Genomic DNA, 57,671 nt, shown 5'->3' with positions numbered 1-57,671 from the left:
CGGTCAGGGCCGCGAATTCGACCCCTGCCTTTGCCAACCGGGCCGCCAGCAGCTCCGGGGTGAGTTCGCCGTCGCTGAAGACAGAGTGACAATGCAGATCAACCCGTGTGCTCTGTTTCATGGCCGATTGTCTCCTCTCTTTATCAGACAATCGAGCCGGTCATTAATCGACATCCGGACGATGGGCCAGTGTCATGAAGGACTCGGGGTCTTTCCCGGTATCGGTGGTGATCTGGGTCACCACAAGGAGAACGATAAAGGAGGCGACGACGCCGAAAAGGCCGGGACCACCCGCCACAGACAGTCCGAGCAGGGTATAATTGGCGCCCTTGACGAAGAGCAGGACAATAAAAAGCACCGAGACGCCAAGGCCAGTCAGAATGCTGGCGATGACCGCCTGCCGGGTGGTTCGTTTCCACCACAAGGTGCAGAGCATCGCCGGAAAGATAGCGCTGGCGGCAATCCCGAAAGCAAGCATGACCAGCCAGGCGATATTCTCTTGCTTAAGCAACACCGCCAGGGAAACCGCGACGGCCGACATCAGCAGGGTGGTGACCTTGGCGATAGCCAATTCCTGCTTCTCCGAGGCCTTTGGGTTGATGTAGACCTTATATAGGTCTTGGCTGATCGAGGAGGCGACGGTGATCATCAGCCCGGCCGAGGTCGAGAGAACGGCTGCCACCGCACCGGCGGCGCCGATCGCCATCAACCAATTGCCGCCTACGACATGACTAATTTCCAGAACGGCCATGTTCTTGGCCATACCCACGCCCACCGGCCCCTGAGCGATCCAGGAAACCAGTTTCGAATAGATTCCGGGGAAGAGCAGGAAACCGAGAATGATGGCGGCCAAATAGAATATGCCGAGGGCGACGATGCACAGGGCGACGCTTTTTTTGGCAGCCCTGGCACTGGGAACGGTAAAAAACATGATGAGAATGTGCGGCAGACCGGCCGTGCCGAAGACAAGGGCAATGACCGTGCTGACCATGGCGAGTGTGCTGCTGGTTTTGACGCCGATGGTCATCGCCGATTCAGCTGCGGGCAGCATTTGCCGGGCGGTGGCGATTGCCTGATCCGCGGGCAGGTGCTTGATTGCCTCAACGACTGCCGGATTCTTTGCGGCAATAATCGGCGGCACCGCTTGATGCGCCGTGGTGAGGATTCGGTCAAAGGAGCCCTCGCCTACGGTGAAGTAAGCCATGGTCACCAGCACCACCATGGTGCCCCACAAAAAGAGGGCTTGAATGACCTGGTTGTAGAGGGTCGCTTTCATTCCGCCGAAGATGATGTAAATGCTCATCAACACGCCTAAACCGATGGTTACCCAGACAAAATCCCAGTGAAGCAGCAGCTCGAAGAGTAACCCCGCCCCGAGCATTTGCGGCACCAGGTAAAAGGTGGAGATGACCACGGTGCAGAGCATGACCACCAGCTTGATGCGATCATCCGGATAGCGACTGTAAAGTGCGCCGGCTACCGTGAAGGCGCCGATATTCCGCAGCGGACCGGCGATAAGCAACAACACCGCCATATAGCCGCCGAAAAAACCGATCGACAGCCAGATCGAATCGATGCCGAAAACCCCGATATCCCCTGCGCAGCCGAGGAAACTGGCGGCCGATAGGTAGCTGCCGACCATGGCGATTCCCACCTGCATCCAGGGTACGCCCTTGCCGGCGACATAGAAATCACTGGCGGATTTGGTCGACCGGCTGGTCCACCAGGTGATAACGATACTCACCACGACAAAGAAAAGGATGAAACCGATAACGATGGGAATGTTTAACTGAGTAGCCTCCGTTTCCGAGGCCTCCGCGGCAAAGCCCGCAGTCGGTGCCAGAAGGATGAGCAGCAAGGTGTTAAGACAGGCGGTTTTCATTTTGACCTCCAGAACCAAATTGCCATGATCAGCCAGGAAAGGGGGAAGATCAGGAGCGACAACAAAAGACCCAGCGGCATATTCAGCACCGGCTGGTCGGCTACCGCCTTGAAGGTCGGTGTCTGAATCACCGCCGCCAGCAGGTAGAAAGCGAAAAATACGAAGAAGAGTCCGAAGTTGATCAGGACTTTGCGCCGCATGACGGACCGGAAGGATGGGCTATCGGACATACGCGACCTCCATTGACATGACACTCTCCTCATAGGGGATAAAGATGGACGCCGAGAACCGTGGTATCGGCGACACCGCTGTCTCCCGATTAAGATTTAAATAAATTAAGAAAAAACTTGCCTAAAAAAAAGTCGAAGTGGGTTGTAACTACTCAGAAATACAGAATTCAGGAGCCAGAATTCAGAATAATGCACCAACCGCCCGAATCTTCAATCAACTAGATTAATCCGGCTGCTTTCAGTTGTTTTTATTCTGAATTCTGGATTCTGTCTCCCGGCTACTGAGCAGTTACAGTGGGTTTTTATATAGAAAAATATTTTCATTTGCAACAGTCAAACGTGCCGACGCTTGATGGATTCGGCGACATTTCACGTCGAAGGCTTCATTGTGAACCCGACGCGGGCGGTTTTGAATTGGGTTCACAGCCGTTGGATAAAGTCATTATGCGGTTCGAATCGGCTTGCTCGGGGCCAAGGCGGTCGCCCTGTAGGCGGGGTATGTCGCTCGGGAACCAGCGGGTGATTTACGGTTTTTCGGCAAGGCCCGTTCTGCTTTCGTATTTCATCTGCTCCTTAAAATAGCATTTTCTGAACGCTAAATCGGTCCCTGCTAGGTTCAAACCGTTTGGAATCGGGGTCTTGCCGCCGGAAGCATCATAGTTCAAAACGGTAAAGGTGCCGCTGTTGGTAATTTCGTTTTTCCCCTTGCCCATAAGATCCATCGCCCTTACGGTGACTTTCACCATGAGCGTCGTGCCTGCAACGAATACCACCTGCGAGGTCATTTCCATCAGATCGGTCACATAGAGCGGTTTAAGAAAAACAACGTCCTCCATGGCGATGGTCACCATTCGAATATTGCCCGTAAACTGCCGGGCGGTTGACAGGGCGAGTTCCTCCATCAATTGAACGGTGTCTCCACCGAACACAATGCCGAGGTTATTCGTGTTTCGGGGAAGAAACCGCTTTCGAACCGATAGGATGGTATCGGCAGGCGCATACAAGCGGTCTCTGGGAAAAAAATCTTTTAGATCCGCAGAAGACAGGGCCGTCAAGGCTTCAATCTTATCCAGATCGCGTTTATTTTCTCTAATCTGGCGTTCTCTTTTTTCAGCCATTCGTTTTTTGTCCAGATCCGCGGCGGATTTGTAGATAAGGGCAGGAATGTTTTTGTTGGGTTTGCCATTTTCGTCAATTGCCACCATAGTGATAAAACCACTGTTGCCGGGCCTTATCGTCATGTCGGTGGGGGACTTGGCAAAACCGTCCAGTCTCACCACGATTGAAGACCGTCCGACCTGAATCACGCAGGCATCGTAACGAACATAGTCCCGGTGGTAAACATAATCGAGCAACTCGATTCGGTCGAAAGCCAAGGTTACGAGCGTGCTTTCGGCATGGCGGATAGCCGCGTCGGCCGCCGCGAAATCCATCATATGAAGCAGTTCACCGGCGAACATTCGCTGACCGAGCAGACTTTCCACGCCGACGATTTGGGCCATATAGCTTTGTGAGTCCGAGGGGGTTTTTTCTCTTTTTTGCATGATATTCTATCTTTCCTTGCCAAAATAAAGCCATCCATTCCGTTGGAATCCTTCATGCGGCTTCTCAAAGCACCCTTTTATGTAACCTTTGAGCAGTGAGTAGCGCCTTAATTTTTTTATATAGAACCCTATGGCCTATTGCAACTGTCAATCGGGCCGGAGCCCATCCATGCTTTTTCAGGCTGCCGACTGCGGCGATTCGTTTTCCCTGTACACGTTGACCGATAAAGGATACGCGGTCAACATGCCTTTAATGGTTATTTTAAGTAGTAAAAAGTAATTATAAAACTTTTATGTTTGAAATAGTGAAATTAAATTGACAAATAATGACCAATTGTCGAAAAAAGAAGTTCTTTTTGTTAACCTGTTTTGTTGGTTCAATTTCAGAGAAGGAGAAAACACATGTTCAAACGATTAATCGCCGTCGGATTTATTTGTGCGTTCCTGTTTCTATTGGTGGACAGCCGGCCTGGAGAATCGGCTCAATCAATCGATACCTTCAGCCTGGGTGAAATCGTGGTGACCGGCCAAAAGGAAAGTATCGCCGATGTCACCGTTTCGCATGTGCTGACGCAGGCGGACATCATGGCCACCAACAGCAAAACCGTTGCAGATGCCTTACAGTTTGTTCCGGGCGTTGTTGTAACCCGGGGGCGCAAAAATGAACCCGAAATCTCCATTCACGGTTTCGGGCAGGAAAAGAGCCTGTTTCTCATTGACGGCATACCCTATTATGAAACTTATTATGGCAAGCTCAGCCTGGACCAGGTGCCTGCCGATATTATTTCCAGAATCGAGATCACCAAAAACGCCCCTTCGGTGCTCTATGGCGCCAATGCCCAGATTGCCGTCATCAATGTGATCACCCGAAAGGGAACTGAAAAGCCGAGCTTTCATCTTACCGGCGAAATCGGAGAGAACAACACCTATCGGACCGGATTTTCCCATGGGAATCAGATAGGTGCCGTTAATTACTGGATCAGTTTCAGTCATGATACATCGGACGGCTGGAAACTGTCCGATGATTTTGAGCCTGAAATTGCGCGCCGAGCGAGAAAATTCATGCCGAACGTGGACGGTATTCATGAGGGGGGAGGATTCCGGGAGAATGCGGATTTTGAAAAAAACAAATTATGGGCCAGAGCCGGTGTAACACCGTCTGCAGGGAGTGAATATTTTATCAGTTTTCACCTTCTGGATTCGGAACTGGGGCATCCGCCCGCCACCAATGAATACCGTATTCTCTTGAGGGAAGGCGATGTTCCCGGTTTTTCAACCTTCTCCAGATATGAAGATTATGATGACTGGGGCATTGATCTCAGCGGGAAAGAGGCCCTTTTCGATGCATTGACCGTAAGGGGAAAACTGTTTTTTCACAACCACGAAGATGCTTACGTTTCTTATGACGGGCCGGATTACAATACAGTTATTGCAAAAAGCACATACAAGGACAAGGTGTTGGGGACCTCTCTTTTCGGGGATTTCAGTCTGACGGAATTTCACGAAGGGCATGTTTCCTTTCATTACAGAAAAGACATTCACGATGCCGCTGACGATGATTATCTTCCTTATAATACGTATGAATCCTTTACCGGATCTATCGGAACGGAACACGGCCTGCATTATGAAAACGGGCTGTCTCTTTTTGCCGGTATTGCCTGGGACTGGTTTGAGGTGGACAAAGCCCAGGGGTACGCATTTGATGCCGATGACCTTTTTACCGGCAAAACAGACCTGAAGACCCCTTCCACCCAAGATGAATGTAATCCCATGATCGGGTTTTCATGGGCTATTGAAGAGACGTCCGTTTTCGGCTCTATCGCCCGCAGGACCCAATTTCCGTCTCTTCACCAGCTTTACTCATCCAGCAGCGGAAACATGGAACTTTCACCGGAAAAAACTATTAATTACACCCTGGGTGTCAGCCATCGTTTCAACCCTAAAATGTCGGGTGAGGTTTCCGGGTTCTATCACGATATTTCCGACTGGATTTCAAGAGATTATTACGAGGAAGGCTATTCCGGCAATGAAATTTACATGAATGTGGAAGAGGTCGCCATGCAGGGAGTCGAGGCGTCTTTAACCGCCGTCATGTGTGACTATTTCAAGATGAATTTCAATTATATGTTCAATGACGCGAAAAACAAAAGCCGGCTGAGAGCCACCGATAAGGTGATCGGGGTGCCGAAACACAAATTCGGTGTGGGATTTAATGCGATGATCCCGGTTATCCTGGTTTCCGTGGACATGCAGGGCATTTACGCGGATGAAGTGTATGACAGTCTTCCCACCAGCGGCAGTCCGGATGATGAGATCACAAAAAGCGACGACTATTTTATCGCCAAAACACGAATTTCAAGAAGCCTGAAAGACAAATACACGCTATTTGCCGAGGTGGATAATCTTTTTGATCGAAACTATGAGGAAGAGGTCGGGTTTCCGGCCCGAGGAAGAAATTTCCGAATCGGCGCTGTCGTTGATTTCTGACAAGTTAAGGTGAGGTTGTGTGTTTTTCCGCTTTTGAGATTCTTTATCACGGGATTGCGGGCAGTTTCATTATTTCCGGCACGGCCGCGCTTTTTCAAAAAAAGTGGGCAGGCTTATGCTTCGGCTTTTTGGCCACGGCATTGAGTGTTTTCGGCGTGGGGTTGATTATTTTAGAAGCCGGCCGGCCGCCCCTTTTCGGTCATTATGAAATTATCACGCAGAGTGTTTTTATCATCAGCCTTCTTGCGCTTCTGGAACAAAGATCCTGGCATCGACACCGTTTGCGGTTTCTTTCTCCGGTAACCACGCGATTATGGCTCTTGTGCGCCTTTCTGATGTGCGTTCTTTATTTTTTCCCAAAAACGGTAAATGCGGATTTTTATATGTACAGCCGCATTGCCGTGATGACGTTTTTTAATTTTCGAATCAGCGCCGGCGCGTTTTTTCTGGTAGCGGCGATACATTTTTACAGCGGGTTTTTCCAGGGCGGCACCGATTTACCGCCGTCTGCTTTTCTTCACAAAGGCCGTAATTTTTTATTGATCGGCACCATCTGTTTTCTTATCAGCGAATGCTCGGGTTCCTACTGGTGCCTGATATGGTGGGGGGATACGTGGCACTGGAGCAAGGGGTTTTTAAAGGCGGCCTCCTTGTTCATGCTGGTTATGCTTAGCTTTCATGTACCCGGAAAGTGGAAACTTCCCAAAGCCTTTCACTGGGTCATCTGTTGTATGCCGGGAATGGGAAGTCTCTGGCTTTTGTTGATGCATTAAGTAAAGGTGAAACCCATATGATCAAAAAGCTGGCTTCCGTTACTTGGACGTTCTGGAGCCTCATTTTCCTTTTCGGTCTCTTATCGCTTGGGGTGGCCCTCACCTTTATAAAGCCCTATTCCAAAAGCATCCGTTTGATCAGCGAGCAGCTCCCCCTGGATTGGCTCTTGAAATTTCACGGAAACGACGGGGTTGTTCTCGTCTGGTTTCTCCTCACTTGTCTGATCGGCGGCGTATTATTCATCAACCTTCTTTGCTGTACGGGATTGCGGTTGGTCGCTGTTTTGAAAAACAAAAAAATGCCCAGACAATGGTTATTCATCGTTCTCCACGGCATGTTTGCGGTGGTGATGCTCTGTCATGGGTTGGCTATGGTCATGGGATGTAAACACAGCAATATTCGCCTCTGGCCCGGAGAACATCGCGCCTTTGAAGGCGGTTATGCGGTTGCGCTTTCCCATGTGGAATTCAAGGATCAAATGGACATGCTCAAAGCCGACTACCAGGCTCGAAGATCTCTCATGACCCGGAAAAGTTTTCACCCGGAAAAAAATTATGCCTTTATCACGTTTACTCAAAATGAAGAATTGATCGTATCCGGTGCCATTTCCATGTTGAACCCTCTTGTAACAAACGGCAAGCGGGTTACCCTGACGGATTTTTTATATGACGAAGCAAAAGCCGCCCCTGTCGGCATCTCCCTGGTGATTGTTGAAAGCCCGTTAACCGCTGTGTTTTTTATGTCATATATCTTTCTCATTCTCTCTTTAACAGGCTTTGTGATCTATACGTGGAAGCCATCCCAATAATTTTTTGAAAGGAGTTACAAAATGAACGCTTACTTAAAAAGCGTTGTTTGGCTGTTGTCCGTTCTGTGGGTTTGCCCGGCCTTTGGTGGAAACCCCGGGACTGTTCATATCTCAGGGGCTGTAAACAACCCGTTAAGCTTGAATGTCAAGCAGCTTGCACTGTTTGAGTCCACAGCGGTTCAGCTTAACGAGATCACTTCCGACAAAAAATATCACGGTGCGTTTGTCTATCGTGGCGTTTCCTTGAAAACACTGCTGGACGCAGCGGGCATTGAAAAGAAAAATACGGATTTCAAAAAACCCGTGGATCTTGCCGTTGTGGTAAAAACCGCTTCCGGAAAACAGATCGCATTGTCCTGGGGGGAAATCTATTTTAAAAATCCGCAACAGGTGGTGGTGGCATACGCCGCGGTTCCCATTTTCCCCCGAAAAGGCATGGATCATTTTGCCGATCAAAAAGCCTACCATGAAATGATTGCAATCCTGAATCGGAAAATTGACTTTCCAAAGCTGGTCATCACCGGTGATATTTATACGGACCGGTGCCTTGAAGCGGTTACGAATATCATGGTGCATGATCTTCGCCCCAATGTGCCGGGAGAAAAATCTCCCAGCCCGTTTTCCGCTAAATTTTCCGTTTCAGGCGCGGTAGCGGTGTCCAAAACCTATGAAAAATTGCCGGGACACAGCCCGGTTGAGTTTTTTTACTCCGTTTTAGGGGAGGGGCGAGGGTATCACGGCACTCACAGCTTCAGTGGTATCCCTTTAAGGAATCTTATTCAGGCATCAAGCCCGAATTTGGACATGAATACGGTTTTTCTTATTTCTGCTCCGGACGGCTATCGGTCTTTGATTTCCTGTGGCGAACTGGTGTTAAGCCCATACGAAGACAGGATCATTTTGGCGGACACGCGCGATGGAAACCCCATAACTCAAAACGGATACTTCATGCTTGTGCTTCGCGATGATCTCATGGCGGACAGAATGGTTAAAGCCGTGCGAAAAATAGATGTAATTCGTTTGAATGCCCCTTAGTGCCCTTTATCGGAAACATGTATGGAATAGCATTCATAACGGGAAAAGGTCGTTGGCCGCTTGGTCGCACGGCTTTCGCGGCTATGTCAGGTCAGACAAATGATTTTTTTTGGGTTTCCGAGAAACATCATTTGATATTCTATGATGCTGTCAGTATAACAACAGGAAAGGAATGAAAGAAAATGAAACCCCAGGCGCTGCGAAAAACTATTTTTAGGGTTACCGTATTTGGGTTGTTGCTGGTTGGTGTTTCGGCGAAGGCTGAAAACACCCAAACCCTGATGATGGCCACCACCACCAGTACGGAAAATACTGGCCTGCTGGATGCGATGAAACCCGCCTTTGAAAAGGCCACCGGCATTGGCCTGCGATGGACAGCCACGGGAACGGGCAAGGCCCTTAAGCTGGGTGAAAACTGTGACGTGGACGTGCTCCTGGTGCATGCACCGTCTGAGGAAAAGAAATTCGTGGAAAAGGGCTTTGGCGTGGACCGGCGCGAAGTCATGTATAATGATTTTGTGATCATCGGCCCTGAATTCGATCCGGCGGGGGTCAAAGGCAAAACCGTCGCGGACGCACTAACTGCGATATCCGAAAAAAAAGCGCCTTTTGTCAGCCGGGGAGACAATTCCGGAACCCATGAAATGGAACGCTTTTTGTGGCATTCCGCAAAACTGACGATTCCTGAAAAACAAGCCTGGTATATTCAATGCGGTCAGGGCATGCTCACCACCATCACCATGGCGGCGGAACAAAAGGCCTATACGCTGACCGACCGGGGAACCTATATTCGATACGAAGCCGATATGAAAGGCCGTCCGCCTTTAACCATTCTGGTGGAAGGCGATTATACGCTCTTTAATCAATACAGCGTGATAGCGGTTAACCCGGCGCATTGCCCCAAGGTAAAAGACCAAGCGGCCATGCAATTCATTACCTGGATGACCGGAAAAGAAGCCCAACAGCTGATCAGGGAATTCAAACTTCTGGGAAAACCCCTGTTTACCCCTAACGCCGAATAAAGTATTCTTTTCGAGTATGGACTTTATCCTTGATGGGTTTTACCAGGCCATCCTTCTGATATTCTCGGCGGATGAAGAGACATTTTCCGCTATTAAAGCGACGCTGATGGTTTCCGGCTATTCCATGGGAATCAGCCTGACAATAGGCATTCCCATGGGATTTTTTCTGGGTCACTTTGATTTCAAAGGGAAAAAATCCATCCGGATGGTGGTGGACACCCTCATGGCCCTGCCCACGGTATTTATCGGCCTTTTGGTTTATGCTTTGATCACCCGCAGGGGGCCTCTGGGGGATTGGGGCCTTTTGTTTACATTGCCCGGCATTGCCTTGGGGCAAGCCCTTCTGGCCCTTCCCATTGTGGCAGGATTAAGCGCCACGGCCGTGGAAAGCGTCGATAACAAAATCCGAATCACCCTCCTGTCGTTAGGGGCCAATCGAAGACAATTGTTTTTGAGCAGTCTGTGGGAGGCCCGGCACGGTATTCTGGCCGGCGCTATTGCCGCTTATGGCCGGGTCATGACGGAAGTGGGCATTTCCATGATGGTGGGCGGCAATATCAAGTGGCACACCCGTACCGTCACAACCGCCATTGTCCTGGAGACCAATAAGGGCAAATTTGGCATGGGCATCGCCCTAGGGCTTATTTTGCTTTTGATTGCCTTCGGGGTGAATCTTTCGGTTTCATTTTTACGCAGACGATCGTAGGAATCTTGGGAATCAGGTTCAATGGCAGCCCCCATCTACCAAATCAATGATCTGGAACATGTCTACGGGAATAAGCCGGTTCTTCAAATCGACCGGCTGGCGCTTTTGCGAGGGGCGATCGTGGGCCTTTCAGGTCCCAACGGCAGCGGGAAGAGCACATTGTTGAAACTCCTGGGCCTTATTGAAAAACCCACCACGGGCCGGATTTTATATAACGGCTTTCCGGTGGAACCGTTTTCCGGTCATGCGCGGTTTCAGATTACCCTCCTTCCCCAGGAACCCGTTCTGATGAAACGCAGTGTGTTTAAAAATGTTGCCTATGGTCTGAAACTCCGGGGTGAAAAGGAACCTTTTGCCGAAGCGGTTAAAAAAGCCCTTTTGCGGGTGGGACTTTCCTATAATGGTTTTGCTCAACGGCCCTGGTACGCGCTGTCCGGGGGTGAGGCCCAGCGGGTGGCCATGGCCGCCAGATTGGCCTTGAAACCGAAGGTCCTCCTGCTGGACGAACCCACTGCCGCCATTGATGCGGCAAGCGCTCAGCTCATCAAGGAGGCGGCTTTCAATGCCAGAAAAGCGTGGGGAACCACCTTGGTGATTGCAAGCCATGATCAACCATGGCTAAGCGAAGTCTGCGATGATGTGTTGCCTCTTTTTAAGGGTCGGGTGATGGATCAGGATTATCACAATATCGTTTTCGGACCCTGGACGGATTTGGGCCATGGAAATACGGGAAAACGATTGTCCGATGGCCAGGAAATACGCACCCCTCAACCACCCCATCCGGATGCCGCCGCCGTGATGACGGTGATGCTGTCGAATGAATTCTCCTCAGCACAAGAGCCGCATCTTTTACAAGGTGTGATCTCGCGATTGCATCTGGAAAGAAAGACAGGAAAAATAAATGTCGTCATGGTGGCGGGGAACCTGGCCCTTAACCTCAAGGTCTCCCCTGAAAAAATTCGGGAAAAGGCGATTTTTCCCGGAAAAGCGGTGTCGGTTTATTATGACCGGAACCGTATTTCGTGGCGATAAGTGGTGTTTTTACGGCGAGTTGTCATTTTTTGAATCGCTCAGCGCCGATGAATACGATAGCAGGCCGAATTCACCTTATACGGCTTATGAGGCTTCGCGATTACCCTGCTGAAATCTCCCTTAGTGCTTGATAAAAGATCCCCCTGTAGCCTATATAAAAAAGCAACGTCCGAGTGAGTCAAGTCGAAAGCGTTTGATTCTGGTAAACAAGAGTGAATGGTTACAGCTATTCAGCCGGCGATTGACAGAACCCCGAACGCATCATGGGGACCGTTTGCGCGGGAGCTTCAAGGGATAGTCCAAAAAATGAATAGGGGTTGTAAGTTCCCGGTTTTGGCCGAGGATAGCATTAGAAGTCAAGATAGGAGACAACATGTATAGGCTTGGAGATATAACCAGGAAAGGCAGGAAATTTTTTTTCGATGACGAGGCGATCATATTTGAGAATAACAGGGTAACCTACCGCCAATTGGAGGACAGGGTCAACCGTCTGGCCAATGCCCTCCTTGACTTGGGATATCAAAAAGGTGACAGATTGGCCATTTTATCCGAAAACAGCCATAAATACTTGGAGGTGTACTTTGCCGCGGGCAAACTCGGCATGGTGGTCACCCCGCTGAATTTTCGTCTTTCTGAAAATGAGCTCGTCCATATCGCAACGGATAGTGAGGCAACCCTGTTTGTTGTCGGGGATGGGTATGAAAGCAATGCAGCGGCATTTAAAAAAGAGCTTGAAAATATTCGGCACTGGATAGCGTTGGATAATCAAATAGCACCGTTTCTCTTCTATGAAAGCATCCTTGCTTCGGCATCCGATAAAGACCCGGAATCGGACGTCAGCGAGGATGATCTGGCCATCCTGATGTATACCGGTGGAACAACCGGAGCCCCTAAGGGGGTGATGCTCACGCACCGGAACATCATGACACAATCCTATATGTCGATCATTGCCTTTACCCTTTCCAAGCGGGATGCGCACTGCTTTATTCTACCCCTTTTTCATATCGCCTTCTGGTCTGCGCTCTGCACGCTGATGGTCGGCGGTAAACTGGTCATCGTTCGAAGACCGGAATTGCCCGGTATCTGTCACCTGATTCAGAAAGAAAGATGCACCTGGACGAACATGGTTCCGACCCTCTATCAATGGTTACTGAATCTGCCGGAAATTGACAGCTATGATCTGACAAGCCTCAGGTTGCTGGTCTATGGCGGCAGCCCGATCGCTTCGGAGGTGCTGAGGCGGCTGATTCATAAATTCGGGCCTATTTTTTACCAGATTTACGGCATGACCGAATCGGCGGGGGTCGCAGCCGTTCTTGAGGCAAAGGATCACGCCCTGGAAGGTGACCCGAGAATCACCGAACGGTTAAATAGTGTCGGCAGAGAGTTGATCATGACCGATATGAACGTGTTCGATGAAAATGATCGGGAAGTGCACCCGGGCCAAATCGGGGAGATCGTATTCCGCGGGAAAAATATGATGACAGGGTATTGGAAAAATCCTGATCAGACGCGCAAAAGCTGGCGGAATGGATGGTACCACACGGGTGACATGGGCACTCGAGACGAGGACGGCTATATCTATTTGAAGGATCGCAAAGCCGATATGATTGTCACCGGCGGCGAGAATGTTTATCCCAAGGAAGTTGAAAACATCATCTACGAGAATCCGGCGGTTTTCCAATGTGCCGTTGTTTCGGCGCCGGATGAAAATTGGGGGGAGAAGGTCGTGGCCGTCTTGACGCTTAAAGATGCGTCTTCACTCTCTGCCGATGAATTGATTCGCCACTGTAAGCAAAAACTGGCAGGGTATAAGTGCCCCAAGGAGGTCTTTATTTGGGAAGACCTGCCGAAAACGACCGTGGGGAAAATACTCAGAAGAGAGGTTAAAGCGCATTTTTGGAAGGGTTCGGATAGACTGATCGGGTAGCGGTTGACTTCCGTGACCCCGGACGAGCTGTGGACCGCCTATGTTGTTTGTCGCGGGAGCGTTTCCTGATGACCCAGTCGGATTGTTTCAGCGTGTTGAATGTGCCGCCTGATGCGACGCTTGAGGAAGTACGGCGCGCGTATAGGCTTCTGGTCAGGCGCTGGCATCCGGATCGATATCTGGATAACCCGGAGCTGAGGGACGCGGCTCAGGAAAAACTTAAAATGATCAATGCCGCCTATCAGCAAGCCAAAAAAATAATATTTGAAACAGAAGCGCCGGATGAAAGACCGGAGCCGGTCATAACGAAAAAAAAATCTTTTTTTCAAGTGATGGGAAGCATATTGGCGGGTTGTTTTGATACGATTACTAAATCATCGCCCCAAGACATGACCGCACGCAAGATGAAGAATCGTGCGCAAAAACCGGGACGGCCGGACGCAAACGGAACGCAAGATGCGTTTGAAAAAATATTCAGCAACGCCATGCGCGCCCGCGGGAGCGCTCCCAGTGAAATGCGGGAAAATAAGCCTGAGCGCCGCAACCCCTCGTTGCGCACCTCCGTGCGAGGTCCTTCGGCTCAGGTGGTGACCCCCATCTCGCCTGGCAAAAAAAGGAGCGGCCGCATCGCGCCTGTTAATAACATAAAACGTGTCGGCAAAGTAAAATAGCGCGCATCGTGACCGGTGTTGACATATATGGATTGATTTCGTTACTATTTATTTAACTGAGCGCTCCTTTTAGCCCTGTTTTTTTCGGTAAGAACCGTTTTTGACTTAGGGATTATTCCGATGGACGTATTATTCCTCTCCAGGCTTCAATTCGGCTTGACCACGGCGTTTCATATTCTGTTTCCGACCCTGACGATCGGACTTGCCGTGTATCTGGTAATCGTCGAATTTCTGTGGCTGCGAACGAAAAAAGAGATCTATTTCCGCATGTATCGCTTCTGGGTGAAAGTGTTTGCGGTTCATTTCGCAGTCGGGGTGGTCAGCGGCATTACGCTGGAATTCGAATTCGGCACCAATTTCGCCAGATTTTCTCAGGCCGTTGGAAACGTGTTGGGGCCTTTGTTTGCCTATGAAGGCATGACCGCCTTTTTTCTGGAGGCGGGATTTCTCGGGGTCATGCTGTTTGGCTGGAAGCGGGTATCGCCGATCGTGCATTTTATGTCTACTTGCCTGGTTGCGCTCGGCGCGTCTTTTTCCGCTTTCTGGATCATGGCCGCCAACGCATGGATGCAAACCCCGACAGGCTACACGTTCGAACAAGGGGTATTCAAAGTAACCCGCTTTTGGGAGGTGATTTTCAATCCAGCCTTGCCAACTCATCTGAGCCATATGCTCATGGCTTCCTATGAAACCGCGGCCTTTGCGGTGGCCGGCATCAGCGCCTTTTTTTTACTTAAAAAAACACATATTCCGTTTTATCGAAAGTCCATGGGCCTGGCTTTGATCATGGCGGCTCTTTTTGCACCGCTTCAGGTTCTTATCGGCGATCTAAGAGGCCAAAACGTTGCGCAATATCAGCCCGCCAAACTGGCGGCCATGGAGGCGCATTGGGAAACCAACACGACCGGCGGCGCCGCGTTTGTCGCCTTTGCTCTGCCCGATATGGCGGCGGAAAAAAACCGGTATGCGCTGACCATTCCCAATGGGCTGAGCTTGCTGATTACACACTCGCTTGAAGGACAAATTCAGGGGTTGAAAGAATTTCCCAAAACGGACAGGCCCAACGCCGCCGTTCTTTTTTGGTCATTTCGCATCATGGTCGCCATCGGTTTTCTGTTTGCCGGCGTGATACTCTGGGCGGCGTTGTTGTGGTGGAGAAAGCGGCTTTTTGACACGCGATGGTTCCTATGGGCACTCGTTGCCATTCAGCCCCTGGGGTTTCTGGCAACTATTTTGGGTTGGGTGACCTCCGAGATGGGCCGGCAACCCTGGGTTGTGTACGGGGTTATGCGAACTGCCGACAGCGTCTCTCCCATTGCCGCCGGAAATGTGGCTTGGTCCCTGTCCGTTTTTGTGCTGTTCTTCGGCCTGGTGGGTGTCAGTTATTTTTACTATATTCTAAAAATACTTCACCGGGGACCGGATATGGACAGTCCGATACCGTCGTTGCAGATACCGGCGGGCATGCAGCCCATGGAAATTCAAATGGGAAGAGGGGAGGCACGCTGAAATGGATCTGGTTCATGTATGGGTATTTTTGGTCGGACTGGTCATCATACTGTATGTGATTTTGGATGGGTTTAGTCTGGGGGTCGGCCTTCTTTTTCCAAGTGCGGAAAATGACGCGGAACGCGATGTGCTGATGAACAGCATTGCGCCGGTTTGGGATGCCAATCAAACCTGGATCGTTTTTGGCGGCGGCGCTTTGTTCGCGACTTTCCCTACAACCTATGCCGTGCTTTTCAGCGCACTGTATGTCCCCTTGCTTACATTTATTTTCGGGTTGATATTTCGAGGGGTTGCTTTCGAATTTCGTGCCAATTCCGGAAAAAAGCGAATTTGGGATCGGGCCTTTTTTATCGGGTCTTTGGTGGCGGTTTTGGCGCAGGGCGTCACACTGGGCGCCTATATTTCCGGCATTCAAACCACGGGAGGTGTTTTTTCGGGCGGCGCTTTTGACTGGCTGAATCCGTTTTCAGTCATGGTGGGGCTGGCGCTTGTGGCGGGGTACATGCTCTTAGGCGCCACTTATCTGGTGCTGAAGACCTCCGGTGCCGTACAGCAGCGGGCATTTCGGCAGGCTGCCACCGCGAGCCTGGCGGTTGCCGGGTTTATGGTTCTGGTCAGCATCTGGACGCCGTTACACAGCCCGGATATGACGGCCGGATGGTTCAGTCCCCCCAGAATATATTTTGTCTGGCTGTTTCCCCTGCTCGGAGTGACCGCCTTTTTTTTCTTAATGCGAAGCTTGAAGAATCGCCGGGAAACCCTTCCTTTTTTTTATGCTATACTGCTTTTTTTATCGGCGTATTTCGGTTTGGAGACCGCGTTATATCCCTATGCGGTACCTCCGAATATCACCGTTTTTGACGCAGCAGCGCAACCCGAGACACTCATTTTCACCCTCTGGGGCGTGGTGCTGGTGCTGCCCTTTGTCCTTGGCTACACCGTCTACAGTTATTGGGTTTTTCGCGGCAAAATAACGGAGACGGAAGGCTATCATTAATAGCTAACAGCTCATAGCTAATAGCTCATAGCTCATAGCTAATAGCTCATAGCTCATAGCTATCATGAGGAATATGTTGGAAACCATCTATCAGGCGCTTGCCCAATACGGATTCTCTCATCCGCTGCATCCCATTGTCGCGCACTTGCCGGTGGGATTGATCGCCGGTGGCGTCATTTTCGCTTTTTTCTCATTTCTATTTGACCGGAAAACCTTGGCGGTTTCAGCCAGACATTGCCGGACACTGGCTTTTTTGATGGTGTTTCCGGCGGTTTTGCTCGGGTATGCCGATTGGCAGCATTTTTACGGGGGCGCATGGCTGTTTGAGATAAAAATGAAAATAATGTTGACCAGTTTACTCGTCTTTTTGTTAATGCTTCAAATGTTTCTCGGAAGAAAACGCCATGCAGATGTCGCAATCCATTTTCCCTTGTATTTATCATGTATGTTGGTTGTTATCGGTATCGGATATTTCGGAGGTGAGCTGGTTTTCGGAAAGAACAAGTTAACCAACGCCTTCAAATCAGAAGCAGCCGGTGTTCATAGCGCCTTGTTACGCCAGGGTGCTGAGTTGTTTACGCAGCGGTGCGCATTTTGCCATTATGCGAATAAAGCCGAGTCTAAAGTGGGTCCCGGGCTAAAGGATTTGTTTTCACAAGAAAAAATGTCTGTCAGTGCGTTGCCGGTTTCAAAGGAAACGGTTGAAAAACAATTGCGGCGGCCGTTTAAGGACATGCCGTCCTTTGATCAACTCGACGATGATCAGATTGCCGCCTTATTGGCGTATCTGGAAACGTTGTAACGAAGGATTGAATTCAGGCGCTGACCAACCCTTTTTCCATGGCGAACAGGGTTAGCGATGAGGTGTTGTGCAGATCCAGCTTTTTCATTAGGTTGGCGCGATGCTTTTCGACGGTTTTCAAGCTGATGCAAAGATAGTCGGCGACCTCTTTGTTTTTATACCCTTCCGCAATCAGTTTGAGAACTTCGCGTTCTCTTTGCGTGAGATTTTCCCATGAGGATTTTGTCTTAAGGCTCTTTTTCCCTTCCAGGTAGCCGACGATCACCTTTTCCGATATGCTCGGGCTTAAATATCGTTTTCCCTTTAACACATGACTGATGGCCATGAGAAGTTCATCGTGCGTGGCATCTTTTAATACATAACCGTCAGCGCCTGCCTGAAGCGTCATCAAAATATACTCTTCCGTATTGTGGACGGTCAGCGCGATGATCTTGATGTCGGCATTTTGTTTCTTTATTTCTCGGATGGCTTCAAAACCGTTCATTCGCGGCATTGAAAGGTCCATCAGGATGAGATCCGGTGATAATTCATTGGCAAGCCGAACGGCTTTGCGGCCATCTTCGGCTTCGCCCACCACTTCCGTATCGTGGTTGGTTGAAAGGAGGGATTTTAGGCCTTCGCGTAAAATCGTGTGGTCTTCCGCAATTAGTAGGCGATGTTTTATTTTCATCTTTTTCTTTTTCGGCCTGAAAAAAACCGAGCAAAAACGGGATTCAGGCCATCGGAGGAGGAAAACGCCCATGATGTTCGATGCCCGATAGCGCGAAAATACGCGATCCCGATGATTAAAATACATAGAAGACCCTATTTAACATAGGTTAGAACGTTGGTAAAGGTTAAAAGAATCTTTAGCGCGATACGTTTTTTGCAATGTGTTACGCGCTTATTGGATAAAGTGAATGGGGATCTATCCGTATGTATAAAACATTGGTGGTCGAAGATAATCCAAGTTTTCGAAACACCTTAATCTCCTTACTAAGTGAAAAATTTAGCCTGATGAAAGTCGAAAGCGTGTCCGATGGCCAGGCTGTTCTGGAAAAATATTTCAGCTTTTATCCCAACCTCATATTGATGGATATTCGGCTTCCCGGTGAAAACGGTCTTGAATTAACGCGTAAAATCCGTTTGAACAATAAGGACGTTACCATTGTCATTCTGACCAGCCACGATGCGCCGGAATACCGGCAGGCGGCGGATCGGAACGGGGCGAACTTTTTTGTTTCAAAATCCAACACGTCTTCCGAAGAGATTCTTTGCCTTGTAGAATCGATCGTCGCCCGAAAGCCTTATCCATCCTTTACGGCTTAGGCCCTTTTCCAGAAACATGCACGCTTTTGCGTGTATATTCGCCGAAGGTGAAAGATGGCTTTTATGCATCCCAGCATCCCAGCATTCCAGCATCCGGCTTTGCCGGATTAGGGTTAAGCCATTGCGAAAGGCGCTGCAAGCCTTCTTGCGTTGAGATGTGGGGGGTGTATCCTATCGCGGATTGTGCTGCGCCAATGTCAAACCAGTGGCTTGTCGCCAACTCATTGGCCACAAAGCGGGTCATCGGCGGCTCTCCTTTAAGCCGGAACAGCCGGTACATGCCTTCCATGAGCGCGCCGGCGGCCCATGCCGTCCTGTAGGAAATGCGGGATGTAATGGGCGAATGCCCGCCCGCGGCCAGAATCGCATTGATCATATCCCAGAGCAACACAGGCTCCCCCTGGCTGATAAAAAAAACGCTTCCCGAAAGCGCCAGATGGGTTGCCAGCCGATCGGCCGCGAGCACATGCGCATTGGCGGCGTTATCGATGTAGGTTGTGTCCACGCGGTTTTGCCCGTTGCCGACGATTCGCAACTGTTTTGCGCGGGATAAAATGCGGGGAACCAGATGGGTGTCTTCAGGCCCCCAGATCAGATGCGGGCGGAGTGAAATGGTCCGCAGGGACTGATTCGATGCTTTCCTCACAGCCTGCTCGGCCAGGGCTTTGCTGGCAGGGTAGGGGGCATGGAAACGGGATGCGTAAGGCACGGATTCGTTCACGCCTGCCATGTCTTGACCGTTAAAAACGACACTGGGGGAGCTGGTGTAAATCAGACGCCGTACCCCCGCTTTTCGGCAGGCGTCTATCACATGAAGGGTGCCGTGGAAATTGATGTCATGGTATTCTCCGGCATTTCCCCATACGCCGGCTTTGGCGGCAACGTGAAACACCACGTCCATTCCCTTGCTGGCGGTTAGGACCGCTGCCGGATTCCGAAGGTCTCCGATGATCTGTTGAATACCGAGCGAATCCAACTCAGGGTAGTGATTTCTTGAAAAACTGGTGACCGTGTCCCCACGGGCAATCAGTTGCTTGACAATAGCTTTGCCCAGAAATCCACCGCCTCCGGTTACCAGGGCTTGCGTCATTTTTAGGCCTTGACCTTCCGCGCGGCCCATTCCGCTAATTTTTCCCGGAATATTTTGGCGTTGTGACGAATATCGACCGGAAAGCCTTTATGAAAAAGGATGGTCTCGATTTGTCTGGTTAATACATGGGCTTTACTCGCTTGAAGCAGTTCCTCTTTTATAGCGGTTAATTCACGTCGAGACGGCTTATGCATCAGTTCAATGCAGATCACCGGTGTTTGATCGCCGACCAGCCCCACGCCCACCAGCGCGCTTCTGAACACACTGGGATGCCGATTAAAAACAGTCTCGCAGGGAATGGTATACAGCGGGCCTTCTTGGGTTTCCACCCGATGGCTTTTCCGGCCGCAAAACCAGATTCGACCGGCTTTGTCTTTCCAGCCAAGATCGCCCATTCGGTGCCAAAAGCCGTCCGCGTCGCGAATTTTGCCATCGGCATCCGCCTGGGGGTTTTGAAAATACGCGCGGGTAACCACGTCGCCCTGCACCACGATTTCACCAATGTCGCCGTCCGGCACTTCGAGCTCGTCCGTCCAGGTCTCAATGGGAAGATCCAGGATTCGAATGATTTTCAGTTGAATTCCATGGGCCGGAAGGCCGACGCAGATACCGAATCCTTTTTCACTCAGCATTGCGGTATCCATCAGAATTTCATAGGATCCGATGACGGCAACCGGCATCGCTTCAGTAGCGCCGTAAGGCGTGTAAATCTCTGCCGAGTCTTTCAGCAAAGCGGCGAAACGGGCGATATTATCCGAGGAGACCGGTGCGCCGGCGGATACGACGCGCCTGAGTGACGGCAATTGAAGCTGATGCTCTTCGCAATGCCGCCCGACCCGGTTCAGCAGGGCAGGGGAGGCGAAAATGCTGGTCACCCCATGGTTTTCAATGGCCTCCAAAATTCGATCCGGATTAACCTTTGCGGGGCGAGTGGGATCCATGTCAGGAATGATGGCGGTCATGCCCAGCGCGGGATCGAACAAGGCAAAAAGGGGAAAGGTCGGCAGATCAATTTCATCTTCACCGATCGTAAAACAAGCGCGAATGCTTTCGATCTGTGCGGCGAAGTTGCGATGCGTGTAAACGGCGCCTTTGGCGGGCCCGGTGCTGCCGGTTGTAAAAAGGATCGCGGCGGTGTCATCCGCATGAATGCCGGCTGGCATATAAGGTTGCCAGGGTCGTGAAGAAAGACTTTTATAGGTTTCCCCGCCCCAGAACCATTTACGGCCGACTGTGGCAACCCTGTCTACATTCTTAAAATATTTTGGAAACAGCACGCGTATCACATGGGCCAGGGAAATGCCGATGAAGGCTTCGGGCTCGGTTTCTCCCAGGCAGCGCAGCAATCGTGCGATGCCCATTCCGGGATCCACGACAACGGGAATGGCCCCAACCTTGAACAGCGCGAAGGTCAACACAAAGAATTCAATGCCGGGTTTGACCATCAGCACGGTTCGAACGCCGCGCTGAATCCCCATTTCTTCCAGACCAAAGGCCACCGTGTCGGATTCTCGGTCAAGCTGTTGAAAGGTCAGGTGAGAATAAGCTACCCGACCGCAGCGGTCCCTGCAGAAGGGAAAGACAACCGCACGCTTGTCCGGGTGCTTTTGGGCCATTTGTGTCAAGTATGAGGCGATATTGATTTCGCCTTCGTTCCTGCTTTTTTCCACGAGTTCGATCATCATAAGGCTCGGCTATTTTTTTAATTTGGCTTTTAGTTTTTGCATGAAAGTTTTTGGCGCCTCGATTTGAATTCGAGCGGTTTCGGTTTTGGCGGCCGCAATCACTTCTTCGGCGGCGCTCAAAAGGTCCGGTGTGTTAGCGGCCATCAACTCTTCGCCCTTTTCCCGGTTGACTGAATAGGCAACGTAGATGGGTTCAATGGTTTTTTCAATCTGTTGCAGAACTGAAAACAGGTCTTTCAGTGTTTTTTCCCAGAGGACTTTTTCGGCATGAACGATGCTTTTTTGCTGGGGATATTCGGAAGAAAGGGTCTCCAGTCTCGCCAGCTCCGTATGAATCAGAGCGATTTCCCGCTCTATTTCCAGCATGTTATTATAGAGTGCCGGCAGGGTGTTAAACGAAAACCGGATCACATCCTGTGTCAGATTGACATGGGGAAGAGCCGCTTTGGTCGGTCCCTGTTGCTTTTGCAATTTTGTTTGATAAACAAAAAACCCGCCGCCGCCCAATCCGATCAGCAACAGCAGAAAACCAATAACGAGAACAACGGCATTTCCGTGTTCATGATGGCCGAATCTCATTTTTCCCCCTCACCGTGTTCCGGACGGCCGCTTTGCAAAAGAAATGGTTTTACCAACCCGATAATTTTCTCCGGCTCATCCTCAAGAACGTAATGACCGGCGGTTTGAAAGAGGTGCGTTCGCACATCGGGAAATCTTCGTTGCCACTCGTTTAGATAATCGATATCAAAAACAAAATCATGCGCGCCCCAGCAGATTAAAAACGGAAGATGCGATAACCCGGTCAGACGCCGGTCAACCGATTCAACAATATCGTAACTTGCATCACTCGGCTTGACAGGAATTTCCAATACGAACTGCAATGTTGCGATACGGTTTTTCCAGGAGTTGTAAGGGGCAATCAGTCCGGCCCTGACATCCGCCGGAAGTGGTTTTTTGGGTGCCATGAACAGCGCGCCTGCGGCAAAGAGATTCAGGCCGAGCACGGCGGGAGTCGAAACCCACTTCAGATTCCGAATCAGCCGAAGCCTAACCGGCAACCGCTTGCCCTTGGGCGGCAAAAAGGCGGCTGTGTTCAACAGGACAATGCGGGCGATTCGATCGATATGGCGAACCGCCCAGGCCATGCCGATCATGCCGCCCCAGTCATGAAGGACCAGCGTGATTTTTTGATCGAAGGCCAGATGATCCATGAAGCGCTCAAAATCCGTCACCCGTTGGCCCAATGTATAAGAGTAAGCGCTGGCGGGTGGTTTGTCGGAAAGGCCGCAACCGATATGATCCGGCGCAATGGCGCGATGCGTCGAGGAGAGCGCCTGAATCAATCGACGGTAATAAAAGGACCAGGTGGGATTGCCATGCACCATCACCACCGGCTCGCCGGCGCCCTCATCCACATAATGATATTGAAATCCGCCATTATTCATATAATGGGGCGAAAACGGAAACAGCCGCTGATAAGACATCACCATTGAATCCCCAGCATCAGACAATTGAGGCCGCTGCCGATTCCCAGGAATCCCACCTGATCCCCCGGCAGCAGGAATTCTCGCTCATGCGCAATCGCGGCGGTGATGGGTAAGGAAACGGTTCCGATATTGCCGAGAAATTCGTAGGTTGTAAAATCTTTTTCTCTCGGGATGCCGATGGCATCCAAAATCGTATGTTGATGTGCGGCGCCGACCTGGTGACAGATGATCTTGTCCGGTTTGTCCTGAATGGACCAAGCCATCTCTTTCATAAAGGCTTGAAAGGTCTGAATGCCGAGGGTCACCCCGTTTTTTAATACCCCGACGGAGTCCGTTTCCATAATGAGTGGCATGCTGGCCGGAATGCCCGTATCCGGTCCCCATGTGCAAAGCCGGTGGTGTTCAGCAGCGCTTTTTGCCATGCCGCCGAGTAACTTATGGCCCAGCGGGGCCAGTGCGGCATCGCTCAGCAGCACGGCTACCGCACCGGAGCCGCCGGTAAGCGTGGCGATACATTTTTTAAGCGAATCCATATCCTTATTTGCCAAAAGCCGGTCAATGGTCGAGTCAACGATCCGGCGCGCGGATTCGCAGGATACCACCAATCCGGCTTTTATCTGGCCCAGTTCAATGGCATTGGCGATCTGCACCATGGCGTTTAACACGCCGAGACAGGCATTTGAGACATCGTAAAGGAGGGTGTTCGGGCCAAGTCCAAGACCGTGCGCCACGGCGCACGCGGTGGCCGGCTCAAGGTGATCCCGGCACACGCCGCCATAGACCAGCATGCCGATGTCTGAGGCATCAAGATTTGTTTGGGCAAAAGCCGTATCCATGGCCTGCCTGCCGGCGTGAATCGCTCCCCGGCTCATGGCATAGCCGGGATCCCACCAGCGACGCTCAAAAATGCCCGTGATGGCCGCAAGCTGCCCCTCCTTCAAATGAAGGGTTTCATATACCGGCAGCAGCCTTTTTTCAATATCATCCGAAGTGATGACATGAGGCGCCAGTTCATAACCAAAAGAAGCGATGTGTACGCGCGAATATTTCATACGTTTTACCGCCCGCCGGGTACAGGCCGCGCCGGGCTTTAAGGGGGGTTGCTTGTTGCGGATCAGAATGCATTGACCGGCAATAGTTCAATCCCGAAATGATCCATTTTATAAATGGGTAACCCATCCACTTTCAAATAGCCCCTTGCCGTGATGGAAGGCCGGGGCCCTTCCGTTATGTCCGTAATAACTGCCTCAACGGTAACGATGTTATTGCGGGGTGTGACCTGACCGCGATAAGTCCATTCCTGGGTGGATGGCGCCTGCAACGCCACCCGATGCGAATGTTTCAAATGGGGCCATTTTTCAAGCGCGGCAAAGCGAAGCAATTGAATAAACGACTCGATGCCAAGGGAGCCCGGACACACCGGATCCTGATAAAAATGGGCATCAAAAAACCATTCGCTCGGGTCCACACTTTTTTGAGCCTGCAGATAACCGAGACCGCTAGCGCCGCCCGTCGGGTCATATCGAAGCACCCGGTCGATCATCAACAGGGCTTTGGCCGGCATTTCCATTGAATGCTTATCGGGAAAAGCGGTTGTTACCCTATCATCCGGCCGCAGCGGGGGCAACACCGGCAGCGCTTTTTTTTGAAAATTTCCGGAAAACGCGCTGCCGTCCAAAGCCGGTATTTCCCCGAGCCCGACCTGTTGCGCCAGGGCGGCGGGGGTGAAAAATCCGAAATTCGTTTGCCCGCGATAAAAGACAATCCCTTCATGGGAAACCTCAAAATCAAAATGCTCGATGATCATGTCCCCGGCAATGGCGACCTTGGTGAGCCGGGATCGCGTGGTGAGGGTATGGCCGGCAGGGGAGACATCGCTTAGCAGTTCGGCCCGTCCATCCAGATTTCGAAAGCGTAGATCCTTATCGCTTTTTAACGCGGAGCCGGCGTAAGCAGCCAGCCACCCGCACGGTTGGAGCGCGATTTCAAGTAAAATGGAAATCGGCAGGGTCGGCGTGCGGTTTGCCGTAAAATACCAGGCTGTTTTCGGCACATCATACTCGGCAGTGATCCAACCGCCGGGGGTTAATTCCCAGGGCGGCGGCTCGGCTTTCGTGATACGGCTGATAAACGAAAAAGGCATTCTGGGCAAGCGGGCGATAAAGCGCTTGGAATCAAACGGGCGGTAAGGTTCTCCAAAGGCATCAGAAGGGTTGCCCGCTGAAAACGCCGCCACGTCGGCATCGTCAAATATTGGTTGAACCGGGTTGGATTCAGGCGCCCAGAAGGCGTCGATCTCTTCGCGGGAGACGCCGCTTAATTTCAGGGTCATGTCCTGAAACCAGACAATCCGCTGCCCGTCCGCGTACATCAGGGCATCACCAATTGCATACGGCTCGGGTCCATAGCCCAGTTCCTTGATTTCGATTTCGTAAATCACTTTTTGAGTTTCGGGCGTCACCGGTCCCCGGCATTTCAGGCGGCTTTGAATGCCGATGACCGGGGCATAGTGGGCCGTTTCCTTATCGGAAATCCATCCCATGCGCTGAAGAAATACGCGAAGGGTATGCGCGCAGCATTCATACATCAAGGTGCCGGGCATCACCCTGTCATCCACAAAATGACAGGTCAGAAACCATTTATCCGGTGTGATGTCCGCCTCGGCTCGAATCAATCCCAACCCGTACCGGCCGCCGGCCGGGTCCATGTGAAGGATACGGTCGATGAGCGTCATGCGACCACTGGGCAGACGCAGGGATGTGGGAAGCGTTTTTCCCGCAAACGCAGCGCCGAAGCAGGCGGCCGGATTTCCGTTTCTGAGGGCATTCACGGCGGCCTCATCATAGCTTTCCACGGCCATCGGGACCGGATAGGCCCAATCCGGCGGAAGGATGCCCGCCCGCGGCTGCGTTTCAGGTTCCGTAAAAATGATGCCGCCCGAGTTTTTGACCTCTTCGGCCGTAAAAAAGCCGGCGCAGCCGTTTCGCATACGGATCAACAGCTCGTCCCCGATAACCCCGTCGAAATGAAAAAAGAACAGGTAGGTGTCTCCATGACCGGCAAAGCGTTCGATGGTGATGTCATATCGAATGGTTTCACCAGGCTTCGGCAACTCTCTGAAAAATTCAACGACGGCATCCAACAGCCGGTAGGTTCGCTCGCCTTTGACATGAAGATCAATGCCCATATAGGCGCTCAGGAATAAATCGGCCTGGCCCGCTTCCACCGAGATGCAAACTGGCGCCCGTCCGCCATCCAGATACCACGCGCCGGGCAACACATCATGCTCGGTAACGATTTTGCCGGTGCCGAGAACCCCCTTTTCCCCTTCAACGGATAAAATGCGATCCACCAGCATCAGCGGCTCGTTCGGCAGCCGGACTCTGGCACGATAGGTGTCCACCGGCGCGAACAGGGGGCCGAGCACCTTTTCAACCGACCCCACGGCAAACTCCAGGCACATTTCTCTTGAAAAGGCGATCGGACCATCGGATTGCAACGCTAAAAGAAGCGGTTTGGGTTGAAGCGGCTCCATTTCGTTTGCGGACAACCGGCCGTTTTGCGAACGGGGCGTATCGGAAATCAGGGCTTCAAACAAGTTCATCTGGTAGGCATAGGTTTCCGCGAATGATGTTGTTAACTCGTTTGAAAGATCAAGGAAGGTTTCATGCGCCCGCGCGGTGGCAACCGCCTGTTGTTCCATGGCTGTTGCTAGATCATAAAAAAAGGCCGGCTGTTCGGGTTCGGCGGACTTGCCATTGGTTGTCGCCATGTTTTTGATATCCGCAGGTTGCGCGGGTGACCCCTCCGGTGAAAGATTTCCGGGTCGCTGAAGGGTTCGCATTTCGTTTAAGGCTGCTTGCTTTCGCGGGCCAACGGCCGGCAAGCGTATCTCGTCCCCGACCGGACGGACGATAACATGCCGTTTGTTTTCACTGCGCAGAAAATTCGATTGCGGCGCAAATGCATGCTCACCGTAAAGACTGGATAGGTTCAGCGGAATGTGTTCGGTGATCAGCGTGGCGAGGCACTTAAGAACGCTCAGAATTTCATCTTCCCCGCGTGTGCAGGCCGATACGGCCACATGCGCCTTATCCCGGAGAATGCGCTGAATCATGCGCGAACAGGAATGATGCGGCCCCAATTCGAGAAAGACGCGAACGCCGTTTTCATAAGCGGCTTGAATCGTTTTTGTAAAATCAAAGCCATGCAGCGCCTGATCCAGAATGGACTGGGCCGCGCGCTTCGTGTTGGGCGCATAGCGGCGCCCCTGAGCGCAGCTATAAAACCGGACATTCGGAACCATCGTTACGGGAAACAGATGAAGATCGCGATAGGCTTCCGCCACCGGGGTGACGGCATCACAGTGCACCGTTACCACGCCCTCGATAAACACCGCCTCGCATGCCAGCGCCTGAATGAGAGCCAACACATCCGGTTTGCGTCCGCCGATGACGCATTCCTCGGGCGTGTTCACGATGAGAAGCCTTGCAAACGGGTATCGGGGCAGCAGGGTTTTGACGGCGTCGGCCGGCTGATTCACCGCCGCCACATACCAGTCAAAGGGCTCTGAATCCGGAATTTTCCATGCGGCGTGCCCTGCTTTGCACGGGCCGCCCAACTGCGTGGAAAATAAATCGGTGTGCTGCATTCTTTTCAGCATTTCGCCACGATCCTGCCACACCCCCAGGGCGAAGTTACCTGCGGTTTCGCCCAGGCTGTAGCCGATGACGGCATCGGGCTGAATGTCAAAGCGGCGGATCAAATCGGACATCACGCCGCCGTGCATGACCTGGCCGAATATCATGTGGAGCGGGTTTTCCGCCAGCCGGTCGCCGGCTTCTGTTTCCCACCCTTTCCGCCAACACGACCGCTGGGGCACATAAAGGTGCGGCAGCATCTGGTTTTTCAGCTGGTCCGTATTCGCGTCCATGGCACGCAGTACCTCGGGAAAATGAGCGCCGATCTGCCTTCCCAATCCGATCGAGTGGTTTCCGGACCCCGGAAAAACAAAGGCAACCTCACCGGCGTTGCCCATGGGCGAAGTCGTGTATGCCACACCGCCCCATCGGGTCATGACGCTGTTGGTGTTGGAACGTACCGCTTCAATTGCCTGAGAAACGTATCGGGTCAGATTTTCTTTCGTATCGGCGATCAGCGCGAGCGCCAGTTTTTTCCGCGAATGCGGCGCGCTGATCGGGTGCCATTGGGTTGCCAGGGCTTCAAGAGGGGTTTCAGCGGATGCACGGCTTAAAAAATGGGTGTTGAAATCGTTAAGTGCCGATTGCAACTGATTTTCGTTGTCGCCGTACAGGGCAAAAAGACCGAACGGTTGATAGCCTAAGGGGCGTTTTTTCTCAAGTTGCCCTGCTTTATTTTCCACTCTTTCCGGCGGACCGGACAACAACACATGCGCGAAATTGCCGTCTTTTGTCATGGTTGACGTGCACGCCGAACGAGGACCTTCCATGCGGTTTCGTGCCCAATATTGGGGAAAAGCGGGAAAAAAGACCGGGTCGTTATCCGCAACCTCAGGGGCCGGGCAAACAAATTCACCGGTTGGCGGCAATATTTCCTGATACAGGCATAAACAGGATGTCACCACGGAGGCGAGCCCCGCGACAGCGCCGGTGTGTCCGATAACGGGCGATACAGCACCGATGGCGGAAAGCGATGGGCCGGATGCGGGCGTTGTGCCTTCTAAAAAGGAATGCAGGGCGTTCAATTCAAATCGGTCTTCAACCGGGTCGCCCGTTCCCAGCATTTCAACCAGATCCAAGTGCGGCCGGGAATCATCTGCGGAACGGCCCGCATCGGCCAGGCATCTTTCAAGGGAGCGGTGAAAGGCATTCGGTTGCGGCAAAAAAGAGTCCGTTGAGCCGGTCGCACCGCCGATGCCGTCGATGACGGCATAGATTCGATCGCCTTCCGCCACTGCCTGGTCCAGTCGTTTGACGACCAGCGCCACGGCCCCTTCTCCGGGAAGTATTCCATCCGCCTGCCGGTCAAAGGATTGAACCCTTCCTTTTTCGGAAAACGCCCGAAAGGCTGATGTCTGCACGATATGACGCAGGTCCCCGGTCATGTCCACGGCGCCGACGAGCATGGCATCGGCCTCGCGCAACTGAAGCGCCCGCATGGCAACTTCAAGCGCCTTGATGCCCGAGGCCTCCTCGCACGAAACGACAAAGCTGGGGGCGCCGAAGCGAAATTCCTTGGCGATCCGGCTGGCCACCATGCTGCCCAGCGCACCCAGCGTGCGAGCGGAAGTCAGCGGCGGGGCGCACCCATCCTTAAGATGGGAGGGGTCATCGCTGCCCGTAACCGGCGCGGTCCAGCGCAAATGAAAATTGGTGGCCTCCATGTCAAAGCCCATGCCAATGACGGCGCCCATAGTCGTCCGATCGGCGCGAAGCGAAAGGCCCGCATTCAAAAGCGCCTCCGCGGCGGTGTTCAGCATCAGAAGATGCTGGGGGATGATGTCGGGTAGCTCATTGGGCGGGATGTGGAACCGGCTGATGTCGATGGGGACTTCGGACACGAAAGCGCCTTTTTCGCCGAGGCCGCGCCATTCACTGAAAACAAACCGGTCCATGCCTTTCCATCGGTGGCCGGGTCGCTGAACAAAGGCGGGGGTGCCGTTGAATACCGCTTCTTGAAATTCTCTGAGCTGTTGCAAGGGGCCGATGCTCGCCGCCATCCCCACGACGGCGATGGGCGCGTTACGCTTCGGTGAACCCGAGGGCGCTTCGGTTCGGCCGCTGAATGCATCCGGAGAATATTCCTCAACGAGCAGATGCGCGTTGATGCCGCCGAAACCAAAGGCGCTGACGGCGGCGCGCCTGGGTGTTCCGGGTGCCCGATGGGGCCATGGCTGCGCCTCTGTCGGAACATAAAACGGTCCGTTTTCCAGCGGGCTTTTTTCAACGGGATGTTGATAATGCAGGGTCGGCGGTAACATGCCGTGCTGCATGGAAAGGAGGACTTTGATCAATCCCGCGGCCCCCGCAGCAGTCAATAAATGGCCGATCATGGATTTGACGGAGCCGATGGCGCACGGGTTTCGGGAACCGGGAATCGTTTCCCGGAGGCGGGACAGGCTTTCCAGTTCAACCGCATCCCCGATCGGTGTTCCCGCACCGTGGCATTCGATGAGATCCACATCCGATGGGGACCACCCGGCCATCGCATAGGCCGCGCGCATAGCGCGAAGTTGGCCCTCGGCATTCGGTGCCAGAAGATTGCCGCCGATATCGTTTGAAAGCCCGAATCCGCGAATGACTCCCCAAATGTTGTCACCGTCGCGCTGAGCGTCCGACAATCGCTTGAGCACGAGAATGCCGCAGCCTTCTCCCACCAGAAGGCCGTCTGCGGATTGATCAAAGGGCGCGCACCGGCCGCTGGGGGATAACGCCCTTAACTGACTGAAGCCGATTTGGGTGTAAAGGCTGTCCGGCCTGGAAACGCCGCCCGCCAACATCATTTCGGCGCGATGGGATTGAAGCTCATCGCAGGCCAACTTGATCGAATACAGGGAAGAGGCGCACGCGGCATCCAGTGTAAAGGTGCCGCCGCCGAGCCCGAAAGCCTTCGCCAGTAGGGCGGCCGGAAAACTCGTTACCTTCGCGCCGATGGCCTTTGATATTATCCTTCCAGGGGCTGAAGATGCCGAAGCGGAAAGGGTGTGTTCGTTTTTGTTGAGCGCGTTGGAAATGGCCGGTTCGAATACGAATCGCGCAAAACCGGAGGCTGATTCCGTGGGCAATGCGATGGCGGCCAGAATAACGCCGGTTTTTTCCCTGGCGATAAGACCGGTGTCCTTGTGCGGTTTGATACCGGACAGGGCGGCGCGGCCGGTATGCAGCACCAACCGATGCATCGGATCAAGGGCCTTGATCGAATCGGAATCCAGTTCGATGCCGTCTGAATTCAGGTGAAAGTCTTTGATCAGGCATGCCCGTGAATGAAAGGCCTTGTCCGGTTCGGGGAAATTCTTAACAACGGTATCGGGCCTCACAGCCCAACGATCGGCAGGTACCGGTTCCGCGGTGTCCACTTTCTGAATAATATTTTGCCAGAATCGGTCCACATCGGTGGCACCCGGAAAGACTCCGGCTATGCCGACAATGGCGATGAGTGGTTTTTGAGTCATGAAATGTAACGCCGGTTTGATCCTACATCAATAAAGGTTGAAGTTGAGATGCCCGCCACAATTTAAGTTGATTTTTATAACCGAGGAAAACCGATAAGGCAAGGAATGGATATGATCGAATTGGTTTATTGAGGTCGGTGTCGGTCAACTTAAGGGAACGGAAAGTGATTGATGGCATTGCAGGATTTATAAAGAGATAAGAACTCGCTTTTTATAAAAAAAATATTGACAATCGCAATAGCTAATCGGGCTGAAGCCTACCCCAACATGTTGGGATAGGCTTCAGCCCGATAAAACCCGATAAAAAAGAGCGGATCAATTAAAGAGGAATTAGGTCTCCGCAATCCAAATAGCGGTGAATGACATCCATGACATGGGAACGCCAAAATCCAAAATGAGGTGCATACCGGTCGTCCCAAAGCTGATCCAATTCTTCAAAATGATTTTATATCCTAGCATATCGCAAAATCGCCCGATTCACCAAAAGGATTTTTCCCCTTTGGATCCGCCATGGCAGTTCCAAACTGCCCAGGGTTCGATTTATCTTCTTCGTTTTCCCTGACCATGGCTAAACCCCCGTCAAATGGTTAACCGCAACGTATTCCTTCAGCGCTTCATAGAGATAATAGGGGTGGCGCTGCCCGAAAAAATTTCGACGACCGCTGCCTATGTCTCTAACTTTTTTGTGGCTTGGTCCGGCAGGAATTCGCAGGGGTTGACACTAAAATTCATGCATCATGACAGGAACGAATGCCCTGTCGGACCTCGTGCATTCCTTTAAAAAATTAAACAGGCGAAGAGGTGAACCAGTTTGAAACCCAAATGCTGGTACCTGTTCACCGGACGCCTAATTTACATGCACACCTAATATGTGCACCACGCCAACTCAATAGGACTTTTCGTCGGCTCCACATCGATAACCCTTAATCGTCCCGTATTATAATCAATAAAGCCGGTGATCGCTATCGGTTCGCACATTTTCATCACATTCAGCGGTTTGATCGTATCCTTGTCCCCAATCAGACGAAATTGTCCGATAGCAGATCGTGTGAGTGCGCTCCAATCATTGCCTAAAGCGTAGGGGGAAAAGGTATTCGTACGAACATCGGTGATGCCCAGGTACCAACTCTGATCACCATACTGTAACGCGTAAACATTGGAATCGTGCTGCTGATCGGCCGGAAGAAGCGTACCGATCAATTTAATATACTGGTTTGCTGCCATGCCCGAGCCTGTAATGAGCCACACAAAAAGGAAGGCTGATAGAATGGCAAACATCATAAATTTTCTGTTTTTATATTTTAAAGATTCCATGATGCACCTCAACTTTATTGGATTGATAGCCGGTTTTAACCAACCTTGTTCAAAAGGCCATTTAAAAACCTTAAATCTCCTAAAATGGCACCTGTTTAGACAGTAAAACAACATTGGACATTGTCAAATCACGAATTACGGGCGAAAAGCGTTCTGTTTGCACTTTCAACCCGAACCCGGTAAAAGAAGGGCAACCGTTTGTGACGGGAGGCTTTTAAAACAAGCACCGGTAAATTGAAAACGGCCTTGGATGAAACGCGCATCAGGAAAGTTCGCAGGCCGGGGATATGTGGAAAGCGCTTCGCTCGGAGATCATAGATCCCTTGTTCCTGGACTGATTTCAGTATTCAACAGAATTAAACGGCCATCACCGGGCCTACGGGCCCTCGAAGACATTGACCCTGAAATGGTAAAATCCATGGCGGTCCTGTATTGGCAGGGAGGCGATGAAGGCATTGAAAACGAGGCCTTCCATCAGGCCGACGCGCTGATTCTCTTTGGGGGGCTTAAAGCCTGCAACGCGCTTCTGGAGCGGGTGCCCCGCAGAATTCCGGTGCTGGTCCACGGCCATAAAATGGGACGGGGCGTCATCGGCAAGAAAAGGATGACCCGCGCCACCGTAACGGATCTGGCAGCAGCGGTTGCTTATGATGTTGCCATGTTCGACCAGCAGGCGTGCCTGGCTCCCCATTGCTATTATATCGAGGACGGCGGCGAGGTGTCCGCCATTGAATTTTCAAAGGTTATGGCGGACGCCCTGGCCGACATGAATCAAAAAATGCCTCGCGGCGCGCTCTCCACCGGGTAGGCTTCAGCCCGATAAAACCCGATAAAAAAGAATTGACGACGTGCGGGTCCAACCTATATGCGTTGACAGTTAAATTGCAATAGTTATACGGTGATTTATAACACGGGAATGAAGGATAGGGTACTGCAAGAAACCGGATTCAACCGTCGCGACAGCATGGCACATTCGGTAAAAAAGAAATGCCGGCCTGGCACAATCTGAACCCCGCCATCCAACAAAATATTACGGCAGAAGCTCAAAGGCCCGGAATACCGATTTCAAATAGGCATTGTCGTTGTTGAGCCGGGGACGGCTGTAGGACGGATGACATCCCATATGGAGAAAGGAAAGGGGGCTCACCATGCCGTATGAAGATGACTTTTACAAATTAACAAACGTTGTCGGCTATACCGGTGACTTAATTAAACGAGAGGGGTCGTTATATTTTGAAGACTCGGCACAAAACAAATATGGTCGAATTACTTTCGGGCACTCGGATGCAAACAATAACGGCAGAGGAACAGTGCAAACAAAGCAAAATTATAAAAGAAAAAACATGTTTATAGACATGAAGAGATTTGAGTATACCCTGGACCCGATCGATAATATTACCGCCAAATTTAGAGAAGGCAAATTCAAGACGAAGGTTCAGATCGAATACGAGGACGGACAAGCAACGCATGTAAGCCGTGGCCAGTTTATAAAATTAAGCGCTAAAGAATTAGGTTTAAACAGGGCGCCGATCCTATACATTCTCAGCCACTATCCGGATCAAAAACCAAATCGTCTCGGATGAGCGAGAGACAAGAACTCGATTTTTGTTAAGAAAAATATAGACAATTGCAATAGCTAATCGGACTGAACACACCCCAACATATTGGTGTGGGTTTCAGGCCGATTATACCCGATAAAAAAGAGCGGCGAAATTAAAGAGGAATTAGGGTGCTGTTGATTGGATATTACAGGAGTTGGTTATGGCCGGGCTGTTTTTGGGTGTAGCCGCTCCTTAATCCTTTTAAACTATTTTGAAAAATACTTAGTTCCAGTCGTCATAAGCACATTGGGAGTCCGAATTGTCATAGGTTAATTCGGGGATATAGGATGGACTTTCAGGCGGCGGATCATGATTCCGCGTATCCCATAGATTCAGATGCGGTAAAATTTTTTGTCGGAACGAAAGCAACCGTCTGACACGATGGCATGCAAATGGGGATTGAAATATAAAAAATTACCGTAAGTGTGCACAGCTATACTGGCCCCGGGAACGGCATCGTCATCAAGCACGGCCGATTTTAAATAGGGACGAATCACGTTCCAACCGCATTTGCTTAACTTTGCCAGTAATCTGCGATCGTATATAAAGTAGATCCGTAATCTTTTGGGTTTGCTAAAAACCCATTGCCGGTGCGGAACATCCTTCAAAGCATTCGTCAACAACCACTCGCCGTATTCAACCACTCTGTTCTGGTGGCAGGAAGGACAAAAATGCCGCCGCTTGCAAGAAAATGCCAATAAATACTCATCACCACTTCCGTACAGTTAACTCTTGCGGATCCACAATGCAGGTCTCCGCAATCCAAATAGCGGTGAATGACATTCATGACATGGGAACGCCAAAATCCAAAATGAGGTGCATACCGGTCGTCCCAAAGCTGATCCAATTCTTCAACCGGTTGACTGCGGCTATTCCGGGGTCTTGTCCTTAATAAGTTCCAGGTTCCACTACTTGGCTACTCCATGAGTATAATAAGGAAGACGCCTGAAAAATATTGCCAGATCATCCAGCAGGGAATAGACCACCGGCGTGATGACAAGCGTCATGACGGTGCCGACAAGCAGTCCGAATCCTGCGGCCGTGCCAAGGGGAGACATTCGTTCCAGGCCTACAGCGGTTTCGTAGATGATGGGCAGCATTCCCACGAAAGTGGAGATGGTGGTCATGAGCACGGGACGCAGGCGAAGGCGGACCGACTGCTCGAGAGCGCTTTGGCGGTCCATGCCTTCGGCTCGTGCCTGCCGAATGAAATCGATGAGAAAAATTGAATTGTTGATGACAATGCCGGCCAGGAGCAACAGTCCCATAATGGCCGGCATGCACATGGGTTTCTGATAGAGCAACAGGCCCCAAAGAGATCCGATGATGGCCAGGGGAATGGCCACCAGAATGGGGATGGGAAGCAGAAAAGACCGGAACATGCCCACCAGCAGCACCACGAGAAAGATTATTCCGATGCCCACGGCCTTCATGACCCGGCCCATGCTGTCCTTCATTTCCGCGGCTGTGCCGCTCATGGTCATATCATAGCCGCCGGGCCATTTCATATCAGCGAGACGGGTATCGATCTCTGCCAATACCTGGGTGATCCGCCGGGTCTGGTTGTATCCGGTAAGATCCAGCGTGTTTTGCAGATGCTCGCGGGTGATGACGGTCTGGCCCCGGTTTTCGGAAACGGCGGCGATAGCCCGCAGCGGAATTTTCCCTTTCGGGGTATCGATGTCGATATCGGACAAAAGAGTAGGGGAGGCCACCCATGCATCGGCTAAGGAAACACGAATGGGAATATCCAGAAACCCTTTAAGACGAAAGCCTGATGCCGGAATGCCGTCCACGGCCGCCTGCATTTGACGGGCGACCTCCGCCGGCGTGACGCCGAAGCGCAGAGCTGTTCGGGAATCCACGGAAATATTGACTTCCGGTTTGTCCGGCCACCAGGTGCGGGTCATGTCCAGAAGGCCGGGGACGCCCTCAAGACGTTTTTCGACTTGCGCAGCCAGATGTTGCAGCACCCGGCTGTCGCGTCCGTGAAGGACGATATCGATGGGAGCGCGAGATGTGGACATGGGTGTGGCGCCGAATTCATAGACCTGGAAAGAGCGTATTCCCGGCATCCGGCTCAAATGGTCGCGCCATTGGTTACCGATTTCCCAGATACTTTCAGATCGTTGATCCCGGGTGACGAGCGTGACGGTGATGAGAACGCTCTGGGTGGTCTGCCCGCCGCCACCAAAGGAAATCTCCCCCGGTTCGGATCCGACAACAGAGGATATCATGCGCACCGATGCGGTCTTTTTCAGAATCGCTTCCACTGCGGAAAGCCGCCGCTCCATTTCTTCGATGGAAGTGGCTGGCGGCATTTCAAAAAACACTTTCGCGATGCCCGTATCCATGGGCGGCATCAATTCCCGACCGATCACCGGAATGACGGTTCTGGCTGTCAGAATCAACGCGGCTATGACCAGGAACAAGGCCGCCAATCGCCACTTCAGAGCGGTTTGGAGCAGTCGCACATAGCCATCGGCCAAGGAATTCACGATGCGACCGAAGGGGCGCGCCAGCCGCTCGATCCAATTGGGGGTCCGGTCCGGCCGCACCATCTTTCGGGCGATAAGCGGTACGATGAAAACGGCTGAAAGCAGGGACCCCACGAGAGCCAGCGACAGGGTGAGGGTGAATTGCCGAAGCACCTTTTCCACATAGCCGCCGGCGAACATGATGGGAATTAGCATTGCCACGGTGGTTAACATTCCCGCCGTGATGGCCGGCAAAATTTCACCAACGGCCCCTTCCACTCGCGGCCGGGTGTCGGCCCCCCCCGACTGGCCGGAATGCCGGTGAATATTTTCCAGAACCACCACCGTGGCATCCACGACCATGCCGGTGGCGATGATCAAGCCGGACAGGGTTACAACGTTCAGCGTGTAGCCGGTAAAACTCAGGGCTGCCAGCCCGAAGAGAAAGGAAAGGGGGATGCTGATGAGTGAGATGAAGGAAGCCCGCAGATCCGCCAGAAAAATGAAAATAATCAGGACGGTGAGGCCGATGGCCATAAAAAGGGATTGGCGCATCCCCTTCGTGTTCCGCTCGATGAGGGGAGCCTGATCATCGGTGATTTCAAAATGAATGCCGGGCCATTGGGCCATCATTTGCGGTAGGGCACGCTTGACAGCGGCAATGGCGGCCATGGTGTTACCGCCTTCGGCCCGCAACACATTGACCGCTATGGCGGCCCGGCCGTTACCATGGTAAAGGCTTCGCGGGTCCTGAATGCCGAGCGTTACTATTCCCACATCGGAAAGACGAATATAAAGATCCCGTTTTTGGCACACCACCAGGTTTTCCAATTCATTTAGGTTTTTGAACTCACCTATCGTTTTGATCAGAAGCTCACTGTCGGGCCGATAAATCAGTCCGGCCGGGGCGGTGATATTCTGCGACTGAATGGCCGAGACAATTTTCTCCGCGCTTAGACCATACGCTCGAAGCCGGTCCTTGTTGAGCTTCACATTGATCTGAAGCCGGCTTCCCCCAAAGGTGTCCACATCCGCCACCTCTGAAAGGCTCAGAATGAAATCCTTTATATCGTTGTCGGCCAGGAGGCGAATCTGTGCCAGGGATAAGGGGCTGCCGGGTTTAGGGGATAAGGCCAGGGTCAGCGTGGGGCGCGTGGCGTCGGTGATTCGGTAGATACGCGGTTCCAGAATATCATTCGGCAGGTCGGCCCGAATGCGGGAAATGGCGTTCTGAACATCCACAACGGCCTCACCGATGGGCTTTTCATAAAAGAATTCAGCGGTAATGGCAGATACCGCGTCTCTGGATGTGGATGAGACCTTTTTTAGCCCTGAAAGGCTGGAGAGCTCCTTTTCTATGATTTCGGTGATGCGCCGGGCCATATCGGCGGCGGCCGCACCTGGCTCCACCGTTACCACCGCCACCTGGGGGGGACTCGTGTCCGGAAAATATTCCACCGGCAGTGTGAAAAAGGCCTTGATCCCCATCACGGCCACCAGCAGGGCGCAGACCAGCATGAGCCAGGGATTTTCCAGCGCAAAGCGGTGCGGTTTCATAAAGACACCGCCGCGTTTTCATGAAGCCGAACCCACTGCAGGTATTCCCCGACGGCAACGGCCTCTCCGGCCTCCAACTCCCCCAGAATCAGGGCTTGATCGTTATGACACAAGTCCAATTGGACAGGTACCCCTTGCAGGCGTCCTTCTCGAACAACATATACCATGCTGCCGCCCGCCGGCGTTGGCACTATGGCGGTTTGGGGCACGATCAGGCCGCGGCTTTCCCTAACGACCACTTCTATCGGAACCAGGCTGCCCACCTTCAGTTTTTCGGAGCATGGACAAAAAAGATCGATTTCCGCCCGAACGGTTTGATCTAATTCCAGGGAGGGAAAAATCCGGGTTACGGTGGCGGTTTGCCTATTGGCCGGAACTGGAATGGACCACTGAATACGGACCGTTTGTCCGGCCTGAATCAAAGCCAAATCGTCCTCTACCAGTTCGAAAGCAAGCCGGAAGGAGGAAATATCCATCATGTTGAAAATGGGCTTGCCGGGCATGGCCATATCACCCAGCTCGGCATACCGTTTTTGGATGGTTCCGGGATAGTCGGCCCGGATGGTTGCGTAGCTGAGCCGGGTTCGAGCCTCAGCCAGTTGAGCCTTTAGGGCGGAAATTTCCTTTTTGATGCTACGAACGGCCTCTTCTGCTTGTAAGGTTTGACTTCGTGCTTCATCCAATTGGTTTTGACTGGCCTCCAGCGTCGAAGCACTGATGCCTTTTTTATCAAAAAGACGCTTATCCCGCTTGTTTTCCCGTTCCGCATAGGCCAGGTTGCTTCGGGCGGCATCGGCGCCGGCCTTCGCGCCGGCCAAGCGTGCCTTTCCAGCCTCGATGGTGGCTTCGAGGCCGGTGATTTGCGCCCGGACATCCCGGTCATCCAAGCGTGCCAGAACATCCCCTGTTGCCACGGTATCCCCTTCGTCCATTTCGAGAGAGACGATTCTGGCATTGATCTTGGGGGCAATCTCCGCCATGGACACCGCTTCCAGCCGGGCCAGATACCGAAGGGAGCGGGAAAGATTTCCTTCCCTGACGATCGCAGTCTCCACAGGGGAAGGCCGGGCCTGCCAGACAGGCGCAGCCGCCAGTTGCTTTTTCGCCTTGTGCAATGCCATGGCCAGGCCTACCACGATAACGAAGAGGATCAGAATCGTTACAACCCGGCCGGAAATGCGTTTCATTCCTTATTCCTTTCCTGTTTCAGCCACCGGCCATAAGGGGGTGCCTACGGCCCGGCGCCATTCAACCCGAGCCAGAAGATAGTCCATGACAGACTGGGAATGGGCTACCTCTGCCGCAAGCGTGGCGGCCTGGGCGTCTAGCAGGTCATTGATACTGCTTTTGCCGTCTTCGTTTTTGGCCTGCTCAATGCGAAACGTCTCGCTGGAGAGCGTCATGTTTTTTCGGTTCACTTCCATTCGTTTCAGGCTGTCGGTGAGCCGCGCCAGGGACTGCTCGAGATCGGTTTCAATCTTCAGCGTTACGGCTCTGTGGCGTTCATCGGCCTGCTTGCGCCGGATTTCCGCTTGCCGCAACCGGGCTATGTTGGCACCCCCGTGAAACAGGGGAAGATTAACCTGAAGTCCGGCGGACCAGGCATCCTCATGATCGTCGTCAAAGGGAATGGCGGCTCTCAAGCTGTAGGTTCCAAATCCGTCTACCTGCGGAAGAAAAACAGCTCGCGCCGCTTTAACGCCGGCTTTGGTTCGGTCAAGTTCCAGACGCGCGGCAGCCAGTTCCGGCCGTTGGTTTTCGGCGCGCTTGCGGGCCAGCGCCATATTCGGCAGCTTGGTCGGATGTGCTTTCAGTTCGCCCCGAATGTCAACATCGATCAGATTTGCCCGGTCCATGCCCATCAGTTGTAAAAGGGCCGCGATGAGCGCTTTCCGGTCGGCTTGAATGCTGGAAAGCTGTTGTTCGATCTGGGCCAGACGGACATCGATTTTCATCACATCCACCGGTGCGACCCTGCCCACCTCCAGTTGAAGCCGGGTAGTTGTCTTATGGGCTTCAAGGGCCTGCATGGAAGCCATCGCCGACCGCTGGACCTCATCTATTTGAAGAATTTTGTAGAATACGGCATGAAGGTTTAGAATCAGGTCCTGACGGGTGCCTTTCCATATTTCCATCGCTTGCAGGCGCCCCAGTTGGGCAATCGCGAGTTCGGCCCGATGTTGTCCGCCTTGGTAAACGGGTAACCGGAACACAATACCCGTTTCCAGCAAGTCCCGATCAAAGACGCCCGGTTCGTTATTTTCATGCGCCTGCGTCACCCGCATGGGGTACTCAAAGCGGGTGTATCCGGACAGGGCGTCAATTCGGGGCAAAAAGGCCGAACGAGCCAGGGAGATTGCTTCGGCCTGAAAGGCTTGCTCCCCGTATGAGACCTTCAATTCCGGACTGTTTTCAAGCGCGGTTTCGATACAGGCGTTCAAGGTCATGGATTGAGTGTCCGGAGGAGCCTGACTCGCTGAAGCGATCCACGGTGTCAGGAAGGCCATACCCGAAAAGAGAATCCATTTCGTGATCAATTGATATGCCACATATCTCATCGTCGGGCACCAATGAAAAGCAGCCAGCATGTTTTTTAACATGAAGTTCCCCGTTTACTCTACGTTATCTTTTGTCCACTGAGCATCCCGTCATGCCGATGGATTCTCTTCTTTTCCGTGCAGCTGAAGGGGAACCAGGAGGACCGGGATTTTGCATTCACGCAGAACCTTGTGGGTTGTCCCGCCGAAAAGCGCTTCTTGAATAATGCCGTGACCCCGACACCCCATAACCAGGGCATCGTAGGTTCCCGTTGCCGCATGGTGCAGGATCCGCTTTGAAGCGATACCCGGCTCGACAACCACCTTTTGAAGGATAAAGGTGCATTCGGTTATCTTGTCGGCGGCTTCCGAGCAAAAGTGCTCGATGCGGGTCTTGATCCGTTCGATAAGCTCCGCCTCAGTTTTTCCCCTGTATTCCTCCAGATCCCGATATCCTAAAAATGCAGAAATGAGAATCTCCGCGTTGGGCGGCATTTTTTCGACCACATGCAGCACCGTGACCACCGCGCTGTATGCGTCCGCCAGGCTTGTCGCATAAGTAAAAGCGCGGTTGGCGTTTTCCGATAAATCAGTTGCAAAAAGGATTTGCTTTATTTTGGGTTTGCTGAAAGGCATGATCCCCCCTTATCGCTTGGTACAACTCCGAACATCTGGAGTGAAGGTTCACTGATGTTTAATCGGATTCGTTATCCATACCGATATTAAAAATGAATGATTCGAAAAATATATTTAAGACAAAAATACACACCGATCAGGATGAAAAGACCGCCGGTGATGCGGCGGAGCCAGAATTCCACCGGGGCCATTCGGTTGAAAAACAACCCTGCCATTCGGGTGCTGTAGGCCATGATAAAAGCGAATCCGATGACCGGAGCGGCGGTGCCGACCCCGTAAAGAAGCGGCAAAAAAAAGCGGGACTGGCATTTGAGCGCCAGCGGAATCACGCTTCCGAAAAAGAGCGCCGCAGACACCGGGCAAAACGACATCGCAAACAAAAATCCCATGAGAACGGCGCCGAAAAAGCCGCTCTTGCCGAGTTGTTGAAGCCGCTCCATGCTGAAAGAGACATTCGGCAGGCGTAGCGAAATCAAATCGAGAATAAACAGGCCGGCGATGATTAAAAAAGGTCCCAGAATCCGGTTCATGTGCATTTGAAGAAAATTAGACACTCCCGGTATGGAAATCAAGCCCGCGACAAGCAGGAAGCTGATGAACATATAGCAAAGGGTGCGGCCGATGGTATAGGCAGTGGCCGCGATCACCGTTGAAAAACGAGAATGGATCTGCTGGCCGATATAGCTCGTAGCGGCAATATTGGTTGCCAGCGGGCACGGGCTGATGGATGTCAGAATGCCGAGCCAGATAACGGAGAAAATTTCCGCCGTGCCGATTCCCATCGTCATTGCCCCATCCATGCCTTCACTTCGGATAAAACATATTCGTCGAATTTGTCTTCATTTCTCACAAAATTCCAGACTTTTTCCAGGTTTTTCCACCGTATCTCCTTTCCGTCCTTTACTTCCGAAATGATCAGAGATTTGGTGAACAGACTGTAATCCTTGACATAATGTTGGTTTTCCGGTTCATCGACATTGACGGCCCGCCAAACCAGCGCCCCGGATTTCAATTCTTGGGCGAAATGGTTGGTTATGGCTTTTTCAGACAAGGTTTCAATTCGTTGACAGGTGCCGCAACGAAACGAACCGTGAAAGTAGGTGGCGGTATAATAATGGGCGGGGGTTGCGGATGGGGTCTCGGCTCCTTCCGCCGATGCCGCCATAAAAGCCGGCATGACGAATATCAGCATGAACAAAATCGTCCGGTTGCAAAAAGGCAGGTGTTTTTGAATAATTTTCATAAAAAAATTCCTTTACTGATTTTGGTTCTTCCTTCAGTGCCGTTTAGGGCTTGCACGACACATGGCAAACGCCGGTCGGTGTTTCCAGCGCATACGGAAAGTATTTACGTTTGAACCAGAGCGCGGCATTCACCAGAGAGATGAGCACCGGCACTTCCACCAGGGGACCGATGACGGCGGCAAAGGCCTGCCCTGAATTCAGGCCGAAGACGGCTATCGCCACGGCGATGGCCAGTTCGAAGTTATTCGATGCGGCGGTAAAAGACAAGGTCGTTGATTGCTCATAGGTGGCCTTTGCTTTTATGCTCAACCAGAAAGAGGCGAAAAACATGATCACAAAATAGATGCACAGCGGAACGGCCACGCGCACCACATCCATGGGCAGTTGAACGATATATTCGCCTTTCAGGGAGAACATCACCAGAATGGTGAAGAGCAAGGCGATCAGCGTTATGGGGCTGATTTTGGGAATGAATTTTGTTTCATAGCGTTCGGCGCCCACCGTGTTAAGGCCGATTATCCGGGAGAGTAACCCCGCGATAAAGGGAATGCCCAAATAGATGAAGACGCTTTCCGCGATCTGGCCGATGGAGATATTCACCGCCATGCCTTCCAGCCCCATCCATCGGGGCAGCACGGTGATAAAGATATAAGCGTAGACCGAAAAGAAGAGCACCTGAAAAATGGAGTTGAAAGCCACCAAGCCCGCGCAGTACTCCCGGTCCCCCATGGCCAGATCGTTCCAGACGATCACCATGGCGATGCAGCGCGCAAGCCCGATCAGAATCAACCCCACCATGTATTCCGGGTATCCGGATAAAAAAGCGATGGCCAAAAGGAACATCAGAACCGGCCCGATGACCCAGTTTTGCACCAGGGACAGCGTCAGCACTTTAATGTCGCGAAATACAAACCCCATCTTTTCATATTTTACCTTGGCAAGCGGCGGATACATCATCAGAATCAAGCCCACGGCGATCGGAATATTGGTGGTGCCGACGGAAAAGCGGTTGATGAAATTTTTGATTTCCGGAACCAGATACCCCCCTCCCACGCCGATGAACATGGCCAAGAAAATCCATAGGGTGAGAAAGCGGTCTAAGAAGCTTAATTTTTTTTTAAGGCGATTATCACTCATGTCCCTCAGTCCTATTTTTCCGGCCGGCATGTTGGCCGACATCCCTCGAACGACTTATTTTTTAAAATAGTTCTGAATCCAAACCATGTCTGAAAGACTTCCGCCCATGAGGTAAAAATAAGTGGTTATCCAGTTTGTTAAGATGACAACCACCGCAAAGATAAGGGGCCCGACGCTCATAAGGGCAACACCGCTCATAATGTTGCCGACAATGCACCCGCCCGCGATGGCCGCACCGACGCCGACCAAAAGGCCTCCGAAAAAAGCGGTTATCGTCTGTTGCGGCGGCTTTGGTAACAACCTGGCCCGACCCGTCAATTTTGCACTGACAAAGGCGCCCAAGACGATCGCGAACACCTCGAATAACAACCAGAGAGAGACTTTTTTAGGGGACTTACCGATTTCCTGTTTTCCGCTGTTAATGGCGGGGGGGACGAAATTGTTTTTAGGCGCATATACGTATTCAAGCGGCGTATCCGTCAGTAAGAGTTCGGCATGCATCACCCCATGGGTTACCCCGAGAGGATAGTTACGGCCGCTTGCGGCGGACGAAAGGTATGCCAAACAAGCAAGAAGCCCGATGGCGATCCCCGCTTGCCACGGCCGCCAACGGGAAGTCATGATGGTTTTGAGTTTGCTGGTACCCGATGAATGGTTTTGCAGAAGGGGCAATCTATTTTTATGCCTGAAAAAAATGACCGCGCAAATCGTTAGAATGGCGAAAATGATGGATAGAGACCAGTAGGGCAGATGGAGCAATGAAAAAAAAGTGACTGGCCCGCCGTCTGTGTTTTTAACCACATAGGTTTGTAGCGTGTTCTGAAACGCCTTAAGAGAACCATGCTCCACCCACATGACGCCGATCGGAATCGCCACCAGCGCGGCCATTGAATTTAGGTTGCCCTGGGCCACTTTAAAAAGGCTGCCGCTAACACATGCCCCCGCCAACACTGTCCCAACGCCGAAAATCACTCCGCCGATGATGGAACTGGCCCATAGCAAAGGTTTGGGGCTGAGCTTCACCATCCCCAGACCGTCCAGCAAGGAAAACCCGAGCATGCTGACAACAATCACCACCCCTATGCCCTGCATCTTTTTCCAGTCTTTGAGCAAAAGAATTTCGCTGAAGGCAGAGGCACCGCAAAGATCCCCTTTTTCCAGAAAAAACCCGAAAAGAAAGCCCACGGGCAAAGCGGTCAGCACCCAATAACCGCTGATTTTTGCGGCCAAGGTAACGCCTATCAGGCACACCACTGACACGACGCTAATCCATTTCCACGAAGTTTCTCTATCCTTCGCCATCTTTATCCTCTATCTAGTTATCGAAAATGTATTTGGAGTTGAATATTTCAAGCGTATAGTTTTTCAAGAGCATATTCGGGGCCCTGTAATCAAAACATTTCAGTCGGGTTGTATTTTATTACTATTCCGTTACGGTCTTTAAAACATACAAAATCATTTTTCCAAGATTGTCTTTAAACATGTGATGCGGGGCGCCATCTTTATTAATATATTGATATAATGAACCTTCTTTAACTTTATGCCACGCGGTTTCCAGGTCGTCGGTTTTGTCGATAACGACAAAACCCGGCGGTCTTAAATGAATTTCGGGTGACCACGCAGTTGATATGCCCTCCGGACTGAGGCTTCGAGGGTCCGTTTTGATTTGAATGACGGCTTTATCGAAAATAGAATTGATTGATATCAAATGGTTATAGCTAAATACAAGCAATTCATATCCTTCATCGCTGTCAGTCTCCGAACCTGTGTTTTTAACGCCGTCCAGGTCTATTTTGTTGGTCTTTTGTTCTAAATTCGTTAATTTCAGCAACAAATTTACGGCTTCTTTTCCCAGGATGCGCTTGGCCTCTTCTCCCTCATAACAAATCACGACGGGGCACACATCACAGTCCGGATTAAGGGGCTTGACGCGTTCCGCGAAAAGACTTTCCGGAAATATGATCAAGAGCACCACGGGGTAAATGAGAAATTGTAAAATCAAGTTATTCATCATTATCAGCCTGTTTAATCACAAGACATTATTAATGCGTATTTCCCGATTATCCGGTAGCTGCCGATGCCTACTTTTTAAGCCAAGATTTAACATCTTCCTTTTTCGGGATTTTCCCCACCGACTTGACTTCGCCATCCACGACCACCGCAGGCGTCCCGAACACGCCGTAGCCCGCGATCTTCATGATATCAGTGACTTTTTCAATGTTGGCCGCAACACCGGCTTCGGCCACGGCTTCCTTTACCACCTTTTCCGTCTCCTGGCATTTTGAGCAACCAGGCCCCAATACTTTAATTTCCATTATATCCCTCCTTCATGTTTTTGAATATACAGGTTGGCCGCTTCCAGAATCAACGCAGCGGGTATCGCCTCGTAAGTTTGGCCGTATCGTTCGATTGTTCGGCACATGGTGGGTGAGCCCAGCAATTCGCCGCACGAAGTGCAGCAATTTTCAGATTTCCGTGCATTGGGTAACAACTGCTCGATGGGAATGCCGTTGAAAAAAATGGTATTCGACTCCGGAATTTCATTCTCGGTCAATAGGATCTCTTTCAATGTCACCTCCCAGCCTTTGGGGTGTAACTCTTTAACCAGCGTTTCATGAGCGTTGCGAACCGTTTCACCGGTATCTGAGCAGCGGTCACAGGTTTTTCCGTCTTTATCCAGATGGCGCCATTCAATGGTAAGCTGCTTCATTTTAATCCCCTTTTCTTGGCTTAAGTTGCTATTGCACCGTAAAGCATTCCGGCGATGGTGGACAAAATTACAATGATAGCGCAAAAAGTTATTGTTTTTTTGGCGCCCATAACGCTTCCGATTACCAGCATATTCGGCAGACTCAGCGCCGGACCGGCCAGCAACAGGGCCAGGGCCGGGCCCTTGCCCATGCCGGCGCCGAGAAGCCCCTGAAGGATAGGAACCTCGGTCAGGGTGGCAAAATACATCAGGGCGCCTGCCAACGAGGCGAACAGATTGGCCCAGAGGGAATTTCCACCCAAAAGGGATTGAACCCAATGCTCGGGGATCAAGGCGGGATGACCGGGACGACCCAGCAGAAAGCCAGCTACCAGCACCCCGCCGCCCAACAGCGGAAAGATCTGTTTCATAAATCCCCAGGTCGATTCAACCCAGCTTTTACCTTCCTCCCTGGTGAACCATGCCTTGAGCATGAAACCGAGCACGATGAGCAAGCAAATGGTGATGTACCATTTGGCGGCGAAAATGGCGGGCCACAATCCGGTTGACCCGGGGGCGGGCTTGGCAAAGGCCGCGAACACCAGAATAAGAACCATCGTCAGAATATACAGGGTGTCTTGAAGCAGGGTGCGCTGTTTGCCATCCGAATCCGGAACATAGATCTGGCCGGCCGTGCGGGCGGCATCGTCTTTACGAAAAATAAACGCCATCAACAGGCCTGTGACAACGGCAAAGAGCACGGCTCCCACCGCTCGGGCCAACCCCAGTTGCCAGCCCAGAATTTTGGCCGTCAGGCTGATGGCCAGCACGTTGATAGCGGGTCCGGAATACAAAAATGCGGTCGCAGGCCCGATACCCGCTCCCCGAGTGTAGATGCCTGCAAACAGCGGCAAGACCGTGCAGGAGCATACCGCCAGAATGGTGCCGGATACCGAGGCGACGGAATAAGAAAGAATTTTGCCGGCCTTGGCCCCGAAATATTTGAGCACCGAGGCCTGGGAGACAAATACCGCGATGGCACCTGCGATAAAAAAGGCGGGGATGAGACAGGTCAACACATGCTCTCTGGCATATTCCTGCAGCATCATAAACGCTTCGAGGCCGGATGTGCGAATGAGAGGATGACTCCAGGGAATGTAATATGCGGCTAAGAAAACCGCTACAATCAGCAGAAGTTTGGTACGCTCCTTCATCCTTCAGGTTCTCCTTTACCGCGACCACGGTTACCAGGCATTGTTGGCGTAATGCCTTTTTATAATAACTATTTTCTTGGTTAACGATATGGTGATATTAAAAGAGATCAGTCCGAACAGCTCGAGCAAATCAGTTCGCGGCGTATTTCAGGCAATTGTGCCACCAGTTTTGCGATCTCCGCATCCTCTTCAAGCCAATGTTTCAGGTTTCCCAATAGGTTGGCCGCATAAGGGCTTTGAGACCCATCCGTCAACCGGTAGTTAACCCATAACCCATCTTTTGAATAGGTAATAAGACCCGCCTCTTCTAGTATTTTAAGATGCTTGCTGGCGGATGATTGCGCAAGGCCGAGGGCCTCTTTGATTTCGCATACGCAAAGTACTTTTCGTTGAAGAATTTTAACAATCTTTACCCGATTCGGATCGGACAGGGCTTTCATCACCTTGATAAAATTTCGCATGGTGCCTCCATTTTTATACATTCAGATATAGCGATATAGGTGGGCTGTCAAGCTTAAAATGCCGGTGGTCTTGACCTTTTTCGCGGTTGTACTGAATGCCTTTTACGAATTGGGATAAAATCGGTAATGGGTATCGGTTGCGGCCCTTGTTAAATCGCTCGGCGGTGGATGGCAGCTTGCAGGGCTGCCGGTTGAGGCGATAAACTATAAGGATGTGGCTACGATGCTTTGAGGAAAATAGAATTGGTCGGAGTACCTGAGCTTGGTGCGCCTGAGCGGCGGAATGGTCCGGAAAACAAGAGATGGGGTTGCCTGATTTTTTATGTAAATTGTAAAAGCTTTTGACGATTTGCATAAAAACGGATGGCGTTTCGTTATAATTCCACGCGCTGATGAAAGATTCCTCTGCCGACTGATTCTGTCTGTCGCCCGCAAAGCGGGCAGGCGTTTCCCATGCATTCTTTATTCAAGTGCTGTTGCTCGCAGCTCATCGGCAGGTTCGCCTCAAGGGCTATCGGCAAATACTTCTTGGACAACACAGTGGCGCTTGTCAGGGCGAGCCACGAATCGCGCTGACAGCAGCGGGCGGCCTTTAGACCCGAAATCTTCGAGAGAACGCTCCGGACGGCGCTTTGTACGATTTGCCGTTTTTCAGGGGTTAGCGGTGTTGCTTCCAATATCAGACTGAAAGCGATGCCGACGCCTACCGCTGCGCCGCAGACGCCCATGAACGCACAGTAACCCCCTGCCACCGACGCGCCGCGTTTGATTCCGGTTTCAATGGTTGAAAGCGGAATGTCGCCGCCGAGATTTCGATAGGTGGTGAGAATAATTCCGGGCACGAGAGCGTGGTGTTCCGGCCCGTTTACGGGCATTGCCGGATGCCGTCGAATCTGCCTGAAAAGCTGAACCATGTCCGTTTCGAGCGTTACGGAACAAACATGCTCGATTACTTTCATTCCGTCGGCCAGGTGACAGGCATCACAGACGAAGTGGCCCTTTTCACAGCGGCTGTTCGTGGAAATTTCTTCTTGGCAATAGGTGCATCGCCGCAGCTCTTCCCGGGGTAGATAAGTTATCGGCGCGCCGCACACCATGCACCCGGCCGGCCGGCGCGGGAATAGCGAGACCACAGCCGGCGTTACTTCCTTTTTCCGCTGATCTTCAGGGGGTAAAAAACAGGCGCACGTCTGTTGGGCGGCGATATTGGTTACATGACCAGCGGCATCAAGGATAAATAGTTGATCGCCCAGGCGTTCCGCTTCATCCCGGGATAGCGCTTGAACCCGGCCCGGCATCAGCAGGGATCCGTCATGCGCCGTGAGATAAGGGAGCGGTCCGCGATACATCACGCAAACCGAGGCCGACGCCCTCGGCTTTTCCGCAGAATAGGTCAGTGAAAAGAAGGGGTGCCCGTGAACCTCCCGATAGGGAAACCGCTTTATGAGCCGAATACCGATAAAGCCGCTCTCCGCAAGAAGCGCCATCAAATGGTGCTGCGCCATTGCGCCTGCGATGCATTCTCCGCGCAGGGTTTCATCGTTTCGAATCGCGGCATCGGGTTCGGTCTCGCAGACCACATCCGAGATCACCAGACGGCCTCCCGGCTTCAGCACTCGAAAAATCTCCGCGTAGGCTTTTCGCTTATGAACCGAAAGGTTCATCACACAGTTGGAGAGCACCACATCGGCGCTTTCATTTTCCAGGGGCAAAGCTTCAAGATAGCCTTTTCTAAAGTCGATGGTTGAAAATCCGAGATTTTCGGTTACCTGGTTAAGTCCTTCTCCGGCCAGCGTCAGCATGGGGTCGAGCATGTCGACGCCGGTCACGCGGCCGTCTTTGCCGGACAGCCGCGCGGCGATAAAGCACTCGACGCCGCCGCCGCAGCCCAGATCCACAACCCGCTCGCCCGGTTGAATCTGCGCATCCAGCACGGGGCTCCCGCACCCGTATCCCCGAAACCGAAACGCTTCGGGAATATGGTCGATCAACGCCTCGTCATAGCAAACCGGATTTAAAATATCTTCCTTTTTATCACCGGCCGCATCGCTGTAAAAGCGTTTCACGACGGTCAAACTGGTTTCACCGGCGGTTGCGAGCAGGCAATTGGAGTGGGTTAGGGAAACCTTTCCGTGACTGCCGCAGCTTTCCAGAATCTCTCCCATGCGCAACCGCATTTGCGGCGATGAATGATCGGGTTGGCCTTTACCTTCCTCGGTCAGGAGCCACAGAATGATTTTTTCATACAGCGGGTGATAGGGATCATCACCCATAAAGGTCCGGTGGTGGAGATAGCTGTGATCCATATCTCCCCCGCCGGTCAGGAACCGGAACGGTGAAGAAAGGGTTGCCGCGGTGGCATTTCGAATTGAATTCAACACCGGGCTATTGTGCCAGGCGGTTTTAATGCCGGCCGACATATCGGTTGCCAGCTCGGGAATTCCGACGAGCGCGGCCGATGGATAGAGCCTTCCGTCCGGGCCCACGGCCAAAGATTCCCATGCACCGCTTGATCCGTCATGCATGGTCCCGGCCGGCGAGAAAATCTGCGTTTTTAGAGACTCGATATTGTCAATGGACACTTGCCGCGCTTCGGCGGATGCCGTCGCTTGCATCAGTGACTCAAAAAGGGCGTCGACCGGCACGATCAGGTTCTTGTCGGCTCGGCCGCGGACAAAGGTCCACATAAAGTGAATATTGCCGGCGCCATTGTCCGCCGCGGCGTCAACGACCGCCGGCATGTCCGTTACATTCCACCGGTTCACGCTCATCGAAAGGGTGTAGGGAATCTTTTGCCGACGCAACCAGTCCAGATTCCGCGTCAACTGAGAATAAGCGCCTTTTCCCCGAATGTGGTCGTGTGCCGCCGGCGCGCCGTCCACACTGATCTGAAGATGAAAGCGGTCCGAATCAAATTGGTTGCGGTTTACTATATCCGGAAGATTCATCCCGTTGGTCAGCACCACGACATGGCTGTCCTGAAGCTGAAGCAGACCGCGGATGATCGCCACGATGTCCATATGAACAAAGGGCTCGCCACCGGTCAGGGCAAACAGGCGGGCCCCCATTCGATGGGCTTCCGCAGCGATGCGCAGCACCTGCGGCAAACATAGCTCAGCGCTGTGTTTCGGAGACGATGCAAACAGGCAGTGACGGCAGGATAGATTGCACCGGTTGGTCAGGTGAAACCAGAGTTCCCTTAGCCGGTCGAGGGCCAAGTAGTTCGAACGTCCCGTATAACTGATCGGTTCGGCATCCGGCAATGCGGCTAAAAACCGAAGGGTCTCCGAATCGACGCCGGACAGCGTTGTTGAATCCAGACGCCGAATCACCTCGTCTCCCCGGCTGTTGGGAATAAACCAATCCGGCCCCTCCGGGCGGATATAGACAGGCATGCGTTGATATTCAAACCGATGCCAGCATTCTTTCCGGAAGCTTGTCTGGCTGTTCATTTTTCTCCTGCGAAATGTTTTTTCCGTGATCTTTTGTTCAGCACAATGGGAATTTGTGTTACCGAACCAGCGGGTGTTTCCGCGCCCATTCCTCGGTGCCCCCCTCAAAATTGACGGCGGGCGGTAAGGTCCCGAGTGAATGCACCAGCCAGGAAAAGCCGGAACGAATGCCGCCGGTGCAATAGTAGACCACCGGTTTTCGCAGGTCAACTCCCTTTTCTTCGAGCAGTGCGCTCAACTCGTGGGGGGCTAAGCTTTGACGATACGGGCCCTTAAAAAATTTTCCCCAGGGAATATGGATGGCGCCGGGAAGATGTCCGGGCAGGTATTCGGTTAAGTAGCCGCGCGTGTCGATCAGGTTGATTTGGCCCCGCTGAGACGCGATGTCGTCACGGGTCCGGTTCATTTCAGGGCGCGGATGAATCTGATAGGTTACCTGGCCGTGCGAGTTGCCTATATCCGAAGTGACGGGCTGCCCACTGTCCCGCCAAAGATGAATACCGCCGTCCAGAAAATAAACGGCTCCCTGATGGCCCAGCCAGGCCAGCATCCAGACCAGCCAGCCTTCCCCTCCCCAACTGCTGTCGGCATCCCCATAGACCAGAACCGCATCGGTATGGCTGATTCCCAGGGCGCCCAACGCATTGCCCAGTTCTTCGGGCTTGAAAATGCGGTATTTGACGCCGTCCGAATCCGTTCGGGTATAATTTTCCCAGGAAAAGGATCGTGCGCCGGGCAGATGTGCCTTTTGCCATTCTTTCTGGGGCCTTGCATCCAGGATTGAAAACCGGTTCAATCGTTCGGCTGCCTGCCGGGGATCAATTTTCCGTAAGTCGAAGGCACAAGCAGTATCAGGGAAAAAGACCCCCGAAAAGAGAACGACACAGATTCCCGGCATAAGGCATACCCAATGAATAAAACCGGATGTTTGTTTATTGAAGGGCATTATTTCAGATTTTTTCTCCAGCGCCGGTTTCAGCCAGGGGCTGGTTATCGCTTTGGCTGAAAAACAGTCAACCACTATCGATGATAACGGGTTGGATCTTTAACGCCGGCAGCCTCAAACCCCAGGCGCCTTAGAATGCAACTGTCGCAACGGTCGCAGGCGAGGCCGGTATCAGAGGGGTCATAGCAGCTGTGGGTCAGTGAATAGTCCACGCCGAGCGCAATGCCCTTTTGAATGATTTGGGCTTTGCTCATGTGCAACAACGGCGCCTGAATTCGAAATCGATCCGGGCCTTCGACACCGGCACGGGTGGCAAGGTTCGCCATTTGTTCAAATGCTTGTATGAATTCGGGCCGGCAATCCGGATATCCGCTATAATCAATGGCGTTGACACCGATAAAAATGTCATAGGCGCCCAGAACTTCGGCCCAGGCCAGGGCCAAGGATAAAAATACCGCATTGCGGGCGGGCACATAGGTCACCGGAATACCGTTCGATTTTATGATATTTGTAGCTGATTTGGGAACATCGATAGTATCCGTAAGCGCAGATCCGCCAAAACGGCTCAGGTCGATACTTAAGACGATCCGGTTTTTAATTTTGAAAAATTCAGCCACGCTTTCGGCGGCTTGCAATTCAAAGGCATGCCGCTGACCGTATGCATAACTGATGGCGGAAACATCGTAACCCTCGGAAAGGGCGATGGCCATCACGGTGGTGGAATCGATACCGCCACTTGAAAGAACGACTGCTTTTTTCATAGGGTCTACACGCCCCTTTCAATATCGGGCCAAATGATTTTATGCAGTTGAAGATGAAGACGCACCGGTAAATGTGCGGCCAAAATCCACTCCGCCAGTAGGTTTGGTGACAACTTACCGTAAACAGGGGAAAAGAGGAGATGATCACGCGGGATTGTCTCGGGAATCAATCCCGCGGTTTTGACGGCAAAATCGAAATCTGCCCGATCGGCAATGACGAATTTAAATTGATCTTGAGTGGTTATCCGTTCAAAATTTTTGTAACAGATCGACTGGCTTTCTCCGCTAGAGGGGCATTTGATATCAATGATTCTGACGCATCGTGAATCCGTTTTTCCGATATCGAAGCTGCCGTTGGTTTCAAGGAGAACGGAAAATCCCTCATTCAGCAGCGCCTTAATTAAAGTGGTGGTTTCAGGCTGAAGCAACGGTTCTCCCCCCGTTATTTCAACCAGATGGCACGAAAAAAGCCTGACGGATTCAATAATGTCGGGAATCGAAAATTCGCGTCCCTCATCGTACGCATAGGTTGAGTCGCAATATGTGCACCGCAAATTGCATCCTGAAAGGCGCACAAAAACACAAGGGCGTCCCGCATGGAGCGACTCTCCTTGAATACTGTAAAATATTTCACTTACCTGTAGGCCCATGGTGTTGGTTTATATCAGGCGTATGATAGATAGTAAAGCGGTCGTTCCATCAAAAAAGAACATGATCATGGCCGAAAAAAGCACAGATCTCTAAAAGAAACCTGTGCTCGGGGAATTGCAAGTTAAGTCACTTTTACTAACTGCTCGATAATTCGAATATCCAGGGTGACTTAATTCTATGTGGGGTGTTTCCTGAAAATATATAGGGTATTACCCTACCTTCATAAAAATTTCAGGCGGCAAGGAGTGGTACAATACCGTATCGCTGTTGGTGAACGGGTATTCCTCCAAATATTGCCTGCTTTCCTTAAACCGGCACTCGGAACAAGCCCAATATTCCCAGGATTTGGAGATGGCAAAATCAAGGCAACCGCAATAGTGAGGGCAGAAAATGTTACGCTCCCCTTTTTTATGGGAAGGAGTTGGGAGCCCACTGGAACGACGCTTGAAATTCGCTATTTTAGATTTTCCTTTTCCACCCATTTTGCGCCTCCTTTATTTCAAGTTGAGAATTAAAATTGAAGTGAACAATTGACGGAGGAAACTATTTTTTGCTTTTGCGACTTTTATTTCACCCTATTGCTATCAGGATAAAAAAACCATAGGGCAAACACCTTATTTATATGATTAAAAAACCGTACTTTCCTACCTGATGATTAAAGATGAAAGACACCTTCACTGTGAGGCGGTGTTTTTCTCCCTTTCGCCATGCCGGCTATTACCGGACAGTTGCTAGTTTTCGGGCCGCCGGTATTTGATACGGTGGTTATTGTTTTTGAGCGGATACGATCAAATAACTTGATAAGGAAGAGTTGCGGGGTTATGTTTTTTTTGTTAGTTTTACAGGAACGATTCAAGCGTCAGCGAACAAAAAGAACGACCGACGTAACCTCATTTGGAGGAGTTATGATGCTCGAGAATAATAAGCCGGCGCCATCCGCCCTTAACTATCAACTACTGATAAAACACCTGCTTCGATTTCCCCTTAATTTTTGGGCGGAACGGGAAATCGTATACCGGGATAAGTGCCGCTATACCTATGCGGTGTTCGCCAAACGGATCGCCAAGCTTGCCAACGTTTTAATGCAGATGGGAGTTAAGGCGGGTGACCGGGTGGCCATGATGGATTGGGACAGTCACCGTTACCTGGAGGCTTATTTTGCGGTACCGATGATGGGCGCGATCTTGCACACTGTTAACATTCGGCTCTCGCCGGATCATCTCATATACACGATTAATCATGCACAGGATAAATTGATACTTGTCCATACGGATTTCTTGCCCCTGTTGGAGGGAATAAAGAATCAGATTGGGCAGGAGAAACAAATGATAGTGATCAATGATGATGCGGCAGACCCGAAGACGGACTGGTCGTCTGCCGGCGAATATGAGCATTTAATTCAAAAAGCGAGCGATAGTTTTTCTTATCCGGATTTTGATGAAAATACACTGGCCACGTTGTTTTATACGACCGGGACGACCGGTCGGCCAAAAGGGGTTTATTTTTCGCATCGGCAACTGGTGCTGCATACCATGGCGCTAACCATGGTGCTTTCGGGTCATAGCAGCCAGTTTATTGTTAACTCGGATGATGTTTATATGCCCCTTACCCCCATGTTTCATGTTCATGCGTGGGGCTTGCCGTATATGATGACCTCAATCGGCGCAAAGCAGGTTTACCCGGGTAAATACGAGCCCGAGAGATTATTGCACCTTTTCGGTGCCGAGAAAGTCACCTTTTCCCATTGCGTACCGACGATGCTGCATCTTCTGCTGAACTCACCGGGGATTGAAACCGCGAATGTCAAAGGATGGAAAATGATCATCGGTGGCTCGGCGCTGGCGCCGGGGCTATGTAAAGACGCCATGTCGCGGGGGATCAATCTTATCTCCGGGTACGGGTTGTCTGAAACCGGGCCGCTGATGACACTGGCTACGTTCAAGCCTGATTTACTCAATAGCTCCGATGAGGAGCAGGTCGGTTACCGATGCCGCACCGGCGTGCCAACGCCGCTGGTCGAGGTGGAAATAGCCGATCCACTAGGCAATCCGCTCCCGCATGACGGTGTGTCCGTGGGAGAAGTAATTGTCAGAAGCCCTTGGTTGACAAAAGGCTATTATAGAGAAACGGAATTGAGTGAAACGTTATGGAAAGACGGATGGCTTCATACGGGGGATATCGGTTTTTTCACATCGGATGGATATTTACAACTTACGGATCGCATTAAAGATGTAATTAAAACCGGCGGAGAATGGCTCTCATCCCTTGAGCTGGAGGATATTATCACTCAGCACGAAGCGGTCAGTGAAGCGGCCATTATCGGCGTTCCGGATGAAAAATGGGGTGAACGGCCGATTGCCCTGGTGGTGTTAAAACAAGAATACAGGGGCAAAGTGGATGAAAACGACCTGAAGGCTTTTTTTGCGCAATTTGCACGGGAGGGTAGAATTGCGCAATATGCCATACCGCAAAAAGTAGTTCTGGTGGATGCGATCTCCAAAACAAGTGTTGGTAAAATCAATAAAAAAAATATTCGGAATCAGATGGGAATATAGCGGCTCTTTGACGCCCCCCTTTGTTATATCTAAAAATTAGGTTGCGTGGAGAAGAAAACGAATGTTGATTTTTGAGATCCTGGCTCGAAACGCCAGGCTGTACGGAAAAGATGTGGCGCTCATCGAGAGAGAACCTGCAAAAAATATTCGGCGAGAGATTTCCTGGCGGGAATTTGATGATCAGGCAAATCGGGTGGCCCAGGCATTGACAAGAAGGGGGATCAAAAAAGGAGACCGGGTGGTTCATCTGATGATGAACAGCCTTGAGTGGTTGCCGATCTATTTTGGTATACTGCGCACGGGTGCCTGGGCGGTTCCGCTGAATTTCAGATTTGTGGCCAAAACCATCGGCAGATGCGTTGAGACGGCTGAGGCGACGGCTATTTTTTTCGGCGAGGAATTTATCGAGCGAATCGATAGCATCAAGGCGGATTTGGATCGGACCATTCAGCATTATATATTTGTCGGCCCCGGCGAGCGGCGACCGCATTACGCGATGGATTATCATCAATTCATTGAGGATATGCCGCCGGTCGACCCTGAAATTCCCATCGAAATCACCGACGAGGCGGCCCTCTATTTTACTTCCGGAACCACCGGTACACCCAAAGCAGCGTTATTAACCCACCGCAATCTGGAGGCAGCCTGCTTTGTCGAGAACAAACACCATTTGCAGAACAGAAACGATAATTTTCTCTGTTTGCCGCCGCTCTATCACACCGGTGCCAAAATGCACTGGTTCGGAAATTTCATCATGGGCGCAAAGGCCGTTATTTTAAAAGGTATCAGCCCCCAATGGATTTTAGAGGCGATTTCCGAAGAACAGGTGACCGTGGTATGGCTCCTGGTCCCATGGGCGCAGGATATTTTGTTGGCGATTGAGCGCGGTGAAATTCATTTGGATGCCTATAACCTTTCACAGTGGCGCTTGATGCATATCGGGGCGCAACCGGTTCCGCCGAGCCTTATCAGGGAATGGAAGCGCGTATTTCCCCACCATGCATACGATACTAACTACGGATTGACCGAAGCCACGGGACCTGAATGTGTTCATTTGGGCATTGAAAACTCGCATAAGGTCGGCGCGATCGGGCTGCCCGGGTTTGACTGGGAAGCGGCTGTGGTGGATGAGAATCTGAACCGTGTGGCCAACGGTGTGGTCGGAGAATTGATGGTTCGGGGACCGGCGGTTATGAAATGCTATTATAAAAACCCGGAAGAAACCGCGGCAACCTTGAAAAACGGATGGTTGCTGACCGGTGATATCGCCAAGCAGGATGAGGACGGT

General features: G+C 51.8%; 48 protein-coding genes (2 of these 48 cut by a window edge). 17 read left to right on the top strand and 31 right to left on the bottom strand.

What is annotated here, in order from left to right; genetic code table 11:
* The 4 genes from RBT11_04915 to RBT11_04900 all read right to left on the bottom strand — a co-directional run.
* Positions 1 to 121, bottom strand: partial view of a DUF294 nucleotidyltransferase-like domain-containing protein gene (locus tag RBT11_04915; GenBank protein ID MDX9786088.1) — the beginning only. The gene continues 3,266 nt to the left of window position 1, outside the view; only the first 121 of its 3,387 coding nucleotides appear in the window; the start codon lies at positions 119 to 121; its stop codon lies off the left edge, out of view.
* A 42-nt stretch (positions 122 to 163) separates the two neighbouring features.
* Positions 164 to 1,882, bottom strand: a complete 1,719-nt coding sequence (locus RBT11_04910; GenBank protein MDX9786087.1) for a cation acetate symporter — start codon at positions 1,880 to 1,882, stop codon at positions 164 to 166.
* Positions 1,879 to 2,112 (bottom strand): DUF485 domain-containing protein, encoded by a 234-nt coding sequence (locus RBT11_04905; GenBank protein MDX9786086.1) that lies wholly within the window; start codon positions 2,110 to 2,112, stop codon positions 1,879 to 1,881. Before RBT11_04905 ends, RBT11_04910 begins: the two co-directional genes overlap by 4 nt.
* Positions 2,113 to 2,636: 524 nt before the next feature.
* Positions 2,637 to 3,656, bottom strand: coding sequence for an acyl-CoA thioesterase (locus tag RBT11_04900; protein ID MDX9786085.1), 1,020 nt, complete (start codon positions 3,654 to 3,656; stop codon positions 2,637 to 2,639).
* 402 nt (positions 3,657 to 4,058) lie between these two features.
* Here RBT11_04900 and RBT11_04895 point away from each other — a divergent pair, with 402 nt between their 5' ends.
* The 12 genes from RBT11_04895 to RBT11_04840 all read left to right on the top strand — a co-directional run bounded on the left by RBT11_04895 (position 4,059) and on the right by RBT11_04840 (position 17,429).
* Positions 4,059 to 6,143, top strand: coding sequence for a TonB-dependent receptor (locus RBT11_04895; protein ID MDX9786084.1), 2,085 nt, complete (start codon positions 4,059 to 4,061; stop codon positions 6,141 to 6,143).
* Positions 6,144 to 6,160: 17 nt separating this feature from the next.
* Entirely contained in the window at positions 6,161 to 6,916 is a 756-nt protein-coding gene (locus RBT11_04890; GenBank protein MDX9786083.1) for a hypothetical protein, read from the top strand.
* 17 nt (positions 6,917 to 6,933) lie between these two features.
* Positions 6,934 to 7,725, top strand: coding sequence for a hypothetical protein (locus tag RBT11_04885; protein ID MDX9786082.1), 792 nt, complete (start codon positions 6,934 to 6,936; stop codon positions 7,723 to 7,725).
* A 21-nt stretch (positions 7,726 to 7,746) separates the two neighbouring features.
* On the top strand, positions 7,747 to 8,760 hold the full coding sequence (locus RBT11_04880) for a hypothetical protein (protein ID MDX9786081.1): 1,014 nt from the start codon (positions 7,747 to 7,749) through the stop codon (positions 8,758 to 8,760).
* A gap of 182 nt (positions 8,761 to 8,942) precedes the next feature.
* The gene (locus RBT11_04875) at positions 8,943 to 9,782 is read left to right on the top strand and encodes a substrate-binding domain-containing protein (GenBank protein ID MDX9786080.1); all 840 of its coding nucleotides are present in this window, start codon (positions 8,943 to 8,945) and stop codon (positions 9,780 to 9,782) included.
* Positions 9,783 to 9,798: 16 nt separating this feature from the next.
* A complete protein-coding gene (locus RBT11_04870) occupies positions 9,799 to 10,488 on the top strand; it encodes an ABC transporter permease (protein ID MDX9786079.1) in 690 nt (229 codons plus the stop codon).
* A gap of 21 nt (positions 10,489 to 10,509) precedes the next feature.
* Entirely contained in the window at positions 10,510 to 11,520 is a 1,011-nt protein-coding gene (locus RBT11_04865) for an energy-coupling factor ABC transporter ATP-binding protein (protein MDX9786078.1), read from the top strand.
* Positions 11,521 to 11,893: 373 nt separating this feature from the next.
* Entirely contained in the window at positions 11,894 to 13,450 is a 1,557-nt protein-coding gene (locus tag RBT11_04860; protein MDX9786077.1) for a long-chain-fatty-acid--CoA ligase, read from the top strand.
* A 68-nt stretch (positions 13,451 to 13,518) separates the two neighbouring features.
* Complete coding sequence (locus RBT11_04855) at positions 13,519 to 14,121, top strand: J domain-containing protein (protein MDX9786076.1); 603 nt, start codon at positions 13,519 to 13,521, stop codon at positions 14,119 to 14,121.
* A gap of 120 nt (positions 14,122 to 14,241) precedes the next feature.
* Entirely contained in the window at positions 14,242 to 15,630 is a 1,389-nt protein-coding gene (locus RBT11_04850; protein ID MDX9786075.1) for a cytochrome ubiquinol oxidase subunit I, read from the top strand.
* A 1-nt stretch (position 15,631) separates the two neighbouring features.
* Positions 15,632 to 16,627, top strand: a complete 996-nt coding sequence (gene cydB / locus RBT11_04845) for a cytochrome d ubiquinol oxidase subunit II (protein ID MDX9786074.1) — start codon at positions 15,632 to 15,634, stop codon at positions 16,625 to 16,627.
* A gap of 73 nt (positions 16,628 to 16,700) precedes the next feature.
* On the top strand, positions 16,701 to 17,429 hold the full coding sequence (locus tag RBT11_04840) for a cytochrome c (GenBank protein ID MDX9786073.1): 729 nt from the start codon (positions 16,701 to 16,703) through the stop codon (positions 17,427 to 17,429).
* Between the two features lie 13 nt (positions 17,430 to 17,442).
* Here the strand turns inward: RBT11_04840 and RBT11_04835 are convergent, their stop codons facing one another.
* Positions 17,443 to 18,099, bottom strand: a complete 657-nt coding sequence (locus tag RBT11_04835) for a response regulator transcription factor (protein MDX9786072.1) — start codon at positions 18,097 to 18,099, stop codon at positions 17,443 to 17,445.
* A 245-nt stretch (positions 18,100 to 18,344) separates the two neighbouring features.
* Between RBT11_04835 and RBT11_04830 the strand changes: the two genes are divergently transcribed.
* A complete protein-coding gene (locus RBT11_04830) occupies positions 18,345 to 18,737 on the top strand; it encodes a response regulator (GenBank protein MDX9786071.1) in 393 nt (130 codons plus the stop codon).
* Between the two features lie 61 nt (positions 18,738 to 18,798).
* Here the strand turns inward: RBT11_04830 and RBT11_04825 are convergent, their stop codons facing one another.
* From RBT11_04825 to RBT11_04795, 7 genes are all read right to left on the bottom strand, one after another.
* Entirely contained in the window at positions 18,799 to 19,827 is a 1,029-nt protein-coding gene (locus tag RBT11_04825; protein MDX9786070.1) for an NAD-dependent epimerase/dehydratase family protein, read from the bottom strand.
* A 2-nt stretch (positions 19,828 to 19,829) separates the two neighbouring features.
* The gene (locus RBT11_04820; protein ID MDX9786069.1) at positions 19,830 to 21,512 is read right to left on the bottom strand and encodes a fatty acid CoA ligase family protein; all 1,683 of its coding nucleotides are present in this window, start codon (positions 21,510 to 21,512) and stop codon (positions 19,830 to 19,832) included.
* A gap of 9 nt (positions 21,513 to 21,521) precedes the next feature.
* Positions 21,522 to 22,091 carry a hypothetical protein gene (locus RBT11_04815; GenBank protein ID MDX9786068.1) on the bottom strand — a complete coding sequence of 190 codons (570 nt, stop codon included), beginning with the start codon at positions 22,089 to 22,091 and terminating at the stop codon, positions 21,522 to 21,524.
* Positions 22,088 to 23,002: an alpha/beta fold hydrolase gene (locus RBT11_04810; protein ID MDX9786067.1), complete on the bottom strand. Its 915-nt coding sequence runs from the start codon at positions 23,000 to 23,002 to the stop codon at positions 22,088 to 22,090. Before RBT11_04810 ends, RBT11_04815 begins: the two co-directional genes overlap by 4 nt.
* Entirely contained in the window at positions 22,996 to 24,051 is a 1,056-nt protein-coding gene (locus RBT11_04805) for a 3-oxoacyl-ACP synthase III (GenBank protein ID MDX9786066.1), read from the bottom strand. Before RBT11_04805 ends, RBT11_04810 begins: the two co-directional genes overlap by 7 nt.
* A gap of 62 nt (positions 24,052 to 24,113) precedes the next feature.
* Positions 24,114 to 31,151, bottom strand: coding sequence for a beta-ketoacyl synthase N-terminal-like domain-containing protein (locus RBT11_04800; GenBank protein ID MDX9786065.1), 7,038 nt, complete (start codon positions 31,149 to 31,151; stop codon positions 24,114 to 24,116).
* An 864-nt stretch (positions 31,152 to 32,015) separates the two neighbouring features.
* On the bottom strand, positions 32,016 to 32,465 hold the full coding sequence (locus RBT11_04795; protein MDX9786064.1) for a hypothetical protein: 450 nt from the start codon (positions 32,463 to 32,465) through the stop codon (positions 32,016 to 32,018).
* Between the two features lie 250 nt (positions 32,466 to 32,715).
* Between RBT11_04795 and RBT11_04790 the strand changes: the two genes are divergently transcribed.
* Positions 32,716 to 33,273 carry an acyl-CoA reductase gene (locus RBT11_04790; protein MDX9786063.1) on the top strand — a complete coding sequence of 186 codons (558 nt, stop codon included), beginning with the start codon at positions 32,716 to 32,718 and terminating at the stop codon, positions 33,271 to 33,273.
* Positions 33,274 to 33,613: 340 nt separating this feature from the next.
* Positions 33,614 to 34,048, top strand: coding sequence for a hypothetical protein (locus RBT11_04785; GenBank protein ID MDX9786062.1), 435 nt, complete (start codon positions 33,614 to 33,616; stop codon positions 34,046 to 34,048).
* A gap of 350 nt (positions 34,049 to 34,398) precedes the next feature.
* On the opposite strand, the gene RBT11_04780 is transcribed toward RBT11_04785, so the two are convergent.
* The 19 genes from RBT11_04780 to RBT11_04690 form a co-directional block, all read right to left on the bottom strand.
* Complete coding sequence (locus tag RBT11_04780) at positions 34,399 to 34,764, bottom strand: transposase zinc-binding domain-containing protein (protein MDX9786061.1); 366 nt, start codon at positions 34,762 to 34,764, stop codon at positions 34,399 to 34,401.
* Between the two features lie 210 nt (positions 34,765 to 34,974).
* The gene (locus RBT11_04775) at positions 34,975 to 38,100 is read right to left on the bottom strand and encodes an efflux RND transporter permease subunit (protein MDX9786060.1); all 3,126 of its coding nucleotides are present in this window, start codon (positions 38,098 to 38,100) and stop codon (positions 34,975 to 34,977) included.
* Entirely contained in the window at positions 38,097 to 39,287 is a 1,191-nt protein-coding gene (locus RBT11_04770; protein MDX9786059.1) for an efflux RND transporter periplasmic adaptor subunit, read from the bottom strand. The genes RBT11_04775 and RBT11_04770 overlap by 4 nt, the downstream gene beginning before the upstream one ends.
* A gap of 3 nt (positions 39,288 to 39,290) precedes the next feature.
* On the bottom strand, positions 39,291 to 40,700 hold the full coding sequence (locus tag RBT11_04765; GenBank protein ID MDX9786058.1) for a TolC family protein: 1,410 nt from the start codon (positions 40,698 to 40,700) through the stop codon (positions 39,291 to 39,293).
* Positions 40,701 to 40,748: 48 nt separating this feature from the next.
* The gene (locus RBT11_04760) at positions 40,749 to 41,273 is read right to left on the bottom strand and encodes a universal stress protein (GenBank protein ID MDX9786057.1); all 525 of its coding nucleotides are present in this window, start codon (positions 41,271 to 41,273) and stop codon (positions 40,749 to 40,751) included.
* An 86-nt stretch (positions 41,274 to 41,359) separates the two neighbouring features.
* Positions 41,360 to 42,061 carry an aromatic aminobenezylarsenical efflux permease ArsG family transporter gene (locus RBT11_04755; protein MDX9786056.1) on the bottom strand — a complete coding sequence of 234 codons (702 nt, stop codon included), beginning with the start codon at positions 42,059 to 42,061 and terminating at the stop codon, positions 41,360 to 41,362.
* Positions 42,058 to 42,516, bottom strand: coding sequence for a nitrophenyl compound nitroreductase subunit ArsF family protein (locus tag RBT11_04750; GenBank protein ID MDX9786055.1), 459 nt, complete (start codon positions 42,514 to 42,516; stop codon positions 42,058 to 42,060). Before RBT11_04750 ends, RBT11_04755 begins: the two co-directional genes overlap by 4 nt.
* A 43-nt stretch (positions 42,517 to 42,559) precedes the next feature.
* A complete protein-coding gene (gene arsB / locus RBT11_04745) occupies positions 42,560 to 43,654 on the bottom strand; it encodes an ACR3 family arsenite efflux transporter (GenBank protein ID MDX9786054.1) in 1,095 nt (364 codons plus the stop codon).
* 54 nt (positions 43,655 to 43,708) lie between these two features.
* Positions 43,709 to 44,956, bottom strand: coding sequence for a YeeE/YedE family protein (locus RBT11_04740; GenBank protein MDX9786053.1), 1,248 nt, complete (start codon positions 44,954 to 44,956; stop codon positions 43,709 to 43,711).
* Between the two features lie 121 nt (positions 44,957 to 45,077).
* The gene (locus RBT11_04735; GenBank protein MDX9786052.1) at positions 45,078 to 45,668 is read right to left on the bottom strand and encodes a hypothetical protein; all 591 of its coding nucleotides are present in this window, start codon (positions 45,666 to 45,668) and stop codon (positions 45,078 to 45,080) included.
* Between the two features lie 67 nt (positions 45,669 to 45,735).
* Positions 45,736 to 45,969, bottom strand: a complete 234-nt coding sequence (locus tag RBT11_04730; GenBank protein MDX9786051.1) for a thioredoxin family protein — start codon at positions 45,967 to 45,969, stop codon at positions 45,736 to 45,738.
* Positions 45,969 to 46,364, bottom strand: coding sequence for a DUF2703 domain-containing protein (locus tag RBT11_04725; GenBank protein ID MDX9786050.1), 396 nt, complete (start codon positions 46,362 to 46,364; stop codon positions 45,969 to 45,971). Before RBT11_04725 ends, RBT11_04730 begins: the two co-directional genes overlap by 1 nt.
* Positions 46,365 to 46,384: 20 nt before the next feature.
* The gene (locus RBT11_04720) at positions 46,385 to 47,557 is read right to left on the bottom strand and encodes a permease (GenBank protein ID MDX9786049.1); all 1,173 of its coding nucleotides are present in this window, start codon (positions 47,555 to 47,557) and stop codon (positions 46,385 to 46,387) included.
* Positions 47,558 to 47,664: 107 nt separating this feature from the next.
* Positions 47,665 to 48,018 (bottom strand): metalloregulator ArsR/SmtB family transcription factor, encoded by a 354-nt coding sequence (locus RBT11_04715; GenBank protein MDX9786048.1) that lies wholly within the window; start codon positions 48,016 to 48,018, stop codon positions 47,665 to 47,667.
* A 374-nt stretch (positions 48,019 to 48,392) separates the two neighbouring features.
* A complete protein-coding gene (locus RBT11_04710) occupies positions 48,393 to 51,470 on the bottom strand; it encodes a DUF5714 domain-containing protein (protein ID MDX9786047.1) in 3,078 nt (1,025 codons plus the stop codon).
* 58 nt (positions 51,471 to 51,528) lie between these two features.
* Positions 51,529 to 52,368 carry a rhodanese-like domain-containing protein gene (locus RBT11_04705; GenBank protein MDX9786046.1) on the bottom strand — a complete coding sequence of 280 codons (840 nt, stop codon included), beginning with the start codon at positions 52,366 to 52,368 and terminating at the stop codon, positions 51,529 to 51,531.
* Between the two features lie 122 nt (positions 52,369 to 52,490).
* Positions 52,491 to 53,177 carry a 7-cyano-7-deazaguanine synthase QueC gene (queC, locus tag RBT11_04700; protein ID MDX9786045.1) on the bottom strand — a complete coding sequence of 229 codons (687 nt, stop codon included), beginning with the start codon at positions 53,175 to 53,177 and terminating at the stop codon, positions 52,491 to 52,493.
* Between the two features lie 5 nt (positions 53,178 to 53,182).
* Positions 53,183 to 53,827 (bottom strand): radical SAM protein, encoded by a 645-nt coding sequence (locus RBT11_04695; protein ID MDX9786044.1) that lies wholly within the window; start codon positions 53,825 to 53,827, stop codon positions 53,183 to 53,185.
* A 210-nt stretch (positions 53,828 to 54,037) separates the two neighbouring features.
* On the bottom strand, positions 54,038 to 54,310 hold the full coding sequence (locus tag RBT11_04690; GenBank protein ID MDX9786043.1) for a hypothetical protein: 273 nt from the start codon (positions 54,308 to 54,310) through the stop codon (positions 54,038 to 54,040).
* A 423-nt stretch (positions 54,311 to 54,733) separates the two neighbouring features.
* Here RBT11_04690 and RBT11_04685 point away from each other — a divergent pair, with 423 nt between their 5' ends.
* Together RBT11_04685 and RBT11_04680 are read left to right on the top strand one after the other, a co-directional pair.
* Positions 54,734 to 56,383, top strand: coding sequence for a fatty acid--CoA ligase (locus RBT11_04685; GenBank protein MDX9786042.1), 1,650 nt, complete (start codon positions 54,734 to 54,736; stop codon positions 56,381 to 56,383).
* A 61-nt stretch (positions 56,384 to 56,444) separates the two neighbouring features.
* On the top strand, positions 56,445 to 57,671 hold the 5' portion of the coding sequence (locus tag RBT11_04680; protein ID MDX9786041.1) for an AMP-binding protein. 354 nt of this gene lie beyond the right edge of the window; 1,227 of the gene's 1,581 nt are visible here — the first part of the coding sequence; the start codon lies at positions 56,445 to 56,447; its stop codon lies beyond the right edge, outside the window.

This window comes from Desulfobacterales bacterium (assembly GCA_034003325.1).
Classification (GTDB): domain Bacteria; phylum Desulfobacterota; class Desulfobacteria; order Desulfobacterales; family JAFDDL01; genus JAVEYW01.
The sequence above is the reverse complement of the archived record's forward strand: the minus strand, read 5'-3'. Positions and strand labels throughout refer to the sequence as shown.

Coding starts and splice junctions, on each gene's coding strand:
- RBT11_04830 (MDX9786071.1), top strand. CDS start 18,345: ATGTATAAAACATTGGTGGTCGAAGATAATCCAAGTTTTCGAAACACC.
- RBT11_04775 (MDX9786060.1), bottom strand. CDS start 38,100: ATGAAACCGCACCGCTTTGCGCTGGAAAATCCCTGGCTCATGCTGGTC.
- RBT11_04815 (MDX9786068.1), bottom strand. CDS start 22,091: ATGAGATTCGGCCATCATGAACACGGAAATGCCGTTGTTCTCGTTATT.
- RBT11_04715 (MDX9786048.1), bottom strand. CDS start 48,018: ATGCGAAATTTTATCAAGGTGATGAAAGCCCTGTCCGATCCGAATCGG.
- RBT11_04685 (MDX9786042.1), top strand. CDS start 54,734: ATGATGCTCGAGAATAATAAGCCGGCGCCATCCGCCCTTAACTATCAA.
- arsB (MDX9786054.1), bottom strand. CDS start 43,654: ATGAGTGATAATCGCCTTAAAAAAAAATTAAGCTTCTTAGACCGCTTT.
- RBT11_04865 (MDX9786078.1), top strand. CDS start 10,510: ATGGCAGCCCCCATCTACCAAATCAATGATCTGGAACATGTCTACGGG.
- cydB (MDX9786074.1), top strand. CDS start 15,632: ATGGATCTGGTTCATGTATGGGTATTTTTGGTCGGACTGGTCATCATA.
- RBT11_04840 (MDX9786073.1), top strand. CDS start 16,701: ATGTTGGAAACCATCTATCAGGCGCTTGCCCAATACGGATTCTCTCAT.
- RBT11_04690 (MDX9786043.1), bottom strand. CDS start 54,310: ATGGGTGGAAAAGGAAAATCTAAAATAGCGAATTTCAAGCGTCGTTCC.
- RBT11_04895 (MDX9786084.1), top strand. CDS start 4,059: ATGTTCAAACGATTAATCGCCGTCGGATTTATTTGTGCGTTCCTGTTT.
- RBT11_04800 (MDX9786065.1), bottom strand. CDS start 31,151: ATGACTCAAAAACCACTCATCGCCATTGTCGGCATAGCCGGAGTCTTT.
- RBT11_04825 (MDX9786070.1), bottom strand. CDS start 19,827: ATGACGCAAGCCCTGGTAACCGGAGGCGGTGGATTTCTGGGCAAAGCT.
- RBT11_04720 (MDX9786049.1), bottom strand. CDS start 47,557: ATGAAGGAGCGTACCAAACTTCTGCTGATTGTAGCGGTTTTCTTAGCC.
- RBT11_04770 (MDX9786059.1), bottom strand. CDS start 39,287: ATGAAACGCATTTCCGGCCGGGTTGTAACGATTCTGATCCTCTTCGTT.
- RBT11_04760 (MDX9786057.1), bottom strand. CDS start 41,273: ATGCCTTTCAGCAAACCCAAAATAAAGCAAATCCTTTTTGCAACTGAT.
- RBT11_04810 (MDX9786067.1), bottom strand. CDS start 23,002: ATGGTGATGTCTTATCAGCGGCTGTTTCCGTTTTCGCCCCATTATATG.
- RBT11_04855 (MDX9786076.1), top strand. CDS start 13,519: ATGACCCAGTCGGATTGTTTCAGCGTGTTGAATGTGCCGCCTGATGCG.
- queC (MDX9786045.1), bottom strand. CDS start 53,177: ATGAAAAAAGCAGTCGTTCTTTCAAGTGGCGGTATCGATTCCACCACC.
- RBT11_04910 (MDX9786087.1), bottom strand. CDS start 1,882: ATGAAAACCGCCTGTCTTAACACCTTGCTGCTCATCCTTCTGGCACCG.
- RBT11_04860 (MDX9786077.1), top strand. CDS start 11,894: ATGTATAGGCTTGGAGATATAACCAGGAAAGGCAGGAAATTTTTTTTC.
- RBT11_04850 (MDX9786075.1), top strand. CDS start 14,242: ATGGACGTATTATTCCTCTCCAGGCTTCAATTCGGCTTGACCACGGCG.
- RBT11_04805 (MDX9786066.1), bottom strand. CDS start 24,051: ATGAAATATTCGCGCGTACACATCGCTTCTTTTGGTTATGAACTGGCG.
- RBT11_04880 (MDX9786081.1), top strand. CDS start 7,747: ATGAACGCTTACTTAAAAAGCGTTGTTTGGCTGTTGTCCGTTCTGTGG.
- RBT11_04705 (MDX9786046.1), bottom strand. CDS start 52,368: ATGCCGGGAATCTGTGTCGTTCTCTTTTCGGGGGTCTTTTTCCCTGAT.
- RBT11_04870 (MDX9786079.1), top strand. CDS start 9,799: ATGGACTTTATCCTTGATGGGTTTTACCAGGCCATCCTTCTGATATTC.
- RBT11_04785 (MDX9786062.1), top strand. CDS start 33,614: ATGCCGTATGAAGATGACTTTTACAAATTAACAAACGTTGTCGGCTAT.
- RBT11_04885 (MDX9786082.1), top strand. CDS start 6,934: ATGATCAAAAAGCTGGCTTCCGTTACTTGGACGTTCTGGAGCCTCATT.
- RBT11_04725 (MDX9786050.1), bottom strand. CDS start 46,364: ATGAAGCAGCTTACCATTGAATGGCGCCATCTGGATAAAGACGGAAAA.
- RBT11_04835 (MDX9786072.1), bottom strand. CDS start 18,099: ATGAAAATAAAACATCGCCTACTAATTGCGGAAGACCACACGATTTTA.
- RBT11_04875 (MDX9786080.1), top strand. CDS start 8,943: ATGAAACCCCAGGCGCTGCGAAAAACTATTTTTAGGGTTACCGTATTT.
- RBT11_04820 (MDX9786069.1), bottom strand. CDS start 21,512: ATGATGATCGAACTCGTGGAAAAAAGCAGGAACGAAGGCGAAATCAAT.
- RBT11_04795 (MDX9786064.1), bottom strand. CDS start 32,465: ATGGAATCTTTAAAATATAAAAACAGAAAATTTATGATGTTTGCCATT.
- RBT11_04900 (MDX9786085.1), bottom strand. CDS start 3,656: ATGCAAAAAAGAGAAAAAACCCCCTCGGACTCACAAAGCTATATGGCC.
- RBT11_04695 (MDX9786044.1), bottom strand. CDS start 53,827: ATGGGCCTACAGGTAAGTGAAATATTTTACAGTATTCAAGGAGAGTCG.
- RBT11_04905 (MDX9786086.1), bottom strand. CDS start 2,112: ATGTCCGATAGCCCATCCTTCCGGTCCGTCATGCGGCGCAAAGTCCTG.
- RBT11_04765 (MDX9786058.1), bottom strand. CDS start 40,700: ATGTTAAAAAACATGCTGGCTGCTTTTCATTGGTGCCCGACGATGAGA.
- RBT11_04735 (MDX9786052.1), bottom strand. CDS start 45,668: ATGATGAATAACTTGATTTTACAATTTCTCATTTACCCCGTGGTGCTC.
- RBT11_04710 (MDX9786047.1), bottom strand. CDS start 51,470: ATGAACAGCCAGACAAGCTTCCGGAAAGAATGCTGGCATCGGTTTGAA.
- RBT11_04750 (MDX9786055.1), bottom strand. CDS start 42,516: ATGAAAATTATTCAAAAACACCTGCCTTTTTGCAACCGGACGATTTTG.
- RBT11_04730 (MDX9786051.1), bottom strand. CDS start 45,969: ATGGAAATTAAAGTATTGGGGCCTGGTTGCTCAAAATGCCAGGAGACG.
- RBT11_04790 (MDX9786063.1), top strand. CDS start 32,716: ATGAAACGCGCATCAGGAAAGTTCGCAGGCCGGGGATATGTGGAAAGC.
- RBT11_04740 (MDX9786053.1), bottom strand. CDS start 44,956: ATGGCGAAGGATAGAGAAACTTCGTGGAAATGGATTAGCGTCGTGTCA.
- RBT11_04755 (MDX9786056.1), bottom strand. CDS start 42,061: ATGACGATGGGAATCGGCACGGCGGAAATTTTCTCCGTTATCTGGCTC.